This is a genomic window from Amphibacillus indicireducens, from assembly GCF_039539605.1.
Lineage (GTDB): Bacteria > Bacillota > Bacilli > Bacillales > Amphibacillaceae > Amphibacillus > Amphibacillus indicireducens.
The window spans coordinates 1-57,671 of sequence record NZ_BAABDL010000067.1; the positions used below are offsets into that span (position 1 = coordinate 1).

The 57,671-nt window shown below is 37.3% G+C and carries 51 protein-coding genes and 1 riboswitch; of the genes, 41 read left to right on the forward strand and 10 right to left on the reverse strand.

The genetic code is table 11. The features are described from left to right. Positions 1 to 95: 95 nt before the first annotated feature. The 11 genes from ABD814_RS06055 to lplA all read left to right on the forward strand — a co-directional run bounded on the left by ABD814_RS06055 (position 96) and on the right by lplA (position 14,888). Positions 96 to 767, forward strand: a complete 672-nt coding sequence (locus ABD814_RS06055) for a YesL family protein (protein ID WP_344911341.1) — start codon at positions 96 to 98, stop codon at positions 765 to 767. Between the two features lie 12 nt (positions 768 to 779). Continuing rightward, positions 780 to 2,114 carry a DUF4340 domain-containing protein gene (locus ABD814_RS06060; RefSeq protein ID WP_344911343.1) on the forward strand — a complete coding sequence of 445 codons (1,335 nt, stop codon included), beginning with the start codon at positions 780 to 782 and terminating at the stop codon, positions 2,112 to 2,114. 244 nt (positions 2,115 to 2,358) lie between these two features. Next, positions 2,359 to 3,372 (forward strand): ABC transporter permease, encoded by a 1,014-nt coding sequence (locus ABD814_RS06065; protein WP_344911345.1) that lies wholly within the window; start codon positions 2,359 to 2,361, stop codon positions 3,370 to 3,372. A 48-nt stretch (positions 3,373 to 3,420) separates the two neighbouring features. Continuing rightward, complete coding sequence (locus ABD814_RS06070; RefSeq protein WP_344911347.1) at positions 3,421 to 4,305, forward strand: carbohydrate ABC transporter permease; 885 nt, start codon at positions 3,421 to 3,423, stop codon at positions 4,303 to 4,305. Positions 4,306 to 4,355: 50 nt separating this feature from the next. Beyond that, the gene (locus tag ABD814_RS06075) at positions 4,356 to 6,062 is read left to right on the forward strand and encodes an ABC transporter substrate-binding protein (protein WP_344911349.1); all 1,707 of its coding nucleotides are present in this window, start codon (positions 4,356 to 4,358) and stop codon (positions 6,060 to 6,062) included. A 111-nt stretch (positions 6,063 to 6,173) separates the two neighbouring features. Then, positions 6,174 to 8,204 (forward strand): beta-galactosidase, encoded by a 2,031-nt coding sequence (locus tag ABD814_RS06080; protein WP_344911350.1) that lies wholly within the window; start codon positions 6,174 to 6,176, stop codon positions 8,202 to 8,204. Positions 8,205 to 8,228: 24 nt separating this feature from the next. After that, on the forward strand, positions 8,229 to 10,544 hold the full coding sequence (gene yicI, locus ABD814_RS06085) for an alpha-xylosidase (protein ID WP_344911352.1): 2,316 nt from the start codon (positions 8,229 to 8,231) through the stop codon (positions 10,542 to 10,544). A gap of 80 nt (positions 10,545 to 10,624) precedes the next feature. Continuing rightward, positions 10,625 to 11,239, forward strand: coding sequence for a hypothetical protein (locus ABD814_RS06090; protein WP_344911354.1), 615 nt, complete (start codon positions 10,625 to 10,627; stop codon positions 11,237 to 11,239). Positions 11,240 to 11,264: 25 nt separating this feature from the next. Beyond that, positions 11,265 to 12,797, forward strand: a complete 1,533-nt coding sequence (locus ABD814_RS06095) for a glycoside hydrolase family 43 protein (RefSeq protein ID WP_344911356.1) — start codon at positions 11,265 to 11,267, stop codon at positions 12,795 to 12,797. Between the two features lie 291 nt (positions 12,798 to 13,088). Then, entirely contained in the window at positions 13,089 to 13,823 is a 735-nt protein-coding gene (locus ABD814_RS06100; protein ID WP_015009517.1) for an MBL fold metallo-hydrolase, read from the forward strand. A 69-nt stretch (positions 13,824 to 13,892) separates the two neighbouring features. Next, entirely contained in the window at positions 13,893 to 14,888 is a 996-nt protein-coding gene (gene lplA / locus ABD814_RS06105; protein ID WP_344911362.1) for a lipoate--protein ligase, read from the forward strand. Positions 14,889 to 15,048: 160 nt separating this feature from the next. Here lplA and ABD814_RS06110 read toward each other — a convergent pair whose 3' ends face one another. The 3 genes from ABD814_RS06110 to ABD814_RS06120 form a co-directional block, all read right to left on the reverse strand. Then, positions 15,049 to 16,476: a restriction endonuclease subunit S gene (locus ABD814_RS06110; RefSeq protein WP_344911363.1), complete on the reverse strand. Its 1,428-nt coding sequence runs from the start codon at positions 16,474 to 16,476 to the stop codon at positions 15,049 to 15,051. 32 nt (positions 16,477 to 16,508) lie between these two features. Further along, positions 16,509 to 18,566, reverse strand: coding sequence for a type I restriction-modification system subunit M (locus tag ABD814_RS06115; RefSeq protein ID WP_344911365.1), 2,058 nt, complete (start codon positions 18,564 to 18,566; stop codon positions 16,509 to 16,511). A 369-nt stretch (positions 18,567 to 18,935) separates the two neighbouring features. Continuing rightward, positions 18,936 to 19,322, reverse strand: a complete 387-nt coding sequence (locus tag ABD814_RS06120; RefSeq protein WP_344911366.1) for a YhjD family protein — start codon at positions 19,320 to 19,322, stop codon at positions 18,936 to 18,938. 241 nt (positions 19,323 to 19,563) lie between these two features. On the opposite strand from ABD814_RS06120, the gene ABD814_RS06125 reads away from it, so the two are divergent. From ABD814_RS06125 to ABD814_RS06180, 12 genes are all read left to right on the forward strand, one after another. Beyond that, complete coding sequence (locus tag ABD814_RS06125) at positions 19,564 to 19,995, forward strand: lipocalin-like domain-containing protein (RefSeq protein WP_344911368.1); 432 nt, start codon at positions 19,564 to 19,566, stop codon at positions 19,993 to 19,995. A 106-nt stretch (positions 19,996 to 20,101) separates the two neighbouring features. Next, positions 20,102 to 20,776: a TVP38/TMEM64 family protein gene (locus ABD814_RS06130; protein ID WP_344911369.1), complete on the forward strand. Its 675-nt coding sequence runs from the start codon at positions 20,102 to 20,104 to the stop codon at positions 20,774 to 20,776. A 132-nt stretch (positions 20,777 to 20,908) separates the two neighbouring features. After that, positions 20,909 to 24,370, forward strand: coding sequence for a helicase-exonuclease AddAB subunit AddB (gene addB, locus ABD814_RS06135; protein WP_344911371.1), 3,462 nt, complete (start codon positions 20,909 to 20,911; stop codon positions 24,368 to 24,370). Further along, positions 24,364 to 28,083 (forward strand): helicase-exonuclease AddAB subunit AddA, encoded by a 3,720-nt coding sequence (addA, locus tag ABD814_RS06140; protein WP_344911373.1) that lies wholly within the window; start codon positions 24,364 to 24,366, stop codon positions 28,081 to 28,083. Before addB ends, addA begins: the two co-directional genes overlap by 7 nt. A 335-nt stretch (positions 28,084 to 28,418) precedes the next feature. Next, positions 28,419 to 29,177 (forward strand): iron ABC transporter ATP-binding protein, encoded by a 759-nt coding sequence (locus tag ABD814_RS06145; protein ID WP_344911375.1) that lies wholly within the window; start codon positions 28,419 to 28,421, stop codon positions 29,175 to 29,177. Between the two features lie 168 nt (positions 29,178 to 29,345). Further along, positions 29,346 to 29,810: a chemotaxis protein CheX gene (locus tag ABD814_RS06150; protein ID WP_344911377.1), complete on the forward strand. Its 465-nt coding sequence runs from the start codon at positions 29,346 to 29,348 to the stop codon at positions 29,808 to 29,810. 103 nt (positions 29,811 to 29,913) lie between these two features. Next, positions 29,914 to 30,435 (forward strand): chemotaxis protein CheW, encoded by a 522-nt coding sequence (locus tag ABD814_RS06155; protein ID WP_344911378.1) that lies wholly within the window; start codon positions 29,914 to 29,916, stop codon positions 30,433 to 30,435. 14 nt (positions 30,436 to 30,449) lie between these two features. Continuing rightward, positions 30,450 to 30,806 (forward strand): response regulator, encoded by a 357-nt coding sequence (locus ABD814_RS06160; protein WP_344911380.1) that lies wholly within the window; start codon positions 30,450 to 30,452, stop codon positions 30,804 to 30,806. Between the two features lie 87 nt (positions 30,807 to 30,893). Then, a complete protein-coding gene (locus ABD814_RS06165) occupies positions 30,894 to 32,126 on the forward strand; it encodes a methyl-accepting chemotaxis protein (RefSeq protein WP_344911382.1) in 1,233 nt (410 codons plus the stop codon). Between the two features lie 163 nt (positions 32,127 to 32,289). Continuing rightward, positions 32,290 to 33,453 carry an acyl-CoA dehydrogenase family protein gene (locus ABD814_RS06170; protein ID WP_344911384.1) on the forward strand — a complete coding sequence of 388 codons (1,164 nt, stop codon included), beginning with the start codon at positions 32,290 to 32,292 and terminating at the stop codon, positions 33,451 to 33,453. Between the two features lie 48 nt (positions 33,454 to 33,501). Then, a complete protein-coding gene (locus ABD814_RS06175) occupies positions 33,502 to 34,434 on the forward strand; it encodes a M14 family metallopeptidase (protein ID WP_344911386.1) in 933 nt (310 codons plus the stop codon). A 57-nt stretch (positions 34,435 to 34,491) separates the two neighbouring features. Next, positions 34,492 to 34,911 carry a universal stress protein gene (locus ABD814_RS06180; RefSeq protein WP_344911388.1) on the forward strand — a complete coding sequence of 140 codons (420 nt, stop codon included), beginning with the start codon at positions 34,492 to 34,494 and terminating at the stop codon, positions 34,909 to 34,911. A gap of 55 nt (positions 34,912 to 34,966) precedes the next feature. On the opposite strand, the gene ABD814_RS06185 is transcribed toward ABD814_RS06180, so the two are convergent. From ABD814_RS06185 to ABD814_RS06195, 3 genes are read right to left on the reverse strand one after another with little or no spacing between them, the layout of a single operon-like run. After that, complete coding sequence (locus ABD814_RS06185) at positions 34,967 to 35,374, reverse strand: Fur family transcriptional regulator (protein ID WP_344911390.1); 408 nt, start codon at positions 35,372 to 35,374, stop codon at positions 34,967 to 34,969. Continuing rightward, a complete protein-coding gene (locus ABD814_RS06190; protein WP_344911392.1) occupies positions 35,371 to 36,225 on the reverse strand; it encodes a metal ABC transporter permease in 855 nt (284 codons plus the stop codon). Before ABD814_RS06190 ends, ABD814_RS06185 begins: the two co-directional genes overlap by 4 nt. A 12-nt stretch (positions 36,226 to 36,237) precedes the next feature. Beyond that, on the reverse strand, positions 36,238 to 36,993 hold the full coding sequence (locus ABD814_RS06195; protein WP_344911393.1) for a metal ABC transporter ATP-binding protein: 756 nt from the start codon (positions 36,991 to 36,993) through the stop codon (positions 36,238 to 36,240). 420 nt (positions 36,994 to 37,413) lie between these two features. Between ABD814_RS06195 and ABD814_RS06200 the strand changes: the two genes are divergently transcribed. From ABD814_RS06200 to ABD814_RS06210, 3 genes are all read left to right on the forward strand, one after another. Then, positions 37,414 to 37,767, forward strand: coding sequence for an arsenate reductase family protein (locus ABD814_RS06200; RefSeq protein ID WP_344911395.1), 354 nt, complete (start codon positions 37,414 to 37,416; stop codon positions 37,765 to 37,767). A gap of 17 nt (positions 37,768 to 37,784) precedes the next feature. After that, complete coding sequence (gene gcvH / locus ABD814_RS06205; protein WP_344911396.1) at positions 37,785 to 38,168, forward strand: glycine cleavage system protein GcvH; 384 nt, start codon at positions 37,785 to 37,787, stop codon at positions 38,166 to 38,168. A 260-nt stretch (positions 38,169 to 38,428) separates the two neighbouring features. Continuing rightward, complete coding sequence (locus tag ABD814_RS06210) at positions 38,429 to 38,635, forward strand: hypothetical protein (RefSeq protein ID WP_344911398.1); 207 nt, start codon at positions 38,429 to 38,431, stop codon at positions 38,633 to 38,635. A 5-nt stretch (positions 38,636 to 38,640) separates the two neighbouring features. On the opposite strand, the gene ABD814_RS06215 is transcribed toward ABD814_RS06210, so the two are convergent. Beyond that, entirely contained in the window at positions 38,641 to 39,054 is a 414-nt protein-coding gene (locus tag ABD814_RS06215; RefSeq protein WP_344911400.1) for a TlpA family protein disulfide reductase, read from the reverse strand. Between the two features lie 118 nt (positions 39,055 to 39,172). Then, positions 39,173 to 39,284: riboswitch (SAM riboswitch) on the forward strand. Between the two features lie 95 nt (positions 39,285 to 39,379). Between ABD814_RS06215 and ABD814_RS06220 the strand changes: the two genes are divergently transcribed. The 8 genes from ABD814_RS06220 to sufB all read left to right on the forward strand — a co-directional run bounded on the left by ABD814_RS06220 (position 39,380) and on the right by sufB (position 47,434). Continuing rightward, a complete protein-coding gene (locus ABD814_RS06220) occupies positions 39,380 to 40,405 on the forward strand; it encodes a methionine ABC transporter ATP-binding protein (protein WP_344911401.1) in 1,026 nt (341 codons plus the stop codon). Then, entirely contained in the window at positions 40,398 to 41,063 is a 666-nt protein-coding gene (locus ABD814_RS06225) for a methionine ABC transporter permease (RefSeq protein WP_344911403.1), read from the forward strand. The genes ABD814_RS06220 and ABD814_RS06225 overlap by 8 nt, the downstream gene beginning before the upstream one ends. A 28-nt stretch (positions 41,064 to 41,091) precedes the next feature. Beyond that, complete coding sequence (locus ABD814_RS06230; RefSeq protein ID WP_344911405.1) at positions 41,092 to 41,922, forward strand: MetQ/NlpA family ABC transporter substrate-binding protein; 831 nt, start codon at positions 41,092 to 41,094, stop codon at positions 41,920 to 41,922. A 319-nt stretch (positions 41,923 to 42,241) separates the two neighbouring features. Continuing rightward, a complete protein-coding gene (gene sufC / locus ABD814_RS06235; RefSeq protein ID WP_344911406.1) occupies positions 42,242 to 43,027 on the forward strand; it encodes a Fe-S cluster assembly ATPase SufC in 786 nt (261 codons plus the stop codon). Positions 43,028 to 43,044: 17 nt separating this feature from the next. Then, on the forward strand, positions 43,045 to 44,352 hold the full coding sequence (gene sufD, locus ABD814_RS06240; RefSeq protein WP_344911408.1) for a Fe-S cluster assembly protein SufD: 1,308 nt from the start codon (positions 43,045 to 43,047) through the stop codon (positions 44,350 to 44,352). 1 nt (position 44,353) lies between these two features. Further along, positions 44,354 to 45,574, forward strand: a complete 1,221-nt coding sequence (locus ABD814_RS06245; protein ID WP_344911410.1) for a cysteine desulfurase — start codon at positions 44,354 to 44,356, stop codon at positions 45,572 to 45,574. Continuing rightward, positions 45,564 to 46,001 carry a Fe-S cluster assembly sulfur transfer protein SufU gene (gene sufU / locus ABD814_RS06250; RefSeq protein WP_344911412.1) on the forward strand — a complete coding sequence of 146 codons (438 nt, stop codon included), beginning with the start codon at positions 45,564 to 45,566 and terminating at the stop codon, positions 45,999 to 46,001. Before ABD814_RS06245 ends, sufU begins: the two co-directional genes overlap by 11 nt. Before the next feature lie 35 nt (positions 46,002 to 46,036). Beyond that, positions 46,037 to 47,434, forward strand: coding sequence for a Fe-S cluster assembly protein SufB (gene sufB, locus ABD814_RS06255; protein ID WP_344911413.1), 1,398 nt, complete (start codon positions 46,037 to 46,039; stop codon positions 47,432 to 47,434). A gap of 52 nt (positions 47,435 to 47,486) precedes the next feature. On the opposite strand, the gene ABD814_RS06260 is transcribed toward sufB, so the two are convergent. Next, the gene (locus ABD814_RS06260; protein WP_344911415.1) at positions 47,487 to 48,401 is read right to left on the reverse strand and encodes an Rgg/GadR/MutR family transcriptional regulator; all 915 of its coding nucleotides are present in this window, start codon (positions 48,399 to 48,401) and stop codon (positions 47,487 to 47,489) included. Between the two features lie 97 nt (positions 48,402 to 48,498). On the opposite strand from ABD814_RS06260, the gene ABD814_RS06265 reads away from it, so the two are divergent. The 6 genes from ABD814_RS06265 to ABD814_RS06290 all read left to right on the forward strand — a co-directional run bounded on the left by ABD814_RS06265 (position 48,499) and on the right by ABD814_RS06290 (position 55,478). Further along, positions 48,499 to 50,097: an ABC transporter ATP-binding protein gene (locus tag ABD814_RS06265; RefSeq protein WP_344911417.1), complete on the forward strand. Its 1,599-nt coding sequence runs from the start codon at positions 48,499 to 48,501 to the stop codon at positions 50,095 to 50,097. A 173-nt stretch (positions 50,098 to 50,270) separates the two neighbouring features. Further along, positions 50,271 to 51,659, forward strand: a complete 1,389-nt coding sequence (locus ABD814_RS06270) for a bifunctional metallophosphatase/5'-nucleotidase (RefSeq protein ID WP_344911419.1) — start codon at positions 50,271 to 50,273, stop codon at positions 51,657 to 51,659. Between the two features lie 97 nt (positions 51,660 to 51,756). Then, positions 51,757 to 52,824, forward strand: a complete 1,068-nt coding sequence (locus ABD814_RS06275; protein ID WP_344911421.1) for an HD-GYP domain-containing protein — start codon at positions 51,757 to 51,759, stop codon at positions 52,822 to 52,824. 67 nt (positions 52,825 to 52,891) lie between these two features. Continuing rightward, a complete protein-coding gene (gene yunB, locus ABD814_RS06280; protein ID WP_344911422.1) occupies positions 52,892 to 53,653 on the forward strand; it encodes a sporulation protein YunB in 762 nt (253 codons plus the stop codon). Positions 53,654 to 53,887: 234 nt separating this feature from the next. Next, positions 53,888 to 55,360 carry a sodium-dependent transporter gene (locus tag ABD814_RS06285; RefSeq protein ID WP_344911424.1) on the forward strand — a complete coding sequence of 491 codons (1,473 nt, stop codon included), beginning with the start codon at positions 53,888 to 53,890 and terminating at the stop codon, positions 55,358 to 55,360. 19 nt (positions 55,361 to 55,379) lie between these two features. Beyond that, positions 55,380 to 55,478, forward strand: a complete 99-nt coding sequence (locus ABD814_RS06290) for a methionine/alanine import family NSS transporter small subunit (RefSeq protein ID WP_344911426.1) — start codon at positions 55,380 to 55,382, stop codon at positions 55,476 to 55,478. Between the two features lie 45 nt (positions 55,479 to 55,523). Here ABD814_RS06290 and ABD814_RS06295 read toward each other — a convergent pair whose 3' ends face one another. Further along, positions 55,524 to 56,462 carry a M23 family metallopeptidase gene (locus ABD814_RS06295; RefSeq protein WP_344911428.1) on the reverse strand — a complete coding sequence of 313 codons (939 nt, stop codon included), beginning with the start codon at positions 56,460 to 56,462 and terminating at the stop codon, positions 55,524 to 55,526. Between the two features lie 200 nt (positions 56,463 to 56,662). On the opposite strand from ABD814_RS06295, the gene ABD814_RS06300 reads away from it, so the two are divergent. Next, positions 56,663 to 56,947: a YutD family protein gene (locus tag ABD814_RS06300; protein ID WP_344911430.1), complete on the forward strand. Its 285-nt coding sequence runs from the start codon at positions 56,663 to 56,665 to the stop codon at positions 56,945 to 56,947. A gap of 59 nt (positions 56,948 to 57,006) precedes the next feature. Here the strand turns inward: ABD814_RS06300 and ABD814_RS06305 are convergent, their stop codons facing one another. Further along, positions 57,007 to 57,516, reverse strand: coding sequence for a phosphatidylglycerophosphatase A family protein (locus tag ABD814_RS06305; RefSeq protein WP_344911432.1), 510 nt, complete (start codon positions 57,514 to 57,516; stop codon positions 57,007 to 57,009). Positions 57,517 to 57,671 lie beyond the last annotated feature (155 nt).

Consider the following 57,671-nt stretch of genomic DNA (forward strand, 5'->3'; position numbering starts at 1 on the left):
AAGTTTTTTTGTGTTAAAAGGCTATATATCAATAAAAACGAAGGTTTTTACTATAAAACTTTAGACAATACGTAAATTTAAGTAGGAGAGAAAAAATGAGTAAATCAATCATTGAGCGACCAATTTATCAAATCATCAATTATATTTATGCTTTTTTCATGACAAATTTATATTTCTTATTATTAATCAGTCCATTCATCATGGTTTATTATTTAGCAGAATTCACTGTTCAAAATATATTACTCTATTATGTTACCTTAATCCCATTTGGACCAGCATTTGCAGCATTGTTAAAAACGATGGATAAATTGATTAGTGATAAAGCCATTCGTCCAACCGCTGATTTTTGGCAGTTTTTTGTGCAAAATTTTAAAGTGTCGATTAAATATTGGTTGATTCAGTGGACGATTTTAGTCATTTTAATCATTGATATTTACTATGCCAATTTAAATATACCTTCATTATCAATTGTTTTTCTGATTTTTATTTTATTTTTCTTACTGTTAATGTTATACACCTTCCCGATTTTAACGCGTTTTGAGGTAAAGATGAAAAACTTGTTCGTTGTTTCGATCTACTCGATGTTTCGTTATTTAAAAGTAACCTTACTAAATGCAACGACATTGATTGCTTTTGGAATTATTTATTATGCTGTTCCAGGAATTACGGTACTGTTTTTTATGAGCTTAATCTGTTTCTTTATCATGTATAATCTACAGTCAGTTTTTAAGCTGTTAGAAGCTCAATTTTTAAATCAAGAAAAATAAAGAGGTGCTAAAATGAACCGTTTATCTAGAAAAGTTAAAATAATTTTTGCCCTTAGTTTGACCATAGTATTAGCCATTCTAATTTGGCAGTTTCCATTTGAAGAAAGTGAAGGGGAAGCCGAACATCGTTTTATCGATCAAGAAAAACAAGTCGATAAAATTACGATTCAAAGCGAACAAAGTTTTACAATTGAAAAAGAAGGCCAAGATTGGCGTGTTGTTGATCGATTAGAAACGACAAATCACCAAGCGGTTGAACAAGGACTCGAACGGTTGAAGCAATGGAGTGGTGAGCAGGTTGATGTGAAACGAAAAGATGTCGGTTTAGATGTGCCATTCTTGAGTCTTCGAGTTGATTACGATGATGCTACAGAGAGCCGACTTATGATCGGTCAACTCGATGCAAGTGGAGAGAATTTTTACATCGAGGATCGTCAACAAGAAGCGATTTATTTAGTTGAGCGTTCATTAATTGAAGCTTTCCCGTTTTACGTTCAAGCCTTTCTTGATACGTCATTGCTACCTTGGTCAGCAAGTGAAGTTGAGACGATTTTGATTGATAATGGGACAGAAATGATTCATTTAACAAAAAATAACCCTTACCCAGAAGAAGAAACTCGGGCAAATTTAACAGGGTGGTTAATTGAAGCACCTTATCAACATTATCATCATACGACTTATTCAATTATGGAGAAGCTTCTACAAAGTGTTCAGTCATTTCAAATGTTGGAGTTAATTGATGATAATGTATCTGATTGGTCAGCTTATGGTTTAGAGTCGAGTCAATTTACGATTGAGTTGATTACTGCGAATGATCATATCAAGTTTTTAATTGGTGCACCAGCATCAGGGCAAAGTTATTTTGCTCGAATCGAAGGAGAAAATCAAGTTTTCACCTTATCAAATCAATTATTAGAGGCATTTAGTTATCAAGCTAAAAATTATCATGATGGTTATGTCAAATTATTAGCGCTTGATGTTATGAATCAGTTGAGTATAAAATCTGATCAGTTAACGGTAGATATTGAGATCGACCAGATTGATCAAGAGCTGACTGAATTCAAAGTCGATGGTCAATTACTTGATGAATCAGAGTGGCGTGACGCATATAAGTTGCTTGCAGGCTTACGTACATCAGGTGTTGCGATTGATAAGCCAGCTCAAGAAGCAGATGTTGTGATTACGTCGACGATTGTTCATGATCAAGGCGAAAAAGAAGTCACACTAGAGTTTGTCGATTATAGTGATGAATATTATGCGGTTTATCTTGATCAAGTGAGTGATTTTTTAGTTGAGAAAATAGCTGTTGAAGAAGCGCTTGCTGAGATTGAGGCTGTGTTGAACTAGTTTTAAAAGTAGGCATGGAAAGTTAACTCCATTTCTGTGCTTTTTTTTATTGTCATAATCTGAGGTTGTTGAGTGATTTGATCTCATTTTAATCACTTGATTTTCCCCTAATTACAGAAGGTCTCCTTTTGAATGGTTTTTATGTCTTGATATGACTGTTTTAATTGAAAGCGGTTACTTATATAATTAAATTAACTTAAGAAAGTAAGTATGAAATCCAGATCACAAGAGGGAGAGAGAAAAAATGAGCGGTAATTTATCACCAGTTACTCCACAGACAAGTACACCTACAGCACCGATGATTGGCCAAACTGGTAAAAAGGGGAATCGATCAGATTATTCACCAGGGAAAAAGAATTTTTGGCAGAAAATAACCAAACAAAAAGCACTATTATTGATGTCTTTACCTTTCGTTATCTGGCTAATTGTCTTCCGTTATATTCCTGTTCTAGGGTGGACGATGGCATTTCAAGATTACAAACCACAAAACTCTTTTTTCGAGCAAACGTGGGTTGGCTTAAAACACTTTAGAGATTTATTTAATGAACCAACTTTTTATCGCGCGTTAGAAAATACGTTGGGTATGGGGATTTTAGGAATTTTATTTGGAACAACTGCAGCAATTTTGTTTGCTTTATTGTTAAATGAAATGCGGTTAGTTCGGTTTAAAAAATTAACCCAAACCATTTCTTATTTACCCCACTTTGTATCATGGGTAATCGTTGCGAATATAGTCATTACAATGCTGTCAATTAGCGGACCAATTAATAATCTTTTAATGTCAATCGGTTTAATTGATAATCCAATCAATTTTATGGCGAAGCCAAACATGTTTTGGGGTGTTGTAACGGCTGCAGAAGTTTGGAAATCAACGGGTTGGAATGCGATTATTTATTTTGCGGCGATGGCGGGCGTTGATCCGCAACTTTATGAGGCAGCTAAAGTGGATGGCGCTTCAAGATGGCGTCAAATGTGGCATATTACTTTGCCTAGTATCCGTCCAGTCATTATCGTGCTATTAATCTTAAATATTGGTAACTTGATCAATATCGGCTTTGAGAAACAAATGCTTCTTGGAAATAATATTGTGATGGAACGGGCGTTAGTAATCGATCTTTATGCACTGAATTATGGGATTGGGATGTTCCGCTACTCATTTGGTACCGCGATAGGGATCTTTAAATCAGTCATTAGTGTCGTATTAATCTTAATTGCTAATACGTTTGCCCGAAAGATCGGCGAAGGTCGCGTATTTTAAGTTACATTTGATGAATGATTGGAGAGATTGTAGAAATGAGGCGAGATGATGAAAAAACGAAAAATTACTTTATTTGATGTTTTATTATTCGTATTGATGGTCGGTGTAATCGTTATTACACTTTATCCGTTTTTAAATATACTTGCGATTTCGTTGAATGATGCAACAGATACCGCGCGTGGTGGTCTGCATATTTTCCCTAGACAGTTTACTTGGGCAAACTATCAAGAAATTTTTGGTGGGACAGCAAATCTTGGGGCTGCCTTTGGGATGTCAGTACTAAGAACGATTGTTGGAACATTGACTGGTATTATTGCTAGTACAATGCTAGCTTACACACTGAGTAGAAGAGATTACATCTTAAATGCACCAATTAGCTTTATTCTTGTTCTGACTATGTTTATTAGTGGGGGACTAATCCCTGAATATATGTTAATTCGCGAACTCGGTCTAATGAATAATTTCCTTGTCTATATTTTGCCGATGTTACTTAATGCATTTAATGTAATTGTGATTCGCTCATTTATGGATGGTATTCCGATTGCTTTAACTGAATCAGCAAAAATCGATGGAGCAAATGATTTTACGATCTTTTGGAAAATTATTATCCCATTGAGTCTCCCTGTTATTGCAACGATCTCACTTTTTTTAGCTGTTGGACAGTGGAATAGTTGGTTCGATACGTATTTATACGCACGTGGGAATGCAAATTTATCGACATTACAGTTTGAACTGATGAAGATTCTTGATAATACCAATATTCAATCGGGTGATGTGACCTCTGCTAATGCTGAAATCATTGCGAGAAAGACAAACCCGCAGTCGATTCAAATGGCAATTACAATTATTGCGACAGTACCCATTTTAGTTGTTTATCCATTCTTGCAACGTTATTTTGTAACAGGATTAACGTTAGGTGCAGTTAAATCATGATATTAATGAAAATTAATATAAATATTTTTTAAAAAATGGAGGGTAAAATTATGAAGAAACGCTTATCAGTTTTGTGGTTATTAATCATTGCTGGAATCTTAATATTTACGGCTTGTAGTAATGGTAGTGACTCTGTAGACGGTGAAAAAGACACAGATGAACCAGGTACGTCAGAGGATAATTCAAAAGACATACCAGCCGAACCTGTGACACTTACCTTTTATAATGAGGATGGTGAAGAGAAGCCATTTGATGATCCGGTTGCCCAAAAAATTACAGAGAAAACAGGAGTTATCCTAGACATTGACTATCCTGTTGGTGGAAGTGATGAAACCGTTCCGCTGATGATTGCTAGTGGTGATTATCCGGATTTAATTTTTGCTAAAGGTGATATTTCAATGCTGATTGAAGCCGGTGGGGTAATAAAATTAGATGATTTGATCGAAGAGCGTGGTGACAACCTAAAAGCGATGTATGGTGATCAAATTGATCGACTCCGAAATTCATTAGATGACCCGAGCATTTATCAAGTTGGAACTTTTGGTGTTCATGATGTACCTCTTGAAACATCAGGGACATTTCAAATTCAACTAGAGGTTTTAAGAGAATTGGGTTATCCTGAAATTACAACGCTAGAAGAGTTTGAAGCAGCTTTAACAGAGTATGCTGAGATGTATCCTGAAATAAATGGTGAAAAGACATTACCATTATCTCTACTAGGGAGTGATTGGCGTTGGCTGATCACAGTTGGTAACCCGGCTGGATTTGCTGGAGGTTATCCAGATGATGGTCAGTGGTCTGTTGATACGAATACAGGAGAAACGGTTTATAAATTCCTTGAGCCTGAGTATCGTGAATACTTTAAATGGTTGAATGGTATGAATGCAAAGGGATTACTTGATCCTGAATCATTTACGCATACGTATGATACGTATATTTCAAAAATTTCATCTGGTCGTGTTTTAAGTGTGGCAGACCAAGATTGGAACCTGTATGATGCGCGCTATGCTTTAATTGATGCGGGTATGGAAGAACGTACTTTTGCTCCACTTCCAGTTACGTTAAGTGAAGACCATATTCATCATGGCTTAATGGATTACGGTTTTGCTGGTGGTTGGGGAATTGCCATTTCTTCGACATCAGAGCACCAAGAACTCGCATTTGATTTCCTTGATTGGATGGCTTCAGAAGAGGCGCAAATTCTAATTAACTGGGGTATCGAAGGTGAGCACTATGAAATTGTTGATGGTCAACGTGTCTTATTTGAAGAAACACGTCACAGTATGAATACAGATGGAGACTTTTCAAGAAATTCTGGTGTAGGTTATTATATTTATCCATTCCCGAACTGGGGAACGGCTGCTGTTGATTCAAACGGTCAGTCAATTACAGTTAATACGAGAGAACAAGTCGTTGCGAATCAATTAGATGTTGAAAAAGAAGTTTTATCTGAATATGGGATGGAGCTCTGGATTGATTGGTTCCCACAACAAGACGAATTACAACGATCGAATCATGGTGCTGCCTATAACTTCTCGATTCCGGCTGGATCAGACTTACAAATCATTCAGCAACGTCTAGATGATATTACGGAAACGCGAATTACTCAAGCGGTTCTGGCAGATCCAGCTGAATTTGATGCACTTTGGGATGCAATGGTAGTTGAAATGGAAGAAGCAGGTGCTGAACAAGCAAATGAAGAAATGACTAAATTGACACAAAACATTCTCGAGTTATGGAGTGGTGACGTCGAATAAAACAAACACTATTTAGTGTGATAAAGTTAATGAATCATCGAGCCTGATTGGGAATCAGGCTCGAATTATTAATTGTAGCGGTAATTTACATAATATGCAAGGAGGTCAAGCATGCTTAGTAAAAAGTTAAATAAAATTTGGTACGGCGGAGATTACAACCCAGAACAATGGGACGAGGAAACTTGGCAAGAAGATAATCGGCTATTTAAGCTAGCTGGGATTGACATTGCTTCGGTTAATATTTTTGCTTGGGCATTGATTCAGCCAGATGAAGTGACCTATGACTTTTCAAACCTTGATCGAACGATCGATCGCTTGTATCAAGATGGTATTTATACTTGTTTAGCAACAAGTACAGCAGCACATCCAGCTTGGATGGCAAAAAGGTACCCAGATATTCGTCGGGTTGATTTTGAGGGGAGAAAGCGTAAATTTGGTGGACGTCATAATTCTTGTCCAAACAGTCCAACTTATTTGAAATATGCGAGTAAGTTAGCAGGAAAATTGGCCGAACACTATCAAGATCATCCAGCGGTTATTGCATGGCATGTGTCGAATGAGTATGGTGGCTACTGTTATTGTGATAATTGTGAAAAAGCTTTTCGGGTTTGGTTAAAGGATAAATATCGCACAATTGATCGAGTAAATACCGCTTGGAACACAGCATTTTGGGGTCATACTTTTTATGAATGGGATGAAATTGTTGCCCCTAATCTTTTGAGTGAGGAATGGGAAAATGGTAATAATACAAATTTCCAAGGGATTTCACTTGATTATCGTCGTTTCCAATCAGATAGTTTACTAGAAACGTATAAACTTGAAAGGGATCAGATTAAAAAGTACACACCTGAAATTCCAATTACAACAAACTTAATGGGGCTTTATCCAGAGTTAGATTATTTTAAATGGGGTAAAGAATTAGATGTTGTTTCATGGGATAACTATCCATCAATTGATACGCCAGTCAGTAAAATTGCCATGACACACGAACTGATGCGTGGATTGAAAAGTGGTCAACCATTTATGTTAATGGAACAAACACCATCTCAACAAAATTGGCAAGCCTATAATGCTTTAAAACGCCCTGGTGTGATGCGATTATGGAGTTGCCAAGCGATTGCCCACGGTGCGGATACAGTCCAGTTTTTTCAACTGCGTCGTTCACGTGGAGCAACGGAAAAGTTTCACGGTGCAGTGATCGCACATGTCGGTCATGAGCACACAAGAGTTTTTAATGAAGTGAAACAATTAGGCGAGGAACTAAAGCAGCTTGGCGATCAAATTATTGATAGTCGAACGAAGGCTAAAGTAGGGCTTGTATTTGATTATCAAAATCGTTGGGCGATTAATTTATCAAGTGGACCTTCAATCGCACTTGATTATGAAGCGGAAGTTCATAAATATTATCAAGCTTTTTATGACCTGAATATCCCTGTTGATATGGTTGGTGTTGAAGAAGATTTTAATCAATACGATCTTGTGATTGCACCAGTGCTGTACATGATGAGGGATGGTCTTGCTGATCGACTTAAAGCTTTTGTTAAAAATGGTGGGACATTTGTGACAACATTCTTAAGTGGGATTGTTGATGAAAATGATCTTGTTACATTGGGTGGTTATCCAGGTGAATTGAGGGAACTTGTTGGGATTTGGGCAGAAGAAATTGATGCATTAGAACCTTCAATTAAAAATGAGATTGTTTTTGAACAAACACATCTGAATTTGGAAGGACGCTATCAATGTAGCACGTTATTCGATTTAATCCATCCAGAAGGAGCAGAAGTTCTCGCCACATATGGTCACGACTTTTACCAAGGGATGCCTGTATTAACGAAAAATAAATATGGGCAAGGTTCAGCTTATTATGTCGCATCAAGCCCTGACCAAGCCTTTATTAATGATTTTGTCAAAACTTTAGCCACCGAGAATGAACTGACTGCATTGCTTGAGTCGGATCAAGGGGTTGAGATTGCGAGTCGAGAAAAGGGTGACCGACAATATCTTTTTGTCTTAAATCACAATGATCATCAAGCAAAGTTTTACCCGAAAGATCAGGTTTATCAAGACCTACTATCTGGTCAGGAATTTCAAGGTGAGGCAACAATTGCAGGACACGACGTACTTATTTTAGTTGAAAAATAATTAAAATAGAGAAGGAGAATTAAGATGAAATTTACAGATGGTAACTGGCTAGTAAGGGAAGGATACACGATTCATTTTCCAAGGTTAGTTTACGATGTGAAACAAGAAGAGCGGGCGCTAACACTATATGCCCCATGTAAATATATTAACCACCGTGGTGATACGTTAGATGGTCCGTTGTTAACAATTAAACTAACGGCACCACTTGAAGATGTAATTCGAGTTGAAACGTGGCACTATCAAGGTGAAAAGTTGAAATACCCAAATTTTGATGTTGCGAATGACAATTTGCCACTCGAAATTGATGAAACAGATCAACAACTCACATTTAACAGTGGTGAGCTTAACATTACAATTGATAAGGATCATTTCCGAATGCTGTTTGAAAATGCGCTTGGTGAATTAACTGTGCTTGATCAAAAGGGGCTTGCATGGATTGAAGCACCAGAAGACCAAACCTATATGCGCAGCCAGTTGAAATTGTCTGTTGGTGAGCATTTATATGGGTTAGGTGAACGATTCACACCGTTCGTTAAAAATGGTCAGTCCGTTGAGATTTGGAATGAAGATGGTGGCACAAGTTCAGAGCAATCGTATAAAAACGTTCCATTCTATTTATCAAGTAAAGGTTATGGTGTGTTTATTAATCATCCTGAAAAAGTCAGTTTAGAACTCGGTTCAGAGCTTGTCGCACGTTCGCAATTTAGTGTACCAGGAGAAAAACTCGATTATTATATCATTAATGGACCCACACCTAAAGATGTGATTCAGCGTTATACAACTTTAACAGGACGTCCAGCGCTCCCACCGGCATGGTCATTTGGGCTCTGGCTCTCAACATCATTTACGACAAATTATAATGAAGAAACAGTCAACCACTTTGTCGACGGGATGGCTGAGCGTGGAATTCCGTTAAGTGTGTTTCACTTTGATTGTTTCTGGATGGATGCGTTTGAATGGACGAGCTTTATTTGGGATCGGAAAAACTTCCCTGATCCAGAGGGAATGTTGAAACGATTAAAGGAAAAAGATCTAAAAATTTCAGTCTGGATTAATCCGTATATTGCGCAGAAGTCTCCACTGTTTGCTGAAGCACATGAAAAAGGGTATTTAATTAAAAAGCCGAATGGGGATACGTGGCAATGGGATCGTTGGCAGGCTGGAATGGGGATTGTTGATTTTACCAATCCAGAGGCTGCTAAATGGTATCAAGATCATTTAAGAGATTTAATGGCGATGGGTGTCGACTCATTTAAAACTGATTTTGGTGAGCGAATTCCGACTGACGTTGTTTATTATGATGGTTCAAATCCGGAAAAAATGCATAACTATTATTCTTATTTATTTAATCAGGTTGTTTTTGATGTCGTCGAGGAGGTTAAAGGTGAGCGTGAAGCCGTGTTGTTTGCCCGTTCATCAACTGCTGGAGGTCAGAAATTCCCTGTCCACTGGGGTGGAGATTGTGATTCAACTTATGAAGCAATGGCAGAGAGTTTACGAGGTGGCCTATCATTAACGACATCTGGCTTTGGGTATTGGAGTCACGATATTGGTGGCTTTGAAAACACAGCGACACCTGATGTGTTTAAGCGCTGGACTGCATTCGGTTTGCTATCAAGTCATAGCCGATTCCATGGCAGTACGTCATATCGAGTTCCATGGGAATTTGACGAAGAAGCGGTTGATGTTGCACGTCACTTTACGAAATTAAAAAATCAGCTCATGCCGTATATATACCGTCATGCGATTAAAAATCACGAAACCGGTATTCCAATGATGCGCCCAATGATTTTTGATTTTCCAAACGATCCGCTCTGTGAAACGTTGGATCGCCAATACATGTTTGGCGACGCCTTACTTGTGGCGCCAATTTTTAACGAAAAAGGTTTAGGGTCGTTTTATTTACCAGCTGGCAAATGGACGCACTTATTAACGGGTGAAGTAATTGAAGGTGGAACTTGGATTAAGGAAAACTATGATTACTTTAGCTTGCCGTTATTCGTGCGGGAAAATACGGTATTACCGATCGGTTCAAGTGATCTGAAGCCAGTTTACAACTATGGTGATGATGTGACACTTCGACTTTATCAGATTGAAGCAGGTGCGAAAGTTTCAACACCAATTTATAGTGCGGATGCAGAGTTGATCAAAACTTTTGACGTCACGAGAGAGGCGGAGCGTTTGATCATTAAAGTTGATCAAACGGAGACATCATTTAATCTCGAATTAATTGGTGTAACTGCTGTTAAAGACGTCACTTCAGGTGAAATGGAGACAACTGAAAGAGGCACGAAAGTAACTGTTCCATCAGGTATTGATACGATTACAATCACGCTTTAATCGGTAGTTAGGGTGTTGTGGAGAAAAGTGAGCAACGAATCGTTCGTTTGCTCACTTTTTTAAAAATGTGAGGTGGATAGATGGTTAAGCTAAGCGATCAACTAAAAGAGATGTCAGGAAAAGAAAGACTCGATTATTTGTGGGAATATTACAAGTGGCATTTGGTTAGCATCATTGTTTTGCTCCTGTTTGTTTGGTTGGCTATTGATGGTTTAGCTCGTAAAGGTGAAGAGCCAATTGGTGTGACCGTTATTAGTGAGGCAACACGTGATGTGGTTGAGACGTTAGAAATAGAGCTTGAAAGTCTTGATTATGGTGATTTTGGGATTTATTTTGAACATATTCAACATCAAGGTGGTATCATTGAAGAAAATGCTTATGAGTTAATCGAGCGTTTGGCGATGCGGATCGGTGTTGGCCAAATTGATCTTTTAGTTACTAATGATTTGTTTGCAGAGCAATTGATTGGTGAAGATATTTTTAGTCCGCTCGATCAGGTCCTATTAGATGAAACGGTCGATCTATTTATTGATGATGCCCTAGTTGTGAATGGTGTTTTATATGGGATCCCAACAGCGGATTTAGCTATTTTTAATCAATATGATGCTTATCAAGATACGTACTTGCTCGTGCCTGCTTCTGGGGAAAATAAACGAGAGACAGCACGACTTGTTGCCGATCTAGCTGATAAATAAACAATGAATAGAAAGAGTGTGAGAGATGAAGTTTAATAATCCGATTATTGCTGGGTTTTATCCAGACCCTAGTATTTGCAAAGTGAATGATGATTTCTACCTCGTAACAAGTACATTTGAATACTTCCCGGGTATTCCAATTTTCCATAGTAAAGATTTAGTCAACTGGTCACAAATTGGTCATTGTTTAACACGTGAAGAACAACTCCCGTTAGCTAATAGTCATAGTTCAGCTGGGATTTTTGCCCCGACAATTAGGTATCATGATGGTGTGTTTTATGTGATTACAACAAATATCACAGTCGGGAAAAATTTCTTTGTTACAGCGGAAGATCCTCGGGGTCCGTGGTCTGATCCGATTTGGTTAGATGATTGGCCGGGAATTGATCCATCATTATTATTTGATGATAATGGGGATGCTTATATTACAGGAAATGGTGATGGTGGATCAGTTGAAAAGCCAGGTATTTATCAAGCAAAAATTGATGTTCAGACTGGCAAGCTCTTATCGGAAAGAAGATATATTTATGAGGGGACTGGTGGAACAGCATCTCCAGAAGCGCCCCATCTATATAAGATAAATGATCTCTATTATTTAATGACCGCTGAAGGTGGAACAGAGTACGGACATATGGAGACGATCGCACGAAGCAATGATCCATTTGGTCCGTTTGAAGGCAACCCTAATGATCCGATTCTAACGCATCGAAGTTTAGATAGCCCGATCCATGCTACGGGGCATGCCGATCTAGTTGAATTAGATGATGGAAGTTGGTGGGGCGTTTTCTTAGCGATTCGACCAATCGGGTATCCAAGAAAACACCATATCGGCAGAGAAACGTTTTTAGCGCCGGTCGAATGGCAAGATGGCTGGCCAATTTTTGGTCAAAACGGCCGAGTTGCACTAGAAATGGAAGCGCCTCAACTGTTCAAGGGCTATGAGAAAAAGCCAGAGTCAAATTATCTATTTACATCGGATAAGCTTCATCAAGAGTTTAATTTTTTAAGAAACCCATACTCTAGCGACTGGTCATTGACAGACAGAAAAGGCTGGCTGACATTGAATGGATCGGCAGTGACGTTAAACGACTTGGACTCACCAGCCTTTATTGGCAGACGCCAAACCGATCATGATTGTACTGTTGAGACGTACTTAGATTTCACACCGAAGAAGGATGATGAAGAAGCAGGGTTAGTTGCTTATATGAATCCGCGCTTCCACTATGAAATTGCTAAAGTAAGAGAAGCAAATCAACAGTATATTATTTTGCGGAAAACCCTAGCGGATTTAACTGTGATTGAGAAGAAAGTTTTATGTGACGCCGATCAAGTCATTCTAGGTGTGAAAGCAGATTCTTATCAGTACAAGTTCTATGTTAAAGAGCTAGTTAATGAAAAAGTTGTCAAGGAATATCAAATTGGCGAGGCCGAATGTGGCATGCTCGCAACCGAGGTAGCTGGCGGCTTTACCGGTGTTTATCTTGGAATGTATGCGACGGGTAATGGGAAAAAGTCAACCACCCCAGCCTATTTCAAGTGGTACAACTATCAAGCTTAATCATACGTGAAAAATAATGAGATGAGTTACAAAAAAGTGAGCAACGAATGGATCGTTGGCTCACTTTTTTTAGTGGAGTGATTAGCTTAGTGGCTAATCGTTCCCTCTCTAATGAAAATAAAAAGAGTCAGGGCACGATTAAGCGCTAATCATCGGATTTGAGCGATCAAAACATTCTGAACACCTATGATTAGACTTATCATTATGTAAAAATACAGTGTTTGACTGATTTTGATTTAGGGAATAATATAAAAATGACTATATGTTGATAAATTAGAAAGAGGCGATCGAATGAAAGTGACGGTTGTTGGGTTTTGGGGAGCTTATCCTGCGCAGGGTGAAGCAACCTCAAGTTATCTATTTGAAAAAGATGATTTTCGATTGTTAATTGATTGTGGGAGTGGAGCTTTAGCGCAACTGCCGAAATATATCGATCCATATGATCTTGATGCGGTTGTTTTGTCACATTATCACTCAGATCACATTGCCGATGTTGGAGTTTTGCAACATCTAATCAAAGTCCAAAATCAAATTCGTAATGAAGCACGCAACTTAAACATATATGGGCATGCTGAAAACCAATCAGCATTTGCCGAACTGACGAGTAGTCATACGACAGGGATCGCTTACCAACCGAACGAATCACTAAATTTAGGGCCATTTACGATTACATTTCTTAAAACGATTCATCCAGTTCCTTGCTATGCTATGCGAGTGACGGACGGAGCGAAAACAGTTGTCTATACAGCAGACTCGAGCTATCAAGATCAATTTATTCCGTTTAGCAATCATGCCGACCTACTCATTACGGATTGTAACTTTTATGAAGAACAGGATGGTTCAAAACCAGGCCATATGAATAGTAAGGAAGGCGCGCTAATTGCTGAAAAAGCTCAGGTGAAAACGTTGCTGCTTAGTCATCAACCTCATTTCTGGGATCGGAGCCAACTCGCTTCCGAAGCAAAAAAATATTATTCTGGAACAGTTCGATTGGCCAAATCAGGTTACCAGTGGCCCGAAACTTAGGCAGTTTAGTTGCTTTCAAAAAAATGTTTAAATAAAATAGAAATAGTAACTACTGTGAGGAGGATTTAAATGAAATTTATTGATAACCAAGGGATTACTGATCCATATATCAACCTTGCGATCGAAGAATATGTCCTAAATAATTTTGGTGAAGAGGATACATACTTACTATTCTACGTGAATCGTCCGTCAATTATTATCGGACGTAATCAGAATACAATCGAAGAAATTAACACGAAGTATGTTGAAGACAACGACATTAAGGTGGTGCGCAGGCTTTCAGGTGGTGGTGCTGTCTATCACGATGAAGGAAACTTGAACTTTAGCTTTATTACTAAAGACGATGGCGATAGTTTTCATAACTTCGCTAAATTTACTGACCCAATGGTCGAAGCACTAAATGCCTTGAATGTACCAGCAGCATTAGTCGGCCGGAATGACTTAGTTGCTGATGGCAGAAAAATTTCAGGTAACGCACAATTCACAACTCGTGGCCGGATGTTCAGTCACGGAACTTTAATGCTTGATTCAGAAATTGAACATGTCGTCTCTGCGTTAAACGTTAATGCCGAGAAGATCAAATCAAAAGGCATCAAATCGATCAGAAGCCGTGTCGCCAATATTGTTGAGTTTTTAGATGAAAAAATTACGATGGACGAGTTTAAAGAGCACATTCTTAAGTTCTTATTTGATGTTGAGGATATTAAAGATGTTCCACAATATAAACTAACTGAAGAAGATTGGGCGAATATCCATAAGATTTCCGAAGAACGCTATCAAAAATGGGAATGGAACTATGGAAAATCGCCAACATTTGATATTCAAAAAACACACAAATTCCCTGCAGGTCTTGTCGACGTGCGGATGGACGTATCAAAAGGAACGATCAAAGATTGTAAAATCTACGGTGACTTCTTCGGCGTCGGGGACGTAAAAATCATTGAAGAAAAACTAATCGGCACACAATACCGCCGTCAAGCATTAGAAGATGCACTAGCAGACATTGACGTGCCACACTACTTAGGGAAAATTTCAAGAGAAGAATTTATTGATTTGGTTTATTAATTGACATAAAATCAAGAATAGTAACCATTTTGTTAGTGAAAAAAGTCTAATTTTAAAGCTATATTTTAAATTGGTTTATAGTTTATATTTTTATTAATTCTCTAAAAAATAAAGCATAAATTCCCTAATTATAAAAATGCCAAGGGAATTTATGCTTATATTACTTACTTAAATTATATGAGTTTAAAACTTTTTTTGTAGTGTTAATAGCAGTTGATTCATCGTATTCAATAGCCCTTTCAACAGCTAGTTTTGTTATATTAATTAAACAATTTGATTGATCTCTTAGTTTAAAACTTTTATCTAATAAAGATGCAATTTTTTTCTGTTCTGTGTAATCAATTATTGGAATGACTACATTTTCTATTTCATCAACTCTCCAATGTAATATTATCGAACCACCTGCATCTCTTTCCGCTTGTTTTTGAACTAATTCTGAATTCAATAAAAGCATAAGATATTGTGGGATTATTTTTTCTTTGTTTTTAACTTTTAAATGTAATATTGCTGAAGATGTAATCAACTCCTCATCATTTCTTAACATATATGCAATCCCAACAGTTCCATCTTTAGAGAATAAAATATCTTCTTTTTTAGGTTTTAGATCATTTATTAACTGTTTATTTTCATTATAAAACTGAAGTGAAAGATTCTTCTCTGGTTTCTCTAATTGAAATTTACTATAATCTGACACACGTAAAAAAGGTATTCCTTCCTCTGAATAATTACTTGACCCAGGCTCAATTGATTTTGTTATATCTACTAAATTTATTAATTTATCATGATTTTGTGAAAGAATATAGTTTATCAATTGTTCGTACTTTGGTTGATAGTACTCTGCATCTAAGCGACCAAAAGAAAGAAAACTTTCTTTAAAACTCTTTATACTAGTTGGTTGATTATCAATTTGTAAATTTTGAATACCTAAGTTTTCTTTTAAAATATTTTCAGCTTGATTATAAAGAGTTTTTGATTCTTCTAAATTATTGAATGCTAAATAAGTAATTTTTTCAATTAGCTTATTGAACTTTTCGTTAAAACTAGGGATACGCATTTCCCTGAATTTTGCAGGACTAAAGTTTACTTGGTTACTGGCCATGGAGAATTTTTCTATTTCAATTCGTCCATATTTAGAGTTTAGATAAGCAACCAAAGTTGCGGAATTTATTAGTTTTTCTTTTGGTCTTATCTTAAATAAATATGATGCATAAGCAAACTCATATTCTTTGGGTACTAAGGCTGATTTTCCAACAAAATTGGGATTTCCATTAGTTCGACAAATAAGCACATCATTTTGTTTAAGTTTTAATGACTGGAAGGTTTTTTCATTAATAATATTACAAAATTTCTCTGGTTCCTTAATAAAAGCACTATCAAATTCATTTAAACGAAGAACAGGATAGCCTTCTCTGTTCTCATTTAAACCTTTAGATGTACCATACTGAGAAAAATCTATAATTTCTACACCTGAAAAATGTTCCTTTAATGGAAATGACCTTGCCGTATGGAACTCTGATTCGAGTCGCATAACTTCAGTATTATTTATTTCCGATAGGTTTATTTCATTTATACTAAGCCCCTTCAACATAGTATTATAATACTTCTCGTCAAAAGGGCTATTTACTTTCCCCAGAAAGAAAGTCCTTCTTTTTTTGCAAACTCAATAAATCCTTCTGCTATTCCATCTGCGGTTAATCCACCATGATTAAATAAATCATGCTTTACTATTAAATGACCATTATCATCTAACAAATACTCATTTAAATCTTTTGCCACATCATTGTAATTATCTGTTGGATTAGCTCCTCCATGGTTATATTGATTTGTATCTGGATAATCTTTTTTACGAACAAAAATTTTGTTTCCACTATTATCTTTACTTGGTTCTTGCATCGTTGCAAAGAAAATAGGATAATCCTCCTTTTTGGGACATAGTTCATCATGCCATTTCTGCACAAACAACACACTTGTTTTCGTACCCGTATGCGGTTCAAACACATTTCCGTGTAGTCCAACCACAGCTAAAATTCGACATTGATCTGCAATGTATTCTCGGATTCTTTTGTCACTAATATTATTAAACCTACCTTGTGGTAAAACAATTGCCATTCTACCGCCTGGTTTTAAGAAATCTAGGTTGCGCTCAATAAATAGAATATCTCGTACGACTTTATTTTTATATTTACCATCTGAATTCTTACCTAATTCATATTTTGAGATAATTCTACTTTCTTTTATATCACCAGCAAATGGTGGATTAGCCATAAGAATATCAAAATTAAAATCTTGATTACTATTTCTTTTCCGTCTTAATTTTTTTAGATTTCTCCATCCTTTAAAGTATATATCTTGCCATTTTTCATCATTTGTTCTTTCATCCCAACGCTCATAATCTAATGTGTTTAAATGAAGGACATTTGTTTGACCATCTCCAGCAATTAAATTTAATGTTCTTGCTACACGAACTGTTTTCTCATCAAAGTCAATTGCAAATACTTTATCTTCTACATAATCAATGCACCGTGAGGGTTTAATTTCTAATGTGAAGAGGTGGCTTTTATCTAATCCCTCTTCTTCTATTATCTGTTCCCAAACATGGAAAATTGTATGTACTGGAAATCCACTACTCCCCGCTGCTGTATCGATCATAGTTTCATGTTCTTGTGGATTCAACATTTTCACACACATATCAATAACATACCTAGGTGTAAAATACTGTCCTTTCTCTCCTTTACTACTTTTAGAAATTAGATATTCAAAAGCTTCATCAACTACCTCAAGATTTGAGTTAAATAACTTCACATCTTGTAATGATGATATACATATAGATAGGTGGGAGGGGGTGAGTGTTATTTGTGCATCATCAGTAAACACACCTTCCCACTTATTTTTTGCTCTATTAAATAATCCTTGTATCTTTTCTCTTAACTCACTTTCTGTATCCCCATAATTCCTAAATTCTAAATGGCGATTTCTATTTCTACCACTTTCCATTTCATCGTATAACTTTGTGAAAATTAATTTAAATACTTCCTCAAAAACATCAACACCTGCATTGGCTAGAACTTCATCCTCTAATTCTAAAATTAAATCTTTTAATGATTTACGTTCCAAAACGAGCTTATCTCTTTCAATTAAATCATTGATCGTCCAGCGTTCTTCTAGTATGTCAGAAAGCTTTTGATCAGCTCTTGGTATTCCAGGTATATCTTCAAAGTAATTCGGATCTTTCCGGTGATAATATGAAATTGATTCACCATTGCTCCAAATACCAATAGGTGCACCAGTTGCATTACAATAAGATTTTAACTGTTCTTTACCATCTTTTAATTTTGGTTTTTTTAGCTCTACTATTATATACGGAGATCTAGTTTGGATTTTATCAAAAATAACAATATCTGCTCGTTTTTTTTCTCTACCAAATGAAACAGGATATTCTACTTCCATTCTATCTTTTGGATATCCCATGTCTTTGATCAGTATGTTGATATATAATTGTCGTACAATTTCTTCAGGTGTTAGTTTAACGTCTTTTTTCCTAATTTGACAATTAAAATAAGGAACTAATTTACCGCGTACTTTTTTTGTGAAAATTCTTTTTTCAATTGTGTCTATCTTATCTTGACTAAATTGGGTTAACTTATAGTTCGAATCTTTTAGAATATCTGATAATTTCATTACTTGGACCCCTTCTCTTTAATTTCTTACTATATAATTATACTTGCTAATATATCATTTGTAAAAAACACATATAATTTTAAAGTGTTAGACTAGAGATATCGCTTCATGTGATATCAATTATTTTATCCTCAAAAATGGTGTTAGATGTACGTTATGTTTTTATAATTTAGGGTTAAATAACAGATTTATACTTATGGAGAGTACAAAATAATATCGCTTTATTTTCAACTGACAGATAAGGCTAATCTAGAAAAAACGTACCTAAAACACTGTTTAAAGCACTTTGCTATGATGGATTTTAATTTAATAAAAACAGATCCTAAAACAGAATGATCAACTCTATTATAAGGATCTGTTTTTATTTTTTTAAGATGAAACGGTAGAACCTTCACTCAAATAACTCTTCAACATCAATTCCTCTAAAATATGCTCAACCTTCTTCCGAATCGCTGGGTTGAAGTAATTCCGCTGTTCTTCGCGGTTTCGACAAATGAATAAATAGGCGGTAAATGTGTCGTTTCTTTCTAACGGGATGACTTTTAACTTTTGGTCGTACATATATTTCCGTAGTTGTTGGCGTTCGAGCATCGCTTCGTTCTCCATTTTCTTTAGTAAGACAAGATATGGTTCTTTTATTTTAAGACCTGCTCCTCGTTCGATGATTGCTAAGTCGCGTTGAATCACGGTAATTGCCATTGATAAGAACAGGAAGCGAGAGGCTAATTGGTATTCTTCGATTGTTAAATAGCGCATGGCTATCCTCCTCATGATGTTGTGGAACGTATGTTCTTATTATAGCCGAAATTTTTAAAAAAGAAAAGTGTTAATTCACTTTTTTAAAAGGGAAAAGGATTAGCGAGTAACTTTTTTACTTAAATGTACGTCTTGTAAAAGAAGGCTTAAGGCAAAGTGATCAGACTTAATTTATACCTCTTAGCCATGTGCTATAGTATAATAACGATAGAACGTAAGTTTTAAAAGGAGACGGTCTAACATGACAATCGCAAAACAAATATTAGGTACATCATGGCGTTTAGTTAGTTTTCAGTCTGAAGATAAATCTGGTCAACCGATCTATCCACTAGGAAAAGAAGCGACAGGTGTGATTATGTTTACTAATAATAAGCGAATGGCTGTACAGATTATGGCCTCTGACCCTGAAATTGCGCTTGATCAAGATTGGTTCGATCGACTCAATACTGAGTCAGAAAAAGAGATGGCTCAACTGGGTTATCATGCCTATTCAGGACGATTCGATTTAAATGAGGAAGAAGCAACGTTAACGACACATGTTGACCTTAGTGTAGTCGCTTCGTATGTTGGATCTGATCAAACCCGTTCGGCAAAAATTGACGGTGACAGACTCTATCTTTCCAATGTTAAACATCCAGAGCGCAAGCTTGTTTGGGAGAAAATCAACACGTAATTTTTAATGAGTCGGAGGGACTTATTTTCCAAGAAAAAAGGTTATTTTCACCTGTACTCAGGGAATAGTATTTAATAACGATCGAATAAAAAGGGGAGTGATCGTCTTGATCTTAACGATAGACAACTCGATAACGATGGAGCAAGTACGTGAACTCCTGGAAACGAATCAATATGATGCATTAATTGAGAGGTTACTCGTCTATTATGAAGGCTTAGGCCCGCTTCCAGGAATTGTTTTACCGTTTATTGAAGCGATCTTACCATTCTTGCCTTTGATGGCGATTGTTGTTACTAATGCAGCGGCTTACGGGTTGCTGGAAGGTTTTTTATATTCCTGGATTGGTGCATCGGTTGGAGCCATTACGGTATTTTGGGTGATTCGTCGCTTTCGCCATATTAAACTATTGGCGTGGATACATAGTCATCGTCAAGTGAGACGTGTGACAGGTTGGGTAGAGAGGCGTGGCTTTGGTCCGTTATTTATTTTATTATGTTTTCCATTTTCACCTTCTTCGATTATTAATCTAGTTGCCGCCTTATCTGGTGTCAGCTTCTTTCAGTTCGCTTTAGCGATTTTACTCGGCAAGGCAGTGATGATTTTTTCAATCGCTTATGTTGGTAGTAGTCTAACGTCATTCGCTGAAAATCCAGTTCGAACAATTTTAGTCGGGATTGGGATTACCCTGTTTTGGTTGTTAGGTAAGCAGATTGAGCACCGCATGCATAAAAGTGACGAAGAAGCAGAACGATTAGAAAAAGAAAGAGCTGAACAATCATGAAAAAAAGTTTCACTAGCTTAGTGGAGCTTTTTTTAGTATCAGAAGTTTTTTATTTATGTTAAAATAGTCATAATAGAACAAATGATCGTTTCGAAGTTTGAAGATGATCAGAAGTGAGAGGAGTAAAAGCGATTGTCTATTCATGTTATCGTTGGTCCAGCGACTGTATCAAAAAGTGAGTACTGTCTTGAACAGATTCGAACGGAATTACGTGAACGTCCATATGGGCGACCGATTATTTATCTTGTACCAGAACAAATGACCTTTCAACAAGAGTATCAATTGCTCTCAGATCCGGAGATTAAAGGGAGCGTCCGGGCGCAAGTGTTAAGTTTTTCAAGGCTTGCTTTTCGTATCCTTCAAGAATGTGGTGGTGCGACAAAAGCATTTATTAGCTCGACCGGCATCCAGATGATGCTCAGAAAAATGATTGAACAAAAAGATACCGATTGGAAGATTTTTCAGAAGTCGGTGCAGAAAAAAGGCTTTATTGAGCAATTAGAGGTGATGATTACTGAATTTAAACGTTACCGAATTACACCTGAGATGTTGGCGGAGCAAATCGATCAGAATGCGGGTGCGCTTAATGATAAATTGGCTGACCTCCATTATCTCTATCTGTCGTTGACAGAGATTCTTGCCAACCAGTACATAGATGGTGAAGATCGACTCGCATTACTCGCTGAAAAAATTCCACAATCGGCGTATTTAAAAGATGCAATTGTCTATGTTGATGGTTTTCACCGATTCACTCCACAGGAGCAAGCGGTCATTGGGCAATTGATTGATCATACCGAGCGAATGACGTTTACGTTAACGCTTGATCCGGCTGAGCTCGATCAAGAGATTCCGTTCGATATTTTTAGTCAGACGAAGGAGACGTTTTCCCAACTTAAAGCACTTGCGCATGAGCATGATCAAATCGTACATGTTGACCCGTTAGGTGTTAGGGCTGACCTTGCGCCACATTTGTTACATTTAGAGCGTTATTTTGATCAGCGACCTTTTCCAGAGTATCAAGAAAAGGCGCCGATTCAGCTTGCTTATGCCGTCCATCCACGCGCGGAAGTTGAAGGAGCGGCGCAAGAAATCCTCCGCCTTGTTCGTGACGAGGGCTATCGTTATAAAGAGATTGCCATCTTAATGCGTGATCGTGAGCTTTATCAAGATTTAATCAAAACAATTTTTGCCGATTATGAGATCCCTGTCTTTGTTGATGAGAAGAAAGCGATGATTTATCATCCATTAATTGAAGTGATTCGCTCAGGTTTAGACGTGATTTTAACGAATTGGCGCTATGATGCTGTTTTTCGGATGTTAAAAACAGGTCTGATTCCGCAAGCAGAGGGAGAGCATCCACTCGATTCAGAAGCGATTGATACGCTTGAAAACTATGCGCTTGAGTATGGCATTCGGGGGAGAAATCAGTGGTTTAGTGATCAACCATGGGTATTCCAGCGTTTTAGAGGATTTGATCAGGCTGCTCAAACTGATCAAGAACGACTGATGCAAGAAAAAATTAATGCCTATCGTGATCAAGTGATCGAGGCAGTCGGTGACTTTGATGAAGCCTTTAGGGAAGCTACAACAGTTCGGGAAAAGGCAACAGCACTTTATCAGTGGCTAGAGCAATTAGGTGTTAATCAGATGTTAGCAAAGTGGCAAACCGAACTGGATGCGTCTGGTGAAGTTGAACAAGCTCGTGAACAGGAACAAGTTTGGCAAGCGGTGATTCATTTATTAGATGAAATGGTTGAAATGATCGGTGATGAGGAGTTATCGAGTGACTTGTTTTATCAAACGCTAGAAGCGGGGCTTGATACATTGACATATAGCCATGTTCCGCCAACGCTCGATCATATTGTCGTCGGCTCGATTGACCATTCAAGAATTATGCAGTCAAAAGTTACCCTACTCATCGGCGTTAATGAAGGAACTTGGCCTGCCAAGCCTCAAGTCGATACGATTTTATCTGAGGAAGAACGTGACCGCCTTAAAACGCAAGGTGTTATTTTAGCTGACAGTGAAACACAGCAGCTAATCGATGATTGGTTTTACATTTATTTAGCTGTTACGTTAGCGACAGATAAGCTTTGGATTAGCTATCCATTGAGTGACACAGAAGGTAAAGCGAAGATGCCATCCTCTTTAATCAAACGGATCACGAATCTATTTCCGCAGTTACCTAAACCGATTTTACTACAAGATCCAGAAGAGATGATTGAAGCGGATCGATTTGTGACGACACCGAAGAAAACTTTATCCGCTTTAACATCACAGCTCGCTAAATATCAGCGTGCCTATCCAATTGATTCGATTTGGTGGAGTGCTTTGAATTGGTTTATCACTCGAAAAGATCAAGATCCAATGATCGAAATGATTTTACAAAGCTTGTTTTATCAAAATAAACCGGTCAATTTGAAGGCAGAGACGGCCAAAAGTGTTTTTGAAAATAAGATTCAAGCAAGTGTCTCACGGATGGAGATGTACCATCGCTGTTCTTATCAGCACTTTGCTCAGTACACACTGAAATTAACTGATCGGCCAACATACAAGCTTGATGCACCAGATATGGGACAGCTATTTCACGAAGCGCTTAAAATCATTACTAATTGGGTGCAAAAAGACGGCTTAACTTTACGTGATTTAAATCAAGACCAGGCGAATGCCTATGCGAAACGAGCACTGGCAAAATTAGCGCCAATTTTGCAACATCAAATTTTACACAGCTCAAATCGTTATCAATATATGCAGAAAAAACTTGAACAAATTATTGCACGGGCAACATTTGTCTTAAGTGAACAGGCACGGAAGAGTGAATTTACCCCGGTTGGAATGGAGCTTGGTTTTGGCTTGGATGATCAGTCACTTGATCCCGTTCGGATGCAATTACCGAATGGTGTTGAATTGATTTTGCGTGGTCGAATTGACCGGGTTGATCAAGCAACGTTTGCTGATGATCTTTACTTAAGAATTATTGATTATAAATCAAGTGCAACTGGCTTAAATTTAGTTGAAGTTTATTATGGCTTAGCTTTACAAATGCTTGCCTACTTAGACGTGATTTTAACAAATTCTGAGCGCTGGTTAGGGGTTAAAGCTTCACCTGCTGGGATGCTCTACTTCCATATTCACGACCCAATCTTAAGTGAGCAGGAAGCGTTGAGCCAAGCTGAAATCGATGAAAAACTATTTAAAAAATATAAGATGCAAGGATTATTAATTGATAAAGAACCAATTATTCAAATGATGGATACAGATTTAGAAGGTGGGATTAGCCCGATTATTCCGGCTGGCTTGAAAAAAGACGGGACATTCAGAAGTGGCTCACAGATTGCTAGTGAAGAGACATTTCAATTACTTCAAGACCATGTCCAGCAAATGATCGCTGGTGCCGGTGTGGCGATTACCAATGGTGAAGTGAAATTAAATCCTTATCAACAAGCTGACCAAACGGCTTGTCGATTTTGTCCGTTCCGCTCAGTTTGTCAGTTTGATCCGAGCTTACCGAGTCATCAATACCGTAAGCTTCCGAATTTGAAAGACGAGCAAATTATTGAAAAAATTAAAGCAGAGGGGGGCTCATCATGGTGAAATGGACGAAAGAACAGACCGATGCGATCTATCAATCAGGACAAGATATTTTAGTTGCAGCAGCAGCTGGTTCGGGAAAAACAGCTGTCCTTGTCGAGCGGATCATTCAAAAAGTGCTCAATGAAGCTGATCCGATTCATATTGACCAATTATTAGTAGCGACTTTTACCAATGCAGCCGCCCAAGAAATGCGTAATCGGGTTGCAGCAGCTCTTGAGCGTGCCCTTGAGGAAAATCCTGAATCGGCTCATTTAAAACAACAACTGACATTATTACAACAAGCATCAATCTCAACATTACACTCGTTTTGTCTTGATTTAGTCAAACGTTACAGTTATTTAATTGATATTGATCCAGGGTTTCGAATTGCTGATACGATCGAAGCTGATCTGCTTCGCCAAGATGTGATTGAAGCTTTATTTGAAGATTGGTACGGTAAGTCATTTGAGGAACAGGAAGCCTTTTTTGAGCTAATTGATCGTTTTTCAAGTGATCGAAGTGATCAAGAAGTAGAGCTTCTAATATTAAAATTATATGAATTTGCGATGCAAAATCCTTGGCCAGATCAGTGGCTCGATCAAATTGCTGAGCAATATAACGTAGCTGAAGATGTTGCAGAAGATCAATTGGATTGGCTGCTCGTCTTAAAACAAGATGTTCGTGATCAACTTGAGCAATCGAGAGTTGATTTGGAGCAAGCACTTGATCTAACGCGTGAAAGTGATGGACCTTATCATTATGCAGAAGCACTTGATTCAGATCTTCTGCTTGTTCAAGAACTCAAGGGTCAACTTGAGTTGGGCTGGGAACAGGTAAAGGAAGGTTTTCAACAATTAAGCTTCAAGGCACTTTCAAGAAAAAAAGTTGACTGTGACTTAGCTAAAAGAGAACGGGTGAAGACATTACGTGATCGCAGTAAAAAGCGTTTAAATGATTTAGCAAAACAGTTGTTTACCCGTGATTTATCCGCACATGTAACTGATATCCGAGCACTTTATCCGACAATTAAACAGCTCGTCATATTAGTGAAAGATTTTAAACAGCGTTATACTGAGATCAAAAAGGACCAAGGTCTTGTTGATTTTTCTGACTTAGAGCATTATGCACTCCAAGTGTTACGAGATCCGTCGAGTGAGGCTGATGCAATTTTTCCGTCAAGTGTTGCACTTGAGCTTAGAGACAAGTACGAAGAAGTCCTCGTTGATGAGTATCAGGATACGAATATGGTTCAAGAAACAATTATTAAGCTTGTTGCACGTGAAAACCCAGGCAACCTCTTCATGGTAGGGGATGTTAAACAAAGTATTTATCGTTTTCGTCACGCTGAACCGTCATTATTTATTGAAAAATATAAACGGTTTGCCAAGCCAGAAGCAACAGGTAAGCGGATTGATTTAGCGAAAAACTTCCGCAGTCGTGAGCAAGTTTTAACAGCGACGAACTATATTTTTAGGCAAATTCTAGATGAAGAAGTTGGGGAGATTAGTTATGATGAGGATGCTGAATTAATCTACGGAAACTTAAGCTATAATGATGCAACGCAAGAGGATGTAGAAGCGGAACTGGTGATTATTGATCGAGAAACTCAAGAATCAACTGATCCAGAGGCTGAGGATGATGTGCCGATTGATTTAGCGAAAGCAGAAATTGAAGCACGCGCTTATGCGAAACGGATTAAACAATGGATTGGAACGGATGGTTCAGAGCCGCGACTCATTTTCGATAAGGATACGGGGATGAGCCGACCGGCACAGTATCGAGATATTGTGATTTTATTCCGTTCAATGACTTGGGCGCCAACGGTTATGGAAGAATTAAAGAAACAAGGGATCCCTGTTTATGCTGAACTAACGACTGGTTATTTAGAAGCAATTGAAATTCAAGTCATGTTAAACGTCTTAAAAGTAATTGATAATGCTAAGCAAGATATTCCGCTAGCGAGTGTGTTAAAGTCACCGATTGTCGGGATCAATGAAGAAGAATTGACCCAAGTTCGGTTAGCGAATCAAAGGGTCAGCTATTATGAAGCATTGGTTGAGTTTTTACCGACGATTGCAGATCAGCAGTTAAAAACAAAGCTCACTCAATTTATTGAGCGTCTAACAAGTTGGCGTGCGCTAGCGAGACGTGGCAGTTTATCTGATCTCGTTTGGCAAATTTATCGTGAAACCGGTTATTATGATTTTGTCGCGGGTATGCCAGGTGGGCGTCAACGCCAAGCAAACTTAAGGGCGCTTTATGACCGGGCACGTGGTTATGAACAGACGTCATTCCGTGGTTTGTTCCGCTTTTTAAGAATGATCGAACGAATGGAAGAACGTGGTGAAGACCTTGGAGCGGCACGTGCGCTTGGTGAACAAGAAGATGTTGTCCGAATTACGACGATCCATAAAAGTAAGGGACTTGAATTTCCAATTGTCATATTAGGAGCGATGGATAAAGCATTCAACCAGCAAGATTTACGTCAACGTTATTTACTGCATAAAGATTTTGGCTTTGGCAGTCGTTACATTGACCCTGAAAAGCGAATTATGTATCCAACATTACTCTACTATGCAATCAGGCAATATATGAAGCGTGAATTATGGGCCGAAGAAATGCGGGTGCTTTATGTTGCCTTAACGCGGGCGAAGGAAAAACTTGTTATGATTGGTACCGTTAATTCATTTGAAAAGAAGCAAGCGAATTGGCTTGAGACAGTTGAACATCAAGATTGGACGTTGCCGAGTGCGACACGCCTGCAAATGGCAAGTTACATGGATTGGGTCGGTTCGAGCGTGATTCGCCACCACCAAGCTGAAGAATTAAGAGACGATCAGCAGGCAGTCAAGATAAAAGAGGACGTTTTTAACGATCAATCTGTTTGGAAAATTAGTCTAGAGCATGCCCGTCATTATCAAACCGTTTCTGAAGAGAAACAAATTGAAATAGTTGATTTGAAAGATAAAATAAATGCTGGTCAACCCGTTGATGGGGTAGATCCAAAACAAGATGCGCGTGTTGCTGATCGCCTGTCATTTAGCTATCGCTATTTACAAGCGACAGAACATCGGGCGAAACAATCTGTGACTGAGATTAAACGCCAACAGGAGCAATTAGATGAAAATGCAGCAACAGATATGATTCGGACGTTCCAACCACAAATTGCAGAACGACCAACATTTATGCAAAAAGAACAGAAACTGAGTCGGACAGAAATTGGAACGGCGATGCATACGGTGATGCAACATATTTCATTTGAGCAAGAATGGGATCAGGATAAATTGGATGAATTTGTTCAGCAACTTGTCGTTAAAGAAATTTTGACGGATCAGCAAAGTAAAGTGATTGACTTAGCCGCGATTGAACAGTTTTTTGCTAGTGAGGCTTATCAAGTGATTAAGCGTGCGAAGCAAATTGATCGAGAGGTTCCATTTAGTGCGATGATTCCAGCGAGTCAAGTTTATCAAGGCTGGCAAGCTGAGCATGAAGAGGAGATCTTTTTACAAGGAATTATCGATCTGTTGATTGAGACAGACGACGGTTGGACAATTATTGATTATAAAACGGATTGGGTCAATTCAGTCGTTGATGATCGAGAAATTAATCGATTGAAAAAAAGTTATCAAACACAGATTAAGCTTTACAAACAAGCGATTGAAATGATTCTACAAGTTGAAATTAACCAAGCTTATTTGTATTTCTTCAACCAAAGCTTATTAATTAAACTCTAAATTTAAACGAACGATTAGAATTGATGCTTTCACAAGAGTGACTTATTCACTCCTAATTCTCAAAGCAGCCACTTCAATCGTTCGTTTTAAAATGGTGATTAATGGACAAAAGGACAATGATCAACTCAAAATTTCGAATAATTGTTTGTCGGATTAATTAACTGAAAAGTACAAAAAAAATAAAAACTCAAAGTCTAACTATTGACAGTTTACATAAACATGATAGACTTAACTGATAATGAATCTCATTATCATGAGAGAAAGCAAACGAACTTGCTCATGCTTAATTAGATAGAGTGTGCTTATAAACATCTTACTGTAGAGGAGAATCGAACATGGTGGAGATCAAAGATGTTGTTAAAACGTATGGTGAATCAATTGTTGTCGATCATGTTTCAATGTCGATACCAAAAGGAAAAATTACTTCCTTTATTGGCCCAAATGGGGCAGGTAAAAGTACGCTCTTATCAATCGTCAGTCGTCTAATTGCCAAAGATCATGGAGAAGTTTTAATCGATGATCAAGAGGTTACAGCAGCAAATAATAAAGAATTAGCTAAGAAACTTTCGATACTAAAGCAGTCAAATCATATTAATGTCCGTTTGACTGTTAGACAATTAGTTAGTTTTGGTCGTTTCCCATATTCTAAAGGCCGATTGACGGCACTTGATCAAAAGATGATAGATAGTGCAATTACCTACATGGAACTAGAAGAAATGGAAGATAAATTTTTAGATCAACTGAGTGGTGGTCAAAAGCAAAGAGCTTATATTGCGATGGTAATAGCCCAGGATACAGACTATATTTTGCTAGATGAACCGCTTAACAATTTAGACATGAAGCATTCCGTTCAAATTATGAAAGTGTTAAGAAGGCTAGTCGATGAACTAGGTAAGACTGTCGTTATCGTTTTACATGATGTTAACTTTGCTTCTGTCTATTCAGATTATATCGTTGCCCTTAGAGATGGGAAAATTGTCAAAAAAGGAAAAACGAATGAAATTATTAATAATGGTGTCTTAAAAGAAGTTTATGACATGGATATTCAAATCCATGATATCGATCAATGTCGAATTTGTTTATATTTTAATTAAATAATCACTGAAGAGGAAAATGAACATGATTTTGATCATTTTCTTTTTTTTTAATTAAAAAGCTTGAAAATTATAGTTGAATAACCGAAAATGTTATAGAAGGGTAAAAAGATATAGGATTAAGGTTCTAGACACGAATGTTTTCCTAAGAAGAGAAGGATGATGATAATGACAACAGAGCTGAAGAACATCAACGAATTAGTCAAAGAAGTATATAACGGAACAATTTATGCAGTAAAAAATATTATACCCTTTGACCCGTCGGTTGGATCGCCACAACTAATTAATCCACCGTTAAGTGTGAATTTTGGTGTGATGATCGGTTTTACTGGTGGATTGAAGGGTGAACTTGTTTTAAAATCAGACCAAGACTTTATTAGTAAAATTGGTGAGTCAATGTTTGGCATGCCTGTTTCTGGGGATATGCTCGAATCATTTGCTGGTGAACTCGGGAATATGATTGCAGGGAGCTTGTCAACGTATTTGGCGGAGAAGGACATCCGAACAGATATTACGCACCCAACTGTTTTACAAGGCGATGCACAACTATCAGGATTTAAACGAGCACTGTTAGTAGAAGTAAAATATCAGGATGACAATGTTTTATCGGTTCATTTACTACTCAATTTATAAAGAATTAATTAAGTTTAGCTAAAATGTTATCAGTTATTCTAGGTAATAGCTGGTTAAACATGCTATAATTGAGATACAAAAGAAAGGTAAAGGAGTTATCGATATGAGCACTGAAAAGTATATTGTTTTCCAATTAAATGACCAAGAATATGGCACAAGTATTGAACAGATCGTTTCGATTGAAAGATTATTAAAAGTTGTTTCTTTACCAAAGGTTTCAGATTTTATTGAGGGCATTACAAAATTACGTGGTGATGTGATTCCAGTAATTGATTTGAAAAAGCGGATGGACTTGCCTCATTCTGAAGAGACGGATCAATCGAGAATGCTCGTTTCAAATGTTGATGATCTGTCAGTTGGCTTTCTTGTCGATGCTGCATCAGATGTTATCGATATTGATGATTCAATGATTGAACCAGCTCCAACAACAATTAAAGGGATCGATGTTAACTTTTTAAGTGGTGTTGCGAAGCTTGAGGATCGTCTATTATTACTAGTCGATTTGTCGTATGTATTAAATTATGAAGAAATCACAGAAGTTAAACAAGTCGTTGAAGATGAAGTAAATGAGGACGGTCAAGCTTCAGATTTAGAAGAAGACATCTTAGCAGAGACAGAAGAATAGGGAGAGATAGTAGAATGGCTCGGATATTAATTACAGATGATGCAGCTTTTATGCGCATGCAATTAAAAAACATTTTTGAATCACTTGGGCATGAAGTTGTTGGAGAAGCGGAAAATGGACAAGTCGCAATCGATTTATATCAAGAGTTAAAACCCGATTTAGTTACAATGGATATTACAATGCCAGAAATGAATGGGGTTGAAGCGGTTAAGGGGATTAAGAAAAATGATCCAAACGCAACGATTGTGATGTGTTCAGCAATGGGGCAGCAACAAATGGTTCTAGAAGCAATTCAAGCAGGGGCAAAAGATTTTATTGTTAAGCCGTTTGATCAAGAACGGATTAAACAAGCCATTGAAAAAATATTTTAATAAAGGGATTAAAGTGAGATTCATCGCTAGCTACTTAAAGAGAGAGATTGTTAGGGTTCTAACTACTTAATTAAGGAGAATTGATGGATGAGAAACAGAAGAAATCTGATATTATTAATTGGTATGATCAGTCTTTTACATATCGTTGCATTCGGGTATAGTTTGTTTTCATTAAATGTGCTTACAAAAATCAGCATTGAAGGCATTGTCTTCATTGCGCTTGCGATTATTGCTAGCTTTATTATCGCGATTTTATTTATGAAAACGAACAAAAAAGATCAACACTTAATTGAAGCGCGTCTTGATGCATTATTATCAGATCGTTTGGAAGCATTACCTGAAGGAAAGATAAAAGATCAATCAATGAAAGTGATCGACGGTAAAATTCAACTCGTGCATCAACAAATCACAACGATGCAAAATTTCACAACTAAATTAACAGAGTATGTTAGCGAGCAAGCAACTATTTTGAATAACAGTATGATTCGTTTAACAGATGATAGCCAAAATATTACCCGCACGATTCACGAAATGACAAGTGGCTCTGAGGGACAATCATCATCAGCTAGCACATTAAAAGAAACGATGATTCAATTCACAGATATAATTAAGGATGTTGCGGTCAACGGTGAAGCGATTAAAACAGAGTCTCAACAGATGCTCGATATTACAAACCAAAGTGAAGAGTTGATGGATCTATCTGTTGAAAAAATGGATATCATCGATAATACAATCAAGCAATCCTTAGAAAAAGTAAAAGGCTTAGACGACATGACCTTGAAAATCACTGAGTTAGTCACAGTGATTCAAGAAGTTGCTGAACAGACAAACTTGTTAGCATTAAATGCTGCGATTGAAGCGGCACGTGCAGGTGAACATGGTAAAGGATTTGCCGTTGTTGCAGATGAAGTGCGTAAACTGGCAGAACAAGTTAGTTTATCCATTAATGATATTACGACAACGACAACAGCGATTCAAGAAGAATCATCAGCAGCTGTTACGGCACTTGAAGAAGGCTATCAAGCAGTTAATGAAGGGGCGAAACAGATCCAAACGACTGGTGAGACAATTAAAAATCTAAATGGAATCATTAATCAAATGGGTGGAGAAATCGATCATACGTACAATGCCCTCTATGATTTATTAGATGATACAAAAACGATCAATGACGCGATCACAACGATCGCTAGCGTTTCCGAACAATCAGCAGCCGGTATGGCTGAAGCTGATTCGGCTTCGAGCAGATTAAATCAGCTGATTACTGAATTAAAAGAGATGCAAGAAAATTACGAACAAAATATTGCCGAACTTTATAATTAACGAACGATGATCTTGACCTGCAAAATTACTTTTCATCATAATTTTGCGGGTTATTTTTAATGGTTATAACCAAGTTAAATGATCGGTTTTAACGAAATGAATTGCATCTTCAACTTAAAAACCATAGAATAAATAGTAATTCATACGATCAAGGAGGAGCGGAATGTCAATTTTTCAAACGTATATTAAGAATGAACGTCAACAACAATTAATTGATTTAGCAGAACGACTCGCGAATCAAGCACAGAAGCGGGTTAAGCAAGCTGAGGAAACAGCACAACTTCCTGAAGCAACGATTGCTGACTTCAAGCAAGAGCATTTTTTCTCACTTACTCTACCAAAAAATTTAGGTGGGCAAGGTTTATCATTATATGAATTTGTCCTCGTTCAGGAACGTCTTGCAGCAGGAGATGGCGCAACAGCCCTATCTGTCGGTTGGCATTTAGGAATTGTCAAAGAGCTCTCAGAAGAAAAGACCTGGGAACCAAAAGTATTCGACTGGTTTGCCAAACAAGTAGCCGAGGAGCAAGTCCTTGTTAATCGGATCGCATCCGAACGGGCAACAGGTAGCCCAACACGTGGCGGTGTTCCCCAAACGACCGCAACTAGAGTGGGCGACCACTATCTGATCACTGGCCAGAAATCATTTTCTACGATGGCTGCCGTGCTAGACTACTATATTGTTTCGGCCTACGTTGAAGATCAAGATGCCGTTGGTTCTTTTTTAATAAAAAGTGATGCACCAGGGATCTCAATTGATAAAACGTGGGACACACTCAGTATGAGAGGCACGGGGAGTGACGATCTCATTTTTGATCAAGTAAAAGTTGATCCAACGATGCTCGTTGAGCTAAATAAGCAAGCAAATCCTCGGAAAGCGAAAGGTTGGTTACTGCATATCCCTGCGACGTATCTAGGAATTGCAATTGCAGCACGAAATGAGGCAATTGAGTTTGCGAAAAATTTCAAACCGAACAGCTTGAAAACATCGATCGCAGAAGTGCCACACATTCAGCAAAAAATTGGTGAAATGGATTTAAAATTGATGCAGGCGAGAAGCTTTATGTATCAAGTTGCTACCGAATGGGATAATCGTGCATCAGAGGAACGTCAACAATTGAGTGCAGAATTGGCTGCTGTAAAAACTGCTGCGACAAACATTGCCAATGAAGTCGTTGATCTTGCGATGCGAATTGCAGGCGGAAGGGGTCTTTCAAAAGCTTTTCGATTTGAACAATTTTATCGAGATGTCAGAGCAGGTCTCCATAATCCACCGATGGATGATATGGTGCTCCAGATTCTTGCTAAACGTGCACTGTCAGAATGATGTACTAAACACCCCTTAATTGAGCATAGCTTATTAAGGGGTGTTTTTATGGAAAATCAATTTAAACTTGCTGAAATTTATCGCTATCTAGACCTTGAACGAGACTTACAACAGTTGAAAAATCACTATTCAAATTTAATCGAACTTGAAACGATAGGTTTCTCAGTTGAGGGACGCAAACTTTATGGATTAAAAGTTGGAACAGGTCAGCACAAAGTGATTTGTCATGGTGCCCATCACGCCCGAGAATGGATGACCTCACGGTTAATTGTTGATTTTATCTATCATCTGTTAAGCAGTCAAAATGAACCGTGGCGTCAGATTAGAGAAGAATGGTTAGACACGGTTAGCTTTTGGTTTATCCCAATGGTTAACCCTGATGGTGTCACATTAGTTCAAGATGGGCCAAACCGTTTTTCTAATCGAGAGCAACTGCTTGATCTAAATGGACAATCGTTAGATTTCTCAAGTTGGAAGGCAAACGGTCGAGGGGTTGATTTAAATCGCCAATATCCGATCGATTGGGAGGAGATTCAAGCTAATCCAGGTCAACCGAGTCCAACAAACTATAAAGGTGAGCAACCGTTAAGTGAGCCTGAAATCAAGGCACTTGTCAATTTTGTTACGAAGCATCAATTCGATTGTGCGCTTGCTTATCATTCATCAGGTGAGGAAATCTTCTGGCGTTATAAACTACCAAATCCATACGTCAATCAATTTCGTCCATTAGCTGACAAACTAGCAGAAGTGACAAGTTATAGTTTAATTGAGCCAGAGGGGATCCCAAGTGGTGGTGGGTTTACCGATTGGTTTTTAACAAAATTTAAAAAGCCTTCATTTACGTTTGAAATCGCACCATACGTCGGTTCACGTCCTGTTCCGAATCACCTCTATCATCAAATATTTGAAGATAATCAGTTCGTACTGCATACGGTTGGAGAGTTTTTAATGGATAAAATGACTAAACAACACAAAATATGATGCAAGTATTCTGATAATTTGTTATAATATAAGTATCAAATAGTAAGGGGTGGTCTCATGTTTAAAAATATTTTATTAGCTTCGGATGGATCAGAATATGCCATTCGAGCTTGTGAGAAAGCAACTTATTTAGCAAAGCATAATCCGGAATCGAAAGTGATTGTCTTGTATGTTGTTGATGCGGCAACATCGCGAGCGGATGTGACGAAAAGTTACAGTTCATCTGACCTCGATCAAAGTCGAAAAGCAAAATTAGAAATTACTGAACGAAAGTTAATTGAAGCTGGGGTAAGCTATGAAGTCGTTGTATTACATGGGGACCCTGGTCCAACGATTGTTAAGTATGCAAATGAGAATAATGTTGATTTATGTGTGATCGGTAGCCGTGGGTTAAATCGATTACAAGAAATGGTTCTGGGCAGTGTCAGCCATAAAGTTGCTAAACGTGTTGAATGTCCAGTGATGATTGTTAAATAAATAAATGAAAAACAAAACCTCCTTCTTCATTATTAGTGAAGAAGGAGGTTTTGTTTTAATGACAGACTGGACAGAGGCCGTAAATTTCAAATTTATGGTCTTCAATGATGAAGTTTTTTAATTTTTTTACGATTTCATCCATCGGACAGAGGTCAATTTCTTGCGTTACACCACAAGTTCGACAAATGAAATGGTGATGATGGTGATCAGCACAAGAGATTTGATAAAGTTTTTCACCATCCAATTCTGTTGATTCTAATATTTCTAACTCATCAAACAGATTAAGATTTCGATAGATCGTATCGAAACTAATCCCTTCATACCTTGCTTCCATATAATCGAGTAAATCTTTTGCTGTCCGGTAACGATCTTCTTGCTCAAAGAAAGTCAAAATCGATTCGCGTTTATCGGTATATTTGTAACCAGCTTCTTTTAAAATATCTAATGCTTTTTCAATATTCATAAGATCGCCTTCTTTCTTTTCATATTAAGCCAAAGCTTTTTTCCACTCATCGTTAATAATAAAATTAGAATCGAGATCATTACGATCGTTCCGCCAGGTGGAATTTCTAAATAGTAACCAGAAATTAGTCCACCGATCACTGAAATTTCACCGAAAATAATCGAGTAAATAATCGTTTGTTTAAAGCCTCTCGCGATTCGAATGCTTGCAGCAACAGGCAGTGTCATCAGTGCCGAGACAAGTAAAACACCAACAATTCGAATTGAAGCGGAAATGACAAGCGCAGTTAAAACAATAAAAAGAAAATGAATCCGCTCTGAATGAATGCCAGACACTTTGGCATGTTCTTCATCAAATGATAACATAAATAATTCCTTGTAGAAAATAATTAACACAGAAACGACGATAAAAGCAATGATTAAGATACCGTAAAAATCATTACGACTGACTGCAGAAACTGAGCCGAATAAATAATTATAAAGGTCATTATTAAAACCGTCAGCTAAGGAGATGAAAATAACACTTAGCCCGACACCAGCTGATAAGATAATTGGAATCGCTAGTTCTTGAAAGGCTTGATAAACATTGCGTAGTCGTTCAATTAAAATGGCTCCAACAACTGAGAAGGCCGTGCCATAATAAAATGGAGTTAGGAATAACAAGCCAAAGCGTTTTTCAACAAATAAGCCAAATGCAATCCCGGCGAGAGTGACATGTGATAGACCGTCTGCGATTAAGGAAAGTCGTCTAACAACGATAAATGAACCTAATAGTGGTCCAATCAATCCAATTAATAGTCCGGTATAAAATGTGTTTTGTAAAAATTCATACTGCAAAAAATGTGAGAGCATAACAACACGTCCTTAATGGTGATGGGTCACTAAACTTAAATCGTGACCGTAAAATTGTGACAATTGCTGATCAGAAATATTTTCAAACTCATTCGTGCCGCCATGGAAATGCATCACTTTATTTAAGCAAGCAACACCATTGGCATACTTTGTTACCGTGCCAATATCGTGAGAAACGAGTAAAAGTGTAATCTTATTTTCCTGATTTAATTTATTTAATAGTTGATAGAAGCGTTGAACATGTTCTGTATCAATTCCAACTGTTGGTTCATCTAAGATTAATAGTTTAGGATCACTAACAATTGCACGAGCAATGAAAATCCGTTGTTGTTGACCACCAGATAGATCACCGATATTTTGATTGATGTAATCAGACATGCCGACCGTTTCAATTGCTTCAATCACTTTTTGATGGTCTTTTTTTGTGAAAAATTTAAAGTAACCCACTTTTGCAGTGAGTCCTGTTGCGACAACTTCTTTTACCGTTGCAGGGAACCCGCGATTAAAGGCGTTTGACTTTTGTGAGACAAAGCCGATTTTATTGGCGTCTTTAAATTGCTTAATGTCTTGACCGAAGACGCGAATTGAACCTTGCTGTGGGGTGATTAGACCGAGCAATAATTTAATCAGTGTTGTTTTACCGCCACCGTTTGGACCGATTAAGCCTAAAAATGCCCCTTCGTGAATATCAATATGGATGTCGTGCAAGGCAATCTTATCCTCGTAAGCGTACGATAGATTTTTAATTTCGACAATTGGACCTTTCATAGATCACAGACTCCATTCTTTATAGAATTGGTTAATTATATACTTGATAGGTAGATGGATTTCATAATGACATAGATGCGTAAAAACATGCATAATTTTGTTGGTGCTAGCGCTGTGATTTGCACTCTGGGTGGCCATCCCCGCGGAAAGCGTCCACCAAGAGCGAAAATCACGGGTATATGTTTCAAAAACTATTCATCCATTATAGTAATTATAAAATGATCTTTGTTGTGTCATACTAATCATTAATGATTTTAGCGTATTTGGCTGAGTTTGTAAATAGGAATGATTACGTTTTGTGCAGGAGGTTAGATGACTTTTCAAATAATCGGCACAAATCATTTTCAAGCAGTTTGCTAGCCAAAATGTAGCAATCATTTTATACTGTAGTTAGTGATCGATAACGAAGGAGTGAATGTATTGCTTGATTTTTATTGTTATCCAAAATGTAGTACATGTCGTAAGGCGAAAAAGTGGCTTGATCAAAATCAGGTCAGTTATAACGACGTTGACATTGTTAAACAAACACCAAGTGCGGAACAATTAGCAACAATGATCGAAAAAAGTGAATTACCGATTAAGCGATTTTTTAATACAAGTGGTCAGAAATATCGGGAACTTCAGTTAAAAGATAAGTTAGCAGAAATGACCGATGAAGAAAAGGTTAATCTGCTAGCATCAGATGGTATGTTAATCAAACGTCCACTGGCTTTTGATGGTGAAAAGGTAACGTTAGGATTTAAAGAAGATCAGTTTGAACAGAGTTGGAAATAAAAAAGGAGGCTATCATAATGAGTGTACCAAGCGGTTTAAAGTATTCTAATGAACATGTATGGGTTAAGCAAGAGGACGACAAGTTTAGAGTTGGTATTACAGAACATGCTCAAGATGAGCTCGGAGACATCGTTTTTGTTGAACTGCCAGATGTCGGTGATCAACTAGCTGCTACTGACACATTCGGTAGTGTCGAATCGGTTAAAACCGTTTCAGAGTTATATGCACCTATTTCATTAGTCGTTGTTGAAGTCAATGAAGAGCTCGAGGATAGTCCTGAGCTAGTTAATGAATCACCATATGAGAATGGTTGGTTAATTGTCGTGGAAGCAACTAATGAAGAAGAACTTGATCAACTCCTAACAGCTGAACGATATCAAGGGTTCATTGATCAAGAATAATAATAGTAATACCTAAAAGTGGTATTGACAGAAGAGACAGATTGAGTCACAATGCTCAAGCTAAGTCTTTACGTCAATGCCTCTTTTTTGTAGTTATTTAGATAGAATTAGACCGGTTGGCACGTATTTTAAAAGGTGCTACGATCATTACATCACTTAACTACGAAAAAATTTGTTAGCTGCACGAGTGATTCACTGAATATTATGTAAATTTGAATCGATAACTGAGTCAGCTAACAATTCAGATAGGAGTAATTAAGTTGGAAAAAAAACACTTGATTTTAAAGCTTATTTTAACAGTGGCACTATTTTTTATTTTCTTTTTTATCTTTAGACGGATTATCAATAAAGGGATTGTCTCTTGGTCGATTGTGACAGATGTGCTGACATTACTGCTTATTTTACCATTAAATATAGTGGTCTCATACAGCTTATCCGATCGAATGATTAAGCGATTTATAAACTAATTTAATTAAATAAAAGGACGAATGGCTTCAATAATTTTGATCGGTTTCGCTTGATCTGTTAATTGTTCCACGATCTCACCAGTTTGATTAATGATCACGGTTGTTGGTACCCCCTGGCAATTATAAGCTCGATACGTTTCTAACCCTCGATCGACTAAGGAAGGTTGAGTTAAGAAGTCACGATAAAAACGAACTCCATCACTTGGGTCACGTTCTCTACCGACAACATTAATTGTAAGAAATTTAATTTTTTCAGGATCTGCTACTTGATAAAATTTTTCTTTCAGTGGTAAATCGACTCCACAAGCTGGACACCATGATGTCCAAAATGTTAAGACAATTACTTTCCCTAAATCATCTTCTAAGCTATAATCTCCTTGTTTGTCTAGATAGGATAAGCTGAATTTTGGCGCTTTCATTTTTTCACCTTTTTATGATCAGAATTAAAATATAGTATAGCATGGTGAATATATTTAAAAAAATAATTGACACCGCACTAATCAAGTGCTATGATTACAGATAATTAAATCCGAGATACTCTTATTAAGAGTGGTGGAGGGACTGGCCCGATGAAACCCGGCAACCGTTAAACTGTTAAAGTTTAAAATGGTGCCAATTCCTGCAAAGTGAAAACTTTGGTAGATGAGAGAGCAAGAAGACTATTATAGAGATAAACGTCTTTCTGTTCTTTCAAAAACAGAAAGACGTTTTTTGTTAGGATTTTTTATAGAGCGGGGGAGTCAAATGATTAAAATAAGCCAACTGTCAAAGCGATTTAAATTGGGGATGGAACAGATTGATGCCGTTGATCAAATCAATCTAACGATCAAAGCTGGTGAGATTTTCGGTGTGATTGGCTATAGTGGGGCAGGAAAAAGCACATTTGTCCGTTTAATTAATCGTCTAGAAGAACCAACTAGTGGATCGATTACTGTTGGTGGTGAAGAAATGACAACGTTAAACAAAAAGGATTTAAGAATAAAACGACAAGATATCGGAATGATTTTTCAACATTTTAATTTATTGTGGTCGAGAACCGTCAGTGAGAATATTGCATTTCCACTAGAGATTGCTGGTGTTGAAAAAGCGGAACGAAATGAGCGTGTCAAACAATTGATTGATCTCGTTGGGCTAACTGGAAAAGAAGCTGCTTATCCGTCACAATTAAGCGGTGGACAAAAGCAGCGTGTAGGAATCGCTCGTGCATTAGCGAATCGACCTAAGCTACTACTGTGTGATGAGGCGACATCTGCCTTAGATCCGGAAACGACTGATTCGATCTTATCACTGCTCGTTGATATTAATAAAAAACTAGGTCTAACAATTATTCTGATTACGCATGAGATGCATGTGATCCAAAAGATTTGCCACAATGTTGCTGTAATGGAAAATGGTCGGATTGTTGAACAAGGTGCAGTGTTAGATTTATTTTCAAACCCAAGCCATCAAGTAACGAAAAGATTTGTTGAACAGGTGATGGGTAAACCTGATGAAGAAGTGACTGATGAGACGTTACTGCAATCCGTGTCGACTGGTAAACTATTAAAACTGCAGTTTATTGGTGAATCGACGAATCAATCATTGATTAGCCAGGTTGCCAAAAAGTTTGCGATCGAATTGAACATTTTGCAAGGCAACATTAAGCAAACGCAAGCAGGTCCGTATGGTTCATTATACGTTCATATCACAGGTGATGATCAGCTCGTTGATGAAGCAATTACTTATATTCAATCGACCACCGTGAAAGTGGAGGTGATCAAGCATGGCTGAGTTATTTCCAAATGTTGATTGGCTTGATTTAGTTGTAGCAAGTGGTGAAACACTATATATGACGATCATTGCTATGATTGGGACATTAATTCTTGGGTTAATTTTGGGGCTTGTCCTTTATTTGACATCACCAGATGGACTATGGGAAAATAAACAGCTTCATTTTATTGTTGCTGCAATTGTCAATATTTTTAGAGCAATCCCATTTGCAATTTTAATTATTTTACTATTGCCATTTACAACATTTTTATTTGGAACATTTAGAGGATCAAACGCAGCCTTACCAGCACTTATCATTGGAGCAGCTCCTTTTTATGCTCGCTTAGTTGAGATCGCATTGAGGGAAGTTGATAAGGGTGTGATTGAAGCAGCTGAGTCGATGGGGGCAAAAGTATCAACAGTTATTTTTAAAGTGCTCTTGAAGGAAGCAATGCCTGCTCTCGTGTCAGGGATAACGGTCACGACGATCGCCTTAATTGGCTATACCGCTGTTGCTGGGATGATCGGTGCAGGTGGATTAGGCGATTATGCTTATTATTATGGCTTTACCAGACGTGATTTTGATATTGTCTTTGTTTGTACAGTGTTCATAATTATTATCGTTTTCGTTTTTCAATTCATTGGCGATCTGATTACCAACAAAATTGATAAACGTTAATATAAAAAAACAATAAGGGGAGATAACAATGAGAAAAAGATTATTAGCCATTATTTTTATCGTCGCAAGTCTATTTTTAGTTGCATGTGGTGGGGATTCAGGTTCAGATTCAGAGAGTGAGAGTAATGTGATCAAAGTTGGGGCAACAAGTGTGCCACACGGTGAGATTCTTGAAGAAATCGTTGATGTTTTAAAAGATGAAGGTATTGAACTTGTGATAGAAACGTACACAGATTACGCACTGCCAAACGAAGATTTATCTCGTGGCGAATTGGATGCGAACTTCTTCCAACATGGTCCATATTTAGCAAGTGAAATTAGCAGTAAGGGCTATGATTTAGTCGATCTTGGTGGCGTTCACGTTGAACCGATTGGTGTCTATTCAAAAGAAATCTCAAGTATTGATGAAATTGTACCAGGTACTGAAGTGATCATTAGTCGAAGTGAACCAGATCATGGTCGTATCTTATCATTGTTTGAAGCAAATGGTTTTATTACTTTAGCTGAAGACGCTGAAAAAACAACAGCAACAGTCGATGATATAGTTGATAATCCATATGACTTAACATTTTCACCAGATGTGAATCCTGAATTTTTAGTTGAGGCATATGAGAATGAAGCAGATAAATTAATCGCGATCAATGCCAACTATGCAATTGAAGCTGACTTGTCTCCAGCTGAGGATGCGCTATTCTTTGAAGGCGATGATTCTCAATATGTCAATATTGTCGTTGCACGTGCAGAAGATAAAGATAATGAAAATTTACTAAAGCTTGTTGAAATTTTACAATCTGATGTTGTTGTTGATTTTATTAATCAACAGTACGGTGGAGAAATCATTCCGATAGGCAACAATTAAATTAATCGTGCTCAATTAACTTCAGTGATTGAGAATAGAATCACAGATTTAAAAGCCCCTTTTAACTAGATAAAAGGGGCTTTTTATTTCGTAAGATTGTTTTCACAATTTTGGCTCAATTCACTTCGCCTTTAGTACGATAATATGTTAAGATAGTGACACAAAAACTTTCTATACGATTCGGTGTGGAAAGAGGTTTAGTCTCAGTTGTTAATCTTGATATTAGATTTTAAATAGTATAAGATTGTAATGAGAATAAACTAGGAATGGTATTAATTACTATTCTTTAAAATAAAAAATACTTTTGGAGGTATAGCTGATGGCAGGATCAACTTTAGAAATTAAAGATCTTCATGTAGAAATTGAAGGTAAAGAAATTTTAAAAGGGGTAAACTTAACGGTTAAAGGTGGCGAATTCCATGCAATTATGGGACCTAACGGGACTGGGAAATCAACACTAGCATCTGCAATTATGGGACACCCTAACTATGAAGTAACAAAAGGCTCAATCCTAATGGATGGAGAAGATGTGCTAGAAATGGAAGTTGATGAGCGAGCAAAAGCTGGCTTATTTTTAGGGATGCAATATCCAAGTGAAATTAGTGGTGTAACGACATCTGAATTTTTGCGTTCAGCTATTAATGCACACCGTGAAGAAGGCGATGAAATTCCATTAATGAAATTCATCAAAGAGATGGATAAGACAATGGACTTTTTAGATATTGATACAAATATGGCACAGCGTTATTTAAATGAAGGATTCTCAGGTGGAGAGAAGAAACGAAATGAGATTCTTCAATTAATGTTGATTAAACCTAAAATCGGTATTTTAGATGAAATTGACTCAGGACTTGATATTGATGCATTGAAAGTTGTTTCTAAAGGAATCAATAAACTAAGAAGTGATGCTTTCGGTTGCTTAATTATTACTCACTACCAACGTCTACTCAACTATGTGACACCTGACTTTGTTCATGTCATGATGCAAGGGCGTGTCGTTAAGTCTGGGGGCGCAGAATTAGTTGAACGTTTAGAGGCTGAAGGTTATGAGTGGATTAAAGCTGAGTTAGGAATTGAAGATGAAACAGTTGGTCACGACGCTTAAAGGAGAGGAGAGATTGTATGTCAGTAGAAATGTTGGCAGGCTACACGACAGATTATATTGAAAAATATTCACAACAGAATAATGAACCTGATTGGATGAAGACACTTCGCGCTGACGCATTGAAACAAGCAGACAAGCTTGAGATGCCAAAGCCTGATAAAACAAAGATTACTCGTTGGGACTTTTCGACGTTTTCACACCAAGGAGAAGCTAAAAAAATCTCTGCTCTAGTCGATCTCCCAGATCATATTAAAAAGTTTGTTAATTTAGAATTAGATGAGCAAAACTTAGTGATTTTGCGTAATCAATTTAATAGTTACCAAGCTTTATCAGCTGATTTAAAAGATCAGGGTGTTATTTTTACCGATATCTTTACAGCGATGCAAGAACACGCAGACTTAGTTCAGAAGTATTATATGAATGAAGCTGTCAGTGTAGATGAGCATAAATTAACAGCTGTTCATGCGGCATTAATGAATGGTGGAGTTTTCTTATATGTACCGAAAAATGTCGTCATTGAGACACCTGTACAAGCGATTTTTTGGCAAGAAGATAAAGACTTAGCTTTATTTAACCACGTGATTATCGTCGCAGAAGAAAATAGTCAAGTGACCTATGTTGAAAATTACTTGTCTGACCATCAAGAAACAAAAACAGTTGCGAACGTGGTTGCAGAAGTTTTTGCAAAAGATAACGCGTCAATCTCATATGGTTCAGTTGATCATTTTGCATATGGGACAACAGCTTATATTAATCGACGTGGCATGGCTGATCGTGATGCTGAAATTAAATGGGCACTTGGTCAAATGAATGATGGCAACACGCTGTCAGAAAATGTTACGCATCTATTAGGTGATAATTCTTTCTGCTACGCTAAAGCTGTTTCGGTTGGTCGTGGCGATCAAACACAAAACTTTACTGCTAAAACAGTTAATTATGGTAAAGCATCAGACGGCCTGATTTTACAGCATGGCGTGATGAAAGATCGTGCAACTGCAATTTTCCATGGGATTGGAAAAATCGAACATGGTGCAACGAAGGCAAATGCAGAGCAAGAATCTCGTGTCTTGATGCTAAATAAGGATGCTCGTGGTGATGCAAACCCGATCCTGTTAATTGATGAAGATGATGTAACGGCAGGACATGCGGCCTCAGTTGGTCGCGTCGATCCACTCCATCTCTATTATTTAATGAGTCGAGGAATTTCACAAAAAGAAGCAGAGCGCTTAATTATTCATGGTTTCTTAGCTCCGGTTGTATCAAGTATCCCAATCGAAGCTGTTCGTAAGCAATTAACGGATGTTATCGAAGGGAAAGTCTATTAAGATGGATGTTAACACAATCCGTGCTGACTTTCCGTTGTTAAATCAAGAAGTAAATGGTCACATGCTCGTTTATTTAGATTCGGCAGCAACCGCACAAAAACCGAATCAAGTAATTGAAGCTGTTAACGGGTACTATCGATTAAATAACGCAAACGTTCACAGGGGTGTGCATACGATTGGTACACGTGCAACCGAGCAATACGAAGGTGCTAGAGATCGTGTTCAGCAGTTTATTAATGCTAAACATAGGGAAGAAATTATTTTCACAAGAGGGACAACAACAGCAATTAATATCGTGGCTATGAGTTATGGTAATCAAAACTTGACTCCTGACGATGAGATTGTGATTACCCAAATGGAACACCATAGTAATATTATTCCTTGGCAGCAACTAAGCAAACGAACAGGTGCAAGATTAAACTATATCCCAATGGAAGCTGATGGAACAATTTCATTAACTGAAGTTGAAAAAACAATCACATCAAAAACAAAGATTGTTGCAATTACGCAAGTCTCTAACGTGTTAGGCACGATCAATCCGATTAAGGAGATTGCAGAAATTGCTCATCGACATGGGGCTGTACTGTTAGTTGACGGAGCGCAAGGCGTGCCACATCTTAAAGTAGATGTACAAGACTTAGATTGCGATTTTTATGCTTTTTCAGGTCATAAAATGTGTGCACCGACTGGAATTGGTGTTTTATATGGTAAAAAGTCGTTATTAGAAGCGATGGAACCTGTTGAATTTGGTGGTGAAATGATTGATTTCGTCGATCTCTATGATTCAACCTGGAAAGAGCTCCCGTGGAAATTTGAAGGGGGAACCCCGATTATCGCTGGAGCAGTTGGTCTTAAGGCTGCGATTGATTATTTAGAAGACATCGGTCTTGACCAAATTGCCTTACATGAAAAAGAGCTTGTGGATTATGGACTTGAACAAATTAAAACAATTGAAGGAATCGAAGTATACGGTCCAACAGAACGTGCCGGACTAATTACCTTCAATTTAACTGATGTTCATCCGCATGATACGGCAACAGTTTTAGATACAGAAGGTATTGCAGTTCGTGCTGGTCATCACTGTGCGCAACCGTTAATGAAATGGCTTGACGTTACAGCAACAGCACGGGCAAGCTTTTATTTATATAACACAAAGCAAGATGTCGATCGTTTTATTGCTGGATTAAAGAAAACAAAGGAGTTTTTCACCAATGTCTTTTAACAACTTAGATAGCTTGTATCGACAGGTTATAATGGATCATTATAAAAACCCTCGAAACCATGGGGCATTACCAGAAAACGCATTAACATTAGAAATGAATAACCCCACTTGTGGTGATCGAATTGAAGTTCACTTAATGATTGAAGACGATCTAATTAAAGACGTCAAGTTTGAGGGGGAGGGGTGTTCAATCAGTTTAGCTTCAGCCTCAATGATGACGGAAGCTATTAAGGGTCAAAAACTTGAGAATGCACTAGCGATGTCTGAAACATTTTCTAAATTAATGCTTGGTGAGATCGATGAGCTATCTGATGAAGATATGGGTGATGCTGAAGCACTTCAAGGGGTTTCGAAATTCCCAGCACGAATTAAGTGCGCAACTTTAGCGTGGAAGGCAATGGAAAAGGCTACAAATCAAGGCGAATAATTTTCCGTGTCTTAAAAAAATAAGGAGGGCTAATCATGGTAAAAAATGTACCTGAGTTTAGTGAATATAAATACGGGTTTCATGATAAAGATGTCTCAATTTTTCGTACCGATAAAGGGTTAGACGAACAAATCGTTAGACAGATTTCTGAAATGAAAAATGAACCGGAATGGATGCTTGAATACCGCTTGAAAGCATTAGAGCATTTTTATAAAAGACCAATGCCACAGTGGGGTGGTGACCTATCTGAACTTGACTTTGATGATTTAACTTATTACGTTAAACCAACAGAAAAGTCAGAGCGTTCGTGGGATGAAGTACCTGAAGAGATTAAACGAACTTTTGACCGTTTAGGTATTCCTGAAGCAGAACAAAAATATTTAGCAGGTGTATCTGCACAGTATGAGTCAGAAGTTGTTTACCAAAGTCTTAAAAAAGATCTTGCTGAGTTGGGGATTATATTCCAAGATACAGATTCTGCACTTCAAGAGCACGAGGAATTATTTAAAGAGTATTTTGGGACAGTTGTTCCATACACAGACAATAAATTTTCTGCATTAAACTCTGCGGTATGGTCTGGAGGTTCATTTATCTATGTACCAAAAGGTGTTAAATCTGATACACCACTACAAGCATATTTCCGAATTAACTCAGAAAATATGGGTCAATTTGAACGGACTTTAATTATTGTTGATGAAGAGGCTTCAGTACATTATGTTGAAGGCTGTACTGCGCCAACGTTCTCATCAAGTTCACTGCATAGTGCTGTCGTTGAAATTATCGTTAAGAAAGACGCTTATTGCCGCTATACAACGATTCAAAACTGGGCAAATAACGTCTATAACTTAGTCACAAAACGTGCAACTGTCCAAGCAAACGGAACGATGGAATGGATCGATGGTAACTTAGGTTCTAAGTTAACAATGAAATATCCATCAATTATGTTAATGGGGGAAGGTGCAAGAGGAAATACATTATCGATTGCGCTTGCAGGTAAAGGCCAAATGCAACACGCAGGTGCGAAAATGTTCCACCTCGCACCAAACACATCATCAACGATCGTGTCAAAATCGATTTCACACAGTGGTGGGAACGTGTCTTACTTAGGTCTTGTCCACTTTGGTCGTAAGGCAGATGGTGCACGTGCAAATATTGAGTGTGACACGATGATTATGGATAACCAGTCAACGTCTGACACGATTCCATATAATGAAATCTTAAATGATAACATTTCACTTGAGCACGAAGCGAAGGTTTCAAAAGTATCGGAAGAACAATTATTCTACTTGATGAGCCGTGGTCTAAGTGAAATTGAAGCAACAGAAATGATCGTAATGGGCTTTATCGAGCCATTTACAAAAGAACTCCCAATGGAATATGCTGTTGAGATGAACAGATTGATAAGTTTCGAGATGGAAGGAAGTATTGGTTAAAGCTTTAAAACCCTTGTTACGCAAGACGTGACAAGGGTTTTGTGTGTTTAAATTAATAGTCCTTAAACAAGCCAAACAACCCTGGTTCGATTGTTAATTCTCTAAAATCAGGATCATTATATCGCTTTCGCCAAGTAGCGTAGCGCATTTGAAAAATTTCTCCGCGTTTCTTTTGATTAAAGAGTTGGCAGAACTTAATTGCTTGCTCGCAATATTGTTTTCCCTCAGTAACATTTTTTTGACAAAATGCTAAAATACCACGATTAAAGATAAAATTTAAATGAGGATCTAATAGTTCTAACTCTTTAGAATACTGTTCTTCAAAAATTAAGATTGTTTCTTCAGCATAATCATATCGTTGATGATAAACAAATGTAGAAAAATTATTTGTGAGAATGGTGTATAGTAAACTCATATATTGTGGAATCGATTGATAAAGCTTACTTTTTTTAAGTGCTGTTTTCATTAAAAAGTACGTTGTCTCAACTTCAAAAACAAACCCAAAAATGGCGTAGAGTCGGAGCTCCATTTCTCCCCAATCATCAACTTGCATTAAGTAGTTTTGAAGTGCATGATTATTTACTAATTCACCTGTTTGATTTGCTTCGATTAATGCATCAATAAAATAGACTAAAAATTGTTTCCAACTGTATGGGCTTAGCACAGTATCTTTAAGACGTTGCTTCATCTTTTCGAGATTGTCATAATCGTTTGCATCATGATAGACGATTAGCTCATTAAAAAAATCACGTAAATGTTTTTCAAAGTCATGACCGATTAGAAAGTGGAATTCTTGAGGTGTTGTGTTCACATTTTGTAAAAGTTCATGAAATAAATCGACCGGGATCATTGATTGGTCGTTTTCAAACCGAGAGAGCTGAGAAATCGATAACGTATTTCCAACGGCTTCTTTTAATGTGAAGCTCTTTCCTTTTCGAATTTGTTTGAATGTTTTTCCATAAGACATTAGGTCACCTCATTTTTGCAGATATGCAAATTTTGATTTATCATCATTATACTTCCTTCACACTAAAAAGTGAAATAAGAAAAGGAAGTGATTGCGGGTGTTTTTCTATATTAAACGTTTTTGGAAAGAAAATAGTATTGTTTTTTTATTGATGCTCATAACAGGTGTATGTCAAACAGTTGCTGGTGTATTAACGGCTTATGCTCTGAATGCTCTCATCGAGTTTGATTATCAAAGCTTTTTCATAATATTGCTGATTATTCTGGGTGTCTATTTTGTCTTTTTATTATTTATGAATTTTGAAATTAACAAGCAGAGTCAAACGATGCAGATGATGTCGACAACGATTCGAATGGATATGACTGAGCGAATGGAAAGGGCGAGTTATTCGGGATTTCATGAAAAGCAGGTGGGTACTTACGCCTCTTGGTTAAGTACAGATATTAATACGATCGAGACACATGGATTTGATCAATTTTATGCTGTTGTAAAAGGGGTAATTGCAACGTTTACTGCGATCATTGGGTTATTTGTTTTTCATTGGAGCATTGTGCTTTGGACATTGCTTATTTCTGGATTGACCTTGTTATTACCAAAAATGTATCAGAAGAAGTTAGCAAATGTTTCGCTAAAGACAACAGAAGAAGGGGAACATTTTTTAAGTCGAATCACTGATGTATTGAATGGCTTTGATACGCTCTTTTCATTCAATTTATTAAAAAAGATTACAACTGATACTGAAAAAGCTTCATTAGTTTTGGCTAAAGCGAAAAATAAGCGAGCAAGTATCATTGCAAAGGTTGCTATTCTAGGAGCTTTAGGGAATATTTTTGGTCAGTTGTCTATCTTAGGATTGACGGGGTATTTAGCATTTCTATCGGTTGTTTCAGTTGGTGCCTTTTCTGCAACAGGTAATTTAGCAAGTACTGTATTTAATACAGTCGGAAATCTCAGTCAACAAATAGCGAGCTTCCAATCTGTTGGACCGATCTTTGACAAGTTTGAAAAAATTAAGAGTCGTTCGCAACAAGTTAATCAAAAAATTGATCAAGTTGATTCAGGTATTATCCTGAAAAATATGAGCTATGCTTATGGAGACAAACAGGTCTTGGAACATATCAATCAAGTATTTGATTTAGGAAAGAAATATGCGATTGTTGGCGCTAGTGGAAGTGGAAAAACAACTTTACTCAATATATTAAATGGGAAGTTAACAGATTATACGGGTTCAATTATCTTTAATGGTTATGAATTGAACGCATTATCAGGGTATGATTTGAGAGAAGCAATTTTATATCTTGACCAACAGCCATATCTTTTCGATGGAACAATTCGAGATAATATTACCCTCGGTGAATCATTTACAGACGAAGAAATTATGCTCGCATTGGAGCAAAGCTCATTGCAAGAAGTTGTCGCTCAACTTCCAAATGGAATTGATACATCAATTGGTGAGAGTGGGCGCTTGCTTTCCGGTGGGCAAAAACAACGTGTTACATTGGCAAGGGGGTTGATTCGTGGCAAACAAATCATTTTACTTGATGAAGGAACGTCTAGTCTTGATCAGAAAAGTGCATTAGAAATTGAAGAAAGCTTAATGAGTCAAAAAGATCTAACAGTCATCATGATTACACATCATTTGCGTGAAGAAATTAAAGAAAAATTAGATGATGTATTAAGGCTTTCTTCTCAATAAAAATAGAACATATAACTAGAACCTATTTTGTATCTTTCTCGCAAATGGGTTTTTGTTATGTTCAATTCTTTACAAATTTAATTAAGTTCTAAATACTAGATTTATATTTGAGTGTTATAATGATGGAAAATGATATTCTGTAAAATTGATAGTTAGGACAGGGGTAAATCAATATGAAAGAAAATATATATTTCTATTATACGAGTGATTTACATAGTTATTTTGAGAATTGGCCTAAAATTACCTATTTTCTTCAGCGAAAAATTACTGAACGAAACAAACATAACCAAGACTATTTTTTGTTAGATAATGGCGATCACATCGATCGCGTTAATCCTATATCGGAAGCATTAAAGGGAAAAGGTAATGTAGAGCTCTTAAATAAAGCGAATTATGATGTGATTAATCTCGGGAATAACGAAGGGATCACGCTAACGAAAGAAGAATTAACAAGGCTTTATGCCGATGTAGAATTTAAAATTGCCTGTGCAAATTTATCGTGTCAAGATGGTAGTGATCCGGAGTGGCTTCAACCCTATCAGATTTTAACGACAGACTCTGGTGTGAAAATTGGTGTGATTGGCTTAACCGCACCGTTTGCTGATTTTTATTCACCTTTAGGTTGGCAAATTGATGACCCTCTCGAAACGTTGCGACAATACCTTGCTCAACTAAAAGGAAAAACCGATGCGATTATTTTATTATCTCATTTAGGTGTTGATCCAGATCGAGTAATTGCTGAGCAATATCCTGAGATTGATGTCATCATTGGCGGACATACACATCATTTATTTGAAACAGAAGAAGTTTATGAAGAGGCAATTTTAACCGGGGTTGGCAAGTCAGGCTTTTATGTAGGTGAGGTTTGTTTAACCTGGGATCATCAACAAAGAAAATTAATCAATAAAACTGCAATTGCTCATCCAATTCCAGATGATCATGTTGATCAAGAAACTGCTGCTTTAATAAAAAAACAACAAGAAGAGTCTGACCTATTGTTAAGTAAAGAAGTCGTTAAGTTAAAAGAACCACTTGAGGTCGATTGGCATCAAGAAACGTTTCTAATTAAACAATTAACAGAGACTTTGAAAGACTGGACGAAAGCGGATGTTGCGATGTTAAATGCGGGTATTCTGCTTGGAGGGTTTGAACAAGGGGTTGTAACTGAGCGAGATATCCATCGTATTTGTCCACATCCGATTAATCCGTGTGTTGTTCGTGTAACAGGTCAAGAACTCTTAGAAATTGTTCGGGCAGGATTAGCGGAAGCCTATCAACAAATCCAAGTTAAGGGCTACGGTTTTCGAGGAAAAGTGATGGGGGTTTTAGTTTATGCAGGATTGGCTAAAGAAGATCACGAAAATAAGCAGTTTATTGATCAGTTAATCATTAACGGACAGCCATTAGATTTAAACCAGTCTTATCGGTTAGCAACAGCCGATATGTTTACGTTTGAACATTTATCGCTACAAATTTCACGTGCTCAAGCAAAAGAATTTTACTTACCTGAATTTATGAGAGATTTATTGCGTCAAGCTTTAATACAGATAGCAGGTCACTAAAATTTAACTTCATTTTTGTCGAATCATGTCGATAAATGAATTATGAACTTAGTAATTTAACTTAATTATTAATTGAGACGAAGGTTAGGGGACCATTATGAGATTAGTAACGACAAGGGGATTAAGAGAAGGAAATGAATTGGCCAAGCCAATCTATAATGACAAGGGTAGGATTTTAGTACAAAGTCATGTAAAACTAACACGTCCGATTATTAATCGATTACTCGAATTAGGTGTGACGTTTGTTTACATTAAGGATGAATTGTCTGAAGACATCTTAATTCACTCGACGATTTCAGAGCAAGTGAAGGCAGACTCGATTCATACGGTTAAATCTGTTTTTAAATCATTTAAAGATACAGGCTTTAAAAATAATTCCTTTTTATTAGATAAAACAACTCAAAAGATGACGTCTGTGGTTGATCGTTTAATTAACCAGATTCAATCAGATGAACAAGTGCTAACACTAATGTCAGATATATTTATTAGTGATGACTATTTATTTGAGCATTCTGTCGATGTGGCGATCTACTCGATTGCGCTAGCTAATGAATTAAAATATTCTAAGAGTGAGATAAGAGAAATTGGCTTAGGTGCTTTGCTTCATGATATAGGTAAAGTGTTTATTCCAGAGGTTATTTTAAAAAAGACGAGTCAATTGACAGAGGGTGAATTTGAGACGATTAAAACGCATCCGGAATTAGGTTTTGAGTACTTAAGAAAAACAGATTTCCCACTTCTTGTTGCGCACTGTGCCTATCAGCATCATGAACGGTTAAATGGATCTGGTTACCCAAGGGGTTTAACAGGCGATAAGATACATAAGTATGGAAAGATTTTAGCGATCACTGACGTATTTGGTGCTGTCACGAGTGACCGAGTCTATCGTGATGCCATGCTTCCACAGGAAGGATTAGAGATTTTATATGGAGGAAGCGGGACATTATTTGATCAAGATATGGTTCGTACGTTCCGTGATAGCATTACGATTTATCCGAATGGTGTGACCGTTGAGCTTAATAACGGTGCACATGCTATTGTTGTAAGACAGAATAAAAAGTTATCAAATCGACCGGTTGTTCGTGTGTTCAGTCACGATAATGAAACAGTCACTCCATATGACCTTGATCTTGCTGAAGAGTTGAACATTACAGTTGTTGGCTAGAAAGTATAATCGATGCTTAATTTTATCCCTTCCAGCATATATATAGTCTATGTTGGGAGGGATTGTTGTGTGGCGAAAAAAAAGGCGATATGTTGGGACGAAGAAGGATTTATTTGCGCTAACAACAGTTATTTTTTTCTTGATTACATTATTAAGCATCGTTTATGTCAATAATCGAGTAAAGCCGATTTTATTAGAAATTGCGGAGACTCGAAATGAACAGTATGCCAATATGGCGATGGGCATCGCAATCGGAAATCAAATCAATCAAGACTTGGAAATAGGTGAGCTAATTACGTTTCAATATGATCAAAATGGACGGGTCGTCAGCTATCAAGTTAATGCGGCATTAGAAACACAAATTCAACGTAATATTCAGTTTAGAGTTGAACAGTTTCTGAAACTATTGGAACAAGGAGCGGTTCCTGAACAAGCCGATTTATCAGCTCTCGATTTAAGTCAATCAGAAATCGAGCAAATTCATAGACAAGCGAGCTTAATTGAGATTCCGTTAGGCCAAGCATTTGGTGTGCCGTTACTGGCTAATTTGGGTCCTAAAATTCCGGTTAATTTAGAAGTGATTGGTTTTGTCAATACGAAGGTTGAGACGTTGATTACTGGGATGAAAATTAATAGTGTTCACATTGAACCTGTTGTTCATATAAATGTTGAGATTCGCACGGTTATTCCTTTTGGTTCAAAAACGGCAATGATTGATCAATCGATTCCAATTGGTAGTGGTGGTTATAGTGGCGAGGTTCCGCTTTATTATAATGCGAATCCAAATGATGATATTCCGCTATCGATCCCGTTAGAGCCTGTTGAGTAATTTTTTTTAAAAAAGTTCCCTAAATGTTCACACAATAGCCTTTGACACTTGATCAACTAACAGATATAATCGATCAATGTCAGAAAAAAATAAATCTTTCGATAATTTTCATTATTTTTAAAAGAATATTTTCATAGTACTTTAAATACTTCAGATGTCGGTTCTGGTGTATGAAGTATTTGAAGTGAAAATTGTCGGAATATTCTTTTTTGTATCAAGGGGGAATTTAGAGATATGGAAAATAGATCACAATGGGGTTCGCGTTTGGGGTTTCTTTTAGCAGCGATGGGTTCTGCAATCGGCTTGGGTAACATTTGGCGCTTCCCGGCTGTGGCGTATGAAAATGGTGGGGGTGCTTTTTTTATTCCGTACTTATTTGCTTTATTAACAGCAGGGATACCGATGTTAATAATGGAATTTACGATTGGCCATAAATATCGTAGTTCGGCTCCTCGTGCTTTAAAACGAATCAGTGGTGGTATGGAGTGGATTGGCTGGTGGCAAATTGCCATTTCATTTGTTATTTCAACTTATTATCCGGTAATTGTCGCATGGGCAAGCATGTATGCTTATTTTTCTTTTTCACAGGCTTGGGGGAATAACCCTGAATCTTTTTTTATGAATGATTTTTTAAATCGAACAGACCCAGGTACATTTGGTTCAATCGTTCCAAGTGTTTTATGGCCAATGATCATCATTTGGGTAATTGTGTTTGTTATTTTATTTAGAGGGGTTAATAAAGGAATTGAACTAGCAAACCGAATTTTTATTCCGTTATTATTAATTTGCTTTTTATTAATTGTCATCAGAGCCGTCACACTACCAGGTGCATTCACAGGATTAGAGGCATTTTTTGCACCAGATTGGTCGTCGATTATGGATGGATCTGTCTGGGTTTCGGCTTATGCACAAATTTTCTTTAGTTTATCAATTGGTTTTGCGATTATGGTTACATTTTCATCTTATTTACCTAAAAAGTCTGATATAACGAACAATGCATTTATTACTGGTTTTTCGAATTCATCGTTTGAGTTATTAGCAGGGATTGGTGTTTTTGCTGCATTAGGTTTTATGGCAGCTCAAACAGGTCAAGAGGTTTCAGAAGTTGTCGAGGGTGGTGTTGGTTTAGCATTTGTCGTCTTTCCTGAGATCGTCAGCCAAATGCCAGCGTCAGGCCTGTTTGGGTTTCTCTTCTTCGCCTCACTTGTATTGGCGGGTATGTCATCAATGGTTTCGATCTCTGAGACTTATATTGCTGGCGTACAGGAGAAGTTTAATGTTTCACGCCGTACATCAGTATTGATCGGTGTCGGCTTCGCTTCAGTTGTTTCGCTGTTGTTTGCTACGCAAGGTGGTTTAGTTTTACTTGATACGGTTGATTACTTTATTAATAACTACGGCATTGCTTTAGCTGGGCTGATCCAAGTTGTTGGGATCGCTTGGTTTGCTAGAGAACTTAACAACCTACAAGCTCACGCCGACAGTGTATCGGATATTTTACTCGGCTCATGGTGGCAGTTTTCGTTACGTTTTATCACACCCCTTGTCTTAGGTTATATGATGATTCAAAACTTAAGAACGGATATGACGAGTGATTATAGTGGGTATCCTAGCGAGTTTTTATTTAATTTTGGTTGGATGGTTGCGATTGGGGCGATGATTTTTGGTGTGTTTATTACGATGAAAAAATGGCCGAATGAAAAGTAATCATAAGGAGTGAGGAATGATGTCAGCATCAGCAATTGTTATGATGATGATTGGTATGTTAATTATTTGGGGTGGGTTAGCTGTTAGTGTGATCCACGCATTTAAGTCAAGTAAATAAGCTAGTCAGTAAAATAAGCGTTGTTCATCTAAGATCTAACAACGCTTATTTTTGTTGCTCTGCTCTTTTTAATGAAGGAAAAGGGTCAAATGCCCATTGATTTTCACCATTATCTTTATACATACCATAGTGTAGATGTGGAGGAAACTTACCTGATGTCCCTGGAGGGCCGTACCCAGTTGATCCAACATAACCAATGACTTGTCCAGGCTCGACAATATCACCTACATTTAAATCAGCTTCAAAACCATGTAAATGAGCATAGTAGTGATAAATATTATCTAGATCACGAATACCGATTCGCCAGCCACCATATCGATTCCAGCCTTTGATTTCAATTGTGCCGTAAGTCGTTGCTCTCACAGGTGTACCATAACCGGCAAAAATATCTGTTCCTTCATGAATTCTTCGTCCACCAAATCCGCGTGCATCTCCCCACGTGCTTCTGTAGCTGTAATTAAAATGTTTCGGTACAGGAAAGGCGCGCTCATCAAGTGCAGTCGTTCGATATGTCTGATAAATTTTTGCGTTTTGTTTAATTGTTTTTACCGCTAATGGACGCTGATAATAATCCCACAAAGCTTGTTGGATATTGAGTTCGTTTAAACCATAGGATGATAAATAATCAGCGATTGTATAGAGTTGATCTTCTGGGTTATCTGGATCAGCTAAACCATCACCATTTCCATCTTTGCCAATCCCATGGTGAAGATTGATTGCTGTTATCGATTGATACTGGTCAATATTTGTGATCCCAAACCATTGATGTTCAGGCAACGTAATTGAGATCGATCGTTTATCTTGATGAATTTGTCGTTCATATTGATCGATGGCCGCTAAATAATACCACGGGACTTGCGAAATGGCTTCAGTTTTTCGGTAGAGTGCTTCTCTTTCCGTGTCTAAATCAAGTTCTTCACTAGCTAGATTAGTGATCGCAAACAATTGAAAAAAGATCAGAAAACAAAGCATTATTTTAATCATCAATACAACCTCATTTTAGAAAGTTAATACATTTAATATGGTCAAAAAAACCGGAATCATAACTACCAGTTTGAACCAACCAGTTTTTGAGAACTTCAGCTGTTGAAGTTTATGACTCTGTGCTAAAATAGAAACGAACATGTCTTATACTGTTATAATTTAATGATGACTAGGATTATTTATAAAAGGGGTATCGTCACATGATAGAAGAAGTAGTCGTAGAAGGTCAGGTTTATCAATTGGTTGAAAATTATAAAAGTGGCTTTGACAAAAAAGTGTTTGCCGAAAGGTATAGTGATATTTTAGCGAAGTATGACTTTATTGTTGGCGATTGGGGCTACGACCAATTAAGGCTAAAAGGCTTTTTTGATGATCAAAATCCTAAGGCGACGTTTGATACGAAGGCAGCGGCAATCGATGATTACTTATTAGAGTATTGTAATTTTGGCTGTGCCTACTTTGTCGTCAAACGAATTGTTAAGTAATTAAAAAACGCTTAGTTTTTCACTCAATAAAAAGTGAAAGCTAAGCGTTTTTGTTTCGTTTAATCAACTTCTTCATCATTTGCCAAACTATGAGCAAGTCGACTCGATGCAGCTGCAGCAATTGCGCCGATAATATCATCAAGGAATGTGTTGCACTTTCCAGTTGACTTATCATTGAGATCCTTTAAAATTCCAGGCTTCTGTTTATCGATAAAACCATAATTGGTGAAACCGATCGACCCATAGACGTTGACGATTGACAGAGCGATAATCTCATCAATGCCATATAACCCTTCATCAGTAAAAATCGTCTCTTGAAGCGGGGAATCTAATTTCCCTTGTTCAGCAAGGACATCAAGTTGAATTCCAGTGATGACAGCATTTTGCACTTCACGTTTACTTAAGACACGATCGACGTGTTTAATACACTTTTCTAACGTTAATGATTCTTGGTAAGGTGACTGAAGATAATGAACTAGCTCACCGATATCTTTAAGTGTGACACCGCGTTCTTTAATCCATTCACGGGCTTTTCTTTCTAGAGCTGTTTTTGGTTTTTCTTCTGACATGTAACCCCATCCCATCTGCAAATTATTTAGTCATATTCTAACGAAAATTATTGATTTTTACAAATTGTTACACAGTACTTACGGATGTTCTTACTATAACCGATCATATCACTAATCAAACAAAAAAGATATTGAAAGGATTGCAAGACACGTTT

Bases quoted from the DNA above. Each gene is read 5' to 3' on its own strand.
- ABD814_RS06055 (WP_344911341.1), top strand. From the start codon at position 96: ATGAGTAAATCAATCATTGAGCGACCAATTTATCAAATCATCAATTAT.
- ABD814_RS06060 (WP_344911343.1), top strand. From the start codon at position 780: ATGAACCGTTTATCTAGAAAAGTTAAAATAATTTTTGCCCTTAGTTTG.
- ABD814_RS06065 (WP_344911345.1), top strand. From the start codon at position 2,359: ATGAGCGGTAATTTATCACCAGTTACTCCACAGACAAGTACACCTACA.
- ABD814_RS06070 (WP_344911347.1), top strand. From the start codon at position 3,421: ATGAAAAAACGAAAAATTACTTTATTTGATGTTTTATTATTCGTATTG.
- ABD814_RS06075 (WP_344911349.1), top strand. From the start codon at position 4,356: ATGAAGAAACGCTTATCAGTTTTGTGGTTATTAATCATTGCTGGAATC.
- ABD814_RS06080 (WP_344911350.1), top strand. From the start codon at position 6,174: ATGCTTAGTAAAAAGTTAAATAAAATTTGGTACGGCGGAGATTACAAC.
- yicI (WP_344911352.1), top strand. From the start codon at position 8,229: ATGAAATTTACAGATGGTAACTGGCTAGTAAGGGAAGGATACACGATT.
- ABD814_RS06090 (WP_344911354.1), top strand. From the start codon at position 10,625: ATGGTTAAGCTAAGCGATCAACTAAAAGAGATGTCAGGAAAAGAAAGA.
- ABD814_RS06095 (WP_344911356.1), top strand. From the start codon at position 11,265: ATGAAGTTTAATAATCCGATTATTGCTGGGTTTTATCCAGACCCTAGT.
- ABD814_RS06100 (WP_015009517.1), top strand. From the start codon at position 13,089: ATGAAAGTGACGGTTGTTGGGTTTTGGGGAGCTTATCCTGCGCAGGGT.
- lplA (WP_344911362.1), top strand. From the start codon at position 13,893: ATGAAATTTATTGATAACCAAGGGATTACTGATCCATATATCAACCTT.
- ABD814_RS06110 (WP_344911363.1), bottom strand. From the start codon at position 16,476: ATGTTGAAGGGGCTTAGTATAAATGAAATAAACCTATCGGAAATAAAT.
- ABD814_RS06115 (WP_344911365.1), bottom strand. From the start codon at position 18,566: ATGAAATTATCAGATATTCTAAAAGATTCGAACTATAAGTTAACCCAA.
- ABD814_RS06120 (WP_344911366.1), bottom strand. From the start codon at position 19,322: ATGCGCTATTTAACAATCGAAGAATACCAATTAGCCTCTCGCTTCCTG.
- ABD814_RS06125 (WP_344911368.1), top strand. From the start codon at position 19,564: ATGACAATCGCAAAACAAATATTAGGTACATCATGGCGTTTAGTTAGT.
- addA (WP_344911373.1), top strand. From the start codon at position 24,364: ATGGTGAAATGGACGAAAGAACAGACCGATGCGATCTATCAATCAGGA.
- ABD814_RS06145 (WP_344911375.1), top strand. From the start codon at position 28,419: ATGGTGGAGATCAAAGATGTTGTTAAAACGTATGGTGAATCAATTGTT.
- ABD814_RS06150 (WP_344911377.1), top strand. From the start codon at position 29,346: ATGACAACAGAGCTGAAGAACATCAACGAATTAGTCAAAGAAGTATAT.
- ABD814_RS06155 (WP_344911378.1), top strand. From the start codon at position 29,914: ATGAGCACTGAAAAGTATATTGTTTTCCAATTAAATGACCAAGAATAT.
- ABD814_RS06160 (WP_344911380.1), top strand. From the start codon at position 30,450: ATGGCTCGGATATTAATTACAGATGATGCAGCTTTTATGCGCATGCAA.
- ABD814_RS06165 (WP_344911382.1), top strand. From the start codon at position 30,894: ATGAGAAACAGAAGAAATCTGATATTATTAATTGGTATGATCAGTCTT.
- ABD814_RS06170 (WP_344911384.1), top strand. From the start codon at position 32,290: ATGTCAATTTTTCAAACGTATATTAAGAATGAACGTCAACAACAATTA.
- ABD814_RS06175 (WP_344911386.1), top strand. From the start codon at position 33,502: ATGGAAAATCAATTTAAACTTGCTGAAATTTATCGCTATCTAGACCTT.
- ABD814_RS06180 (WP_344911388.1), top strand. From the start codon at position 34,492: ATGTTTAAAAATATTTTATTAGCTTCGGATGGATCAGAATATGCCATT.
- ABD814_RS06185 (WP_344911390.1), bottom strand. From the start codon at position 35,374: ATGAATATTGAAAAAGCATTAGATATTTTAAAAGAAGCTGGTTACAAA.
- ABD814_RS06190 (WP_344911392.1), bottom strand. From the start codon at position 36,225: ATGCTCTCACATTTTTTGCAGTATGAATTTTTACAAAACACATTTTAT.
- ABD814_RS06195 (WP_344911393.1), bottom strand. From the start codon at position 36,993: ATGAAAGGTCCAATTGTCGAAATTAAAAATCTATCGTACGCTTACGAG.
- gcvH (WP_344911396.1), top strand. From the start codon at position 37,785: ATGAGTGTACCAAGCGGTTTAAAGTATTCTAATGAACATGTATGGGTT.
- ABD814_RS06215 (WP_344911400.1), bottom strand. From the start codon at position 39,054: ATGAAAGCGCCAAAATTCAGCTTATCCTATCTAGACAAACAAGGAGAT.
- ABD814_RS06220 (WP_344911401.1), top strand. From the start codon at position 39,380: ATGATTAAAATAAGCCAACTGTCAAAGCGATTTAAATTGGGGATGGAA.
- ABD814_RS06225 (WP_344911403.1), top strand. From the start codon at position 40,398: ATGGCTGAGTTATTTCCAAATGTTGATTGGCTTGATTTAGTTGTAGCA.
- ABD814_RS06230 (WP_344911405.1), top strand. From the start codon at position 41,092: ATGAGAAAAAGATTATTAGCCATTATTTTTATCGTCGCAAGTCTATTT.
- sufC (WP_344911406.1), top strand. From the start codon at position 42,242: ATGGCAGGATCAACTTTAGAAATTAAAGATCTTCATGTAGAAATTGAA.
- sufD (WP_344911408.1), top strand. From the start codon at position 43,045: ATGTCAGTAGAAATGTTGGCAGGCTACACGACAGATTATATTGAAAAA.
- ABD814_RS06245 (WP_344911410.1), top strand. From the start codon at position 44,354: ATGGATGTTAACACAATCCGTGCTGACTTTCCGTTGTTAAATCAAGAA.
- sufU (WP_344911412.1), top strand. From the start codon at position 45,564: ATGTCTTTTAACAACTTAGATAGCTTGTATCGACAGGTTATAATGGAT.
- sufB (WP_344911413.1), top strand. From the start codon at position 46,037: ATGGTAAAAAATGTACCTGAGTTTAGTGAATATAAATACGGGTTTCAT.
- ABD814_RS06260 (WP_344911415.1), bottom strand. From the start codon at position 48,401: ATGTCTTATGGAAAAACATTCAAACAAATTCGAAAAGGAAAGAGCTTC.
- ABD814_RS06270 (WP_344911419.1), top strand. From the start codon at position 50,271: ATGAAAGAAAATATATATTTCTATTATACGAGTGATTTACATAGTTAT.
- ABD814_RS06275 (WP_344911421.1), top strand. From the start codon at position 51,757: ATGAGATTAGTAACGACAAGGGGATTAAGAGAAGGAAATGAATTGGCC.
- ABD814_RS06285 (WP_344911424.1), top strand. From the start codon at position 53,888: ATGGAAAATAGATCACAATGGGGTTCGCGTTTGGGGTTTCTTTTAGCA.
- ABD814_RS06290 (WP_344911426.1), top strand. From the start codon at position 55,380: ATGTCAGCATCAGCAATTGTTATGATGATGATTGGTATGTTAATTATT.
- ABD814_RS06295 (WP_344911428.1), bottom strand. From the start codon at position 56,462: ATGATTAAAATAATGCTTTGTTTTCTGATCTTTTTTCAATTGTTTGCG.
- ABD814_RS06300 (WP_344911430.1), top strand. From the start codon at position 56,663: ATGATAGAAGAAGTAGTCGTAGAAGGTCAGGTTTATCAATTGGTTGAA.
- ABD814_RS06305 (WP_344911432.1), bottom strand. From the start codon at position 57,516: ATGTCAGAAGAAAAACCAAAAACAGCTCTAGAAAGAAAAGCCCGTGAA.